Below are 56809 nucleotides of genomic sequence, written 5' to 3'. Positions count from 1 at the left end.
AGCAGCCTGACCCTGGTGGGCGCCGAAAAGGCCGGGAACGCTGATGGTTCCATCCCCGCCTACGACGGTGGCCTGACCACGCCGCCGGCCAGTTTCAAATCCGGTGACAGCATGCGCCCGGATCCGTATGCCAGCGAAAAACCGTTGCTGGTCATCGACGGCAAAAACGTCGATCAGTACAAGGGCATGCTCAGTGCTACCACGGTGGAACTGGCTAAGCGTTTCCCGACTTACCGTGTCGATGTATACCCGACCCACCGCACCGTTTCGCTGCCAAAAGCCATCCTCGATAACGGCGTGAAGAATGCCAGCGGCGCCAAGTCCCTCGAAGGCGGTCTGGCCATCGATAACGTGCTGCCGGGGGTGCCGTTCCCGATCCCGCAATCGGGCAGCGAAGCGATGTGGAACTTCCTGCTGCGCTATCAAGGCGTGAGCATCAACTCCAAGTACGACTCCTGGAACGTTGACTCCGCCGGCGTGCCAAGCCTGGCCACCACCGGGCAGGCGTTCATCTCCTACCCGATCTACGAAAACCTGGCGCAGCCGATCAGCAGCGCCGACGTGTACTACCAGATGAAGCTGTCGTACACCGGCCCTGCACGACGGGCCGGTGAAGCGGTGATGCTCAAGGACGCCGCCAACCCGCTGCAGCAACCGCGCCGCGCCTGGCAGTACCTGCCGGGTCAGCGTCGGGTCAAACTGGCACCGAACCTGGCCTACGACACGCCTAACCCAGGCACCGCCGGCGCGGGCACCTACGACGATGTTTTCGTGTTCAACGGCGCGCTGGACCGTTACGACTGGAAGCTGGTGGGCAAGCAGGAAATGATTGTGCCCTACAACACCTACAAGCTGACCTACGCCCAGGATCCGAAGTCGCTGACCACCGCCAATCACCTGGCACCGGACTTCGTGCGCTGGGAAAAACATCGCGTCTGGGTGGTGGAGGGCAACCTCAAGGCCGGCTCCCGCCACATTTATCAGAAGCGCCGCTTCTACCTTGATGAAGACAGCTGGACCGCTCTGGCCTCGGATCAATACGACGCTCGTGGTCAGTTGTACCGTGGCTCCTTCGCCTTCCTCAGCCAGAGCTACGACAAGCAAGTCCCGGATTCCACGCCCTTCATGATTTACGACCTGGTCGGCGGCTCCTACAACATCAACGGCGTGGTCGGGCCTTATGGCGGCATCAAGTACATCGATCCGCTTTCCAAGGCCCAATGGTCGTCGGAATCCCTGGCCGGCAGCGGCATTCGCTAAGCCAACCGCAAAAAAGCGCTCGCACGATCCACTGTAGGAGCGTGCTCGCTCGCGAAGGACCTGAGGGCGACATGGGTTTCCAGAAAACCCGCGTCATCGTTGACGTCCATCGCGAGCAGGCTCGCTCCTACAACGGCGTTACCTGTCCGGCCCACGGCTCACGAGGCGGTGGAGCCGGGTGGGCGCCAGGTTTTCCGAAGAGGATGCGGTATGTGTTCGTATAAGAATTATTTGCAGGTGGCGTTTGGCGTTGTGCTCGGCCTGTTGCAGGGCGTCACCCTCGCGGCTGATTACGTCGATGTGCTGGACCTGCCCGCCAGAGTCAGTGCCTTGGCCATCAACAGTCCGTTGTCCGGCATGGCTCGCGCCGGTGAGCGCGTGATCGCCGTCGGTCAGCGTGGCCATATTCTGTTTTCCGATGATGCCGGCAAGCACTGGCAGCAGGCAGCGGTGCCGGTCAGTGCCGATCTCACGGCGGTGAATTTTCCGACCACCACCCAAGGTTGGGCGGTGGGCAACGACGGTGTGGTGCTGCACAGCAGCGACGCCGGCGCAACCTGGCAAAAGCAGCTCGACGGCCGCCAGATCGGCGCCTTGCTGGTCAAGCATTACACGGCGTTGGCCAGTGCCGAACCGGGCAATGAACAATGGCCGTTGCTGGTTGCCGAAGGCCAGCGGTTGATCGAGCAGGGCGCAGACAAACCGCTGCTCGACGCTTGGTTTGCCAACGATAAAGTCGGCTATGTGGTCGGCGTGTTCAACCTGATCCTGCGCACCGAGGACGGTGGCCAGAGCTGGACGCCATTTCAGGATCGCACAGACAACCCGCAAGGTTTCCACCTCAACGCCATCGCTTCCACCGGCGACGCGTTGTACATCGCCGGCGAACAAGGCCTGTTGCTCAAATGGGATGACAACTCCCAGCGCTTCAGCGCCGTGCCGACGCCGTATCAAGGCAGCTTTTTCGGCGTGCTCGGCAAGCCTGGCGAAGCGCTCGTCTATGGCCTGCGCGGCAACGTCCTGCGCAGCACCGATGGCGGCCAAAACTGGACGGCACTCGACACCGGCCTGCACGTCAGCATCACCGCTGGCCTGATCGATGCCCGTGGCGATTACCGCCTGTTCACCCTGGGTGGGCAGATGCTGGTCAGCCAGGGCACGGGCGCGCAATTGCACCTGCTGCGCCAACCGGTGCCGACCCCGGTCGCCGGTGTTACCCAGTCCGCCGCTGGTGCGTTGGTGGTCGCGGGCAGCCGTGGCGCCCAGACGCTAGCCCTCGAACCCTAAGAGCGAGAACCCAGACATGGGCAATATCAAACAAGACGCCATGCCGGTAATCCGCGACCTGCGGGATTTCGACCAGCACTCCGGCAACCTCCTCGAACGGTGGGTGTTCAACTATCGGCCGCTGTTCATGCTGCTGATGGCGCTGGCCACTGTGGTGCTGGGCTTCATGGCCGTGACACGCCTGGAGCTGCGCCCAAGCTTCGAAAAAATGATTCCGCAGAGCCAGCCGTACATCCAGAATTTCCTGGAAAACCGCCAGTCGCTGCGTGGCTTGGGCAACTCGGTGCGCGTGGTGGTCGAGAACACCCAGGGCGATATTTTCGACCCCGCTTACCTCGACGTACTCAAGCAGGTCAACGATCAGCTGTTCCTCACCGAAGGCGTCGACCGAGCGTGGATGAAATCCCTGTGGAGCCCGGCGGTGCGCTGGACCGAAGTCACCGAGGATGGTTTCCAGGGTGGCCCGGTGATGCCCGATACCTATTCCGGCCAGCCTGAACAAATCGAACAACTGCGCCAGAACATCTCCCGCGCCGGTCTGGTCGGCAGCCTGGTGGCCAGCGACTTCAAGTCGAGCATGCTGATCGTGCCGCTGCTGGACAAAGCCGCCGCCGGTGGTCAGCCCATCAACTATCACGCGTTCTCGCAGATGCTCGAAGAGCAGTTGCGCGACAAGATCGAATTCGCCGGCGACAGCGCGGCGCGCAAATCCGGGGAAGAGGGCAAGGGCCAATACAAGGTTCGGGTAATCGGCTTCGCCAAACTGATGGGCGACCTGATCGATGGCCTGATTCAGGTGATGATGTTTTTCGGCCTGGCGGTCATCACTTCGCTGGCGATCATCTATGCCTACACCCGTTGCGTGCGCAGCACGTTGCTGGTGGTCGGCTGCTCGCTGATTGCGGTGGTCTGGCAACTGGGTATCGTCGCCTGGCTCGGTTATGCCATCGACCCGTACTCGGTGCTGGTGCCGTTTTTGATCTTCGCTATTGGTGTGTCCCACGCCGCACAGAAGATGAACGGCATCATGCAGGACATCGCCCGTGGCACTCACAAACTGATCGCCGCGCGCTATACCTTCCGCCGCTTGTTCATTGCCGGCGTCACCGCGTTGCTGGCCGACGCCGTGGGTTTCGCGGTGCTGATGCTGATCGACATTCCGGTGATCCAGGACCTGGCGATCACCGCCAGCATCGGCGTCGCCGTGCTGATCTTCACCTCGCTGTTGCTGATGCCGGTGGCGCTGTCCTATGTCGGTGTTGGTGCCAAGGCTGCCGAGCGCGCGTTGAAAATCGACACTCGAGCCGAACACCACAAGGGCTTCGGCAAACTCTGGGACCTGCTCGACCGCTTCACCACCGCCAAGTGGGCGACCGGCGCAGTATTGGTCGCCATGTTGATGGGCATCGGCGGCTTCATGGTCAGCCTCAACCTGAAGATCGGCGATCTCGAAAGCGGTGCGCCGGAGCTGCGTGCCGACTCGCGCTACAACCGCGACAACGCCTACATCACCCAGCATTACGCGCTGTCCAGCGATCTGTTCGCGGTGATGATCAAGACCGTGCCGGAAGGCTGTCTGAACTACAAGACGCTGGTCCTTGCCGATCGTTTGGCCTGGGAGCTGCAACAGTATCCAGGCGTACAGGCGACGACCTCGCTGGTCAACGCCGTGCGGCAGATCACTGCCGGCACCTATGAAGGCAACCCCAAGCTCAACAGCATCCAGCGCAACCAGGACGTGCTCAACTACGCCGCGCAGCAGGCCTCGGTCAACTCGCCTGAGCTGTTCAACAACAACTGCTCGCTGATGCCGGTGATCACGTTCCTCAAGGATCACAAGGCTGAAACGCTGGACGCGGTGGTGGCGATTGCCGACAAGTTCGCCAAAGAAAACAGCACCGAAGATCGTCAGTTCCTGTTGGCGGCCGGCAGCGCTGGCATCGAAGCGGCGACCAACATCGTTGTGCGCGAAGCCAATCGCACCATGTTGCTTTACGTCTACGCGGCGGTGACGCTGTTTTGCCTGATCACCTTCCGCAGCTGGCGCGCCACGCTGGTGGCGCTGTTGCCGCTGGTACTGACCTCGATCCTTTGCGAAGCGCTGATGGTCGCCATGGGGATCGGCGTAAAGGTTGCGACCTTACCGGTGATCGCCCTTGGCGTGGGCATCGGTGTTGACTACGCCTTGTACCTGCTCAGCGTGCAATTGCACTTCCAGCGCCAGGGCTTGCCGCTGTCCCAGGCCTACCGCAATGCGGTGTCCTTCACCGGCCGGGTGGTCGGGCTGGTGGGCATCACCCTGGCGGCTGGCGTGGTGTGTTGGGTCTGGTCGCCGATCAAGTTCCAGGCCGACATGGGCATCCTGCTGACCTTCATGTTCCTGTGGAACATGCTGGGTGCACTGGTGCTGATTCCTGCCCTGTCTTATTTCCTGTTGCGCGAACGGGCGCTGGCGCCCGGTCCTGTTGCGCAAGCCGACAACACCGAAATCTCTCAACGTCCGGGCGTGCCTCATGCCCTGACCACTTCCGAGTAAGCCAACGATGTCTGATTACAAAGCTCCTTTGCGTGACATGCACTTCGTACTCAACGAGGTTTTCCAGGTGTCCCGGTTGTGGGCCAAATTGCCTGGCCTGGCCGAGGTGATCGATGAAGAAACGGCCGCCGCGATCCTCGAAGAAGCCGGCAAGATCAGCGCCGAAGTGATTGCACCGCTGAACCGCAGCAGCGATGAACAAGGCTGCACCTGGAGCAATGGCGCGGTGACGGCACCGGATGGTTTTGCCGCCGCCTACAAGGCTTTTGCCGAAGGTGGCTGGGTGGGCGTAGGTGGCGATCCGCGGTTCGGTGGCATGGGCATGCCCAAGGCCATTTCGGCTCAGGTCGAAGAGATGGTCAATTCGGCCAGCCTGTCCTTCGGCCTGTACCCGATGTTGACGGCCGGCGCGTGCCTGTCGATCAATGCTCACGCCAGCGAAGCACTGAAAGCCACCTACTTGCCGAACCTGTACGACGGCACCTGGACCGGCTCGATGTGCCTGACCGAAGCGCATGCCGGCACAGACCTGGGCCTGATTCGCACCCGTGCCGAACCTCAGGCCGACGGCAGTTTCAAGATCAGCGGCAGCAAGATATTCATCACCGGCGGTGAGCACGACCTGACCGAAAACATCATCCACCTGGTACTGGCGCGCTTGCCGGATGCACCGGCGGGACCGAAAGGCATTTCGCTGTTCCTGGTGCCCAAGGTGCTGGTCAATGCTGATGGCTCGCTGGGTGAGCGCAACTCGCTGTCCTGCGGTTCCATCGAGCACAAGATGGGCATCAAGGCCTCCGCCACGTGCGTGATGAACTTTGACGGCGCCACCGGCTGGATCGTCGACGCGCCGAACAAAGGGTTGGCGGCGATGTTCACCATGATGAATTACGAACGTCTGGGCGTGGGTATTCAGGGCCTGGCGCAAGGCGAACGCTCTTACCAGAACGCCGTCGAATACGCCCGTGACCGTCTGCAAAGCCGTTCGCCGAGGGGCGCGCAGAACAAGGACAAAGCCGCCGATCCGATCATCGTTCACCCGGATGTACGCCGGATGTTGTTGACCATGAAGGCCTTGAACGAAGGCGGGCGGGCGTTTTCCAGCTACGTGGCCCTGCAGCTGGATACCGCCAAGTACAGCGAAGACGAGTCAATCAGCAGTCGCGCCCAGGAACTGGTGTCGCTTCTGACCCCTGTGGCCAAGGCGTTCCTCACCGACATGGGGCTGGAAACCACCGTGCATGGCCAACAGATCTTCGGCGGCCATGGCTACATCCGCGAATGGGGCCAGGAGCAATTGGTTCGCGATGTGCGCATCACCCAGATCTACGAAGGCACCAACGGTATCCAGTCACTGGACCTGGCCGGGCGCAAAATCGTCGGCAGCGGCGGGGCGCTCTACCGGCTGTTCGCTTCGGAAATCCGCAACTTTACCGCCAATTCCTGCGCTGACCTCGGCGAGTTCACCAGACCGTTGAACGCCGCCGTCGACACCCTCGACGAACTGACCGCATGGTTGCTGGACCGAGCCCAGAGCAACCCGAATGAAATCGGCGCGGCTTCGGTCGAGTACCTGCACGTGTTCGGCTACACCGCGTACGCCTACATGTGGGCGCGAATGGCCAAAGCGGCCATGAGCACGCATTCCAAGGACGCGTTCTATGTCAGCAAACTGGTCACTGCACGCTTCTACTTCGCCCGTCTGCTGCCACGTATCCACTCGTTGAGCGCGTCGGCCAAGGCTGGCAGCGAATGCCTCTATAAATTGGATGCAGAGCAGTTCTGAGCCCACGTAAAAAAGGACCGGGAACCACAACCATGATGGCGACAAAAATAATTCCGCCCGCCGACGGCGCCTACGCCTATCCCTTGCTGATCAAGCAATTGTTGTTGTCCGGCGTGCGCTACGAGCCGGGCCGGGAAATCGTGTATGCCGACAAGCTGCGCTACAGCTACCAGACGCTCAACCAGCGGATACGCAAGCTGGCCAACGCCTTGACCGCTGCCGGCGTCAAGGCCGGGGACACGGTGGCCCTGCTTGACTGGGATAGCCATCGCTACCTGGAATGTTTCTTTGCCGTGCCGATGATCGGCGCGGTGCTGCACACCGTGAACATTCGTCTTTCGCCGGATCAGGTGCTCTTCACCATGAACCATGCCGAGGACGACCTGGTGCTCGTGCATGACGATTTCCTGCCTCTGGTTGAACAGATTCAGGGGCAGCTCAACACCGTCAAAGGTTACTTGCAGCTTACGGACGACACAGCCACTCCCACGTCGCTGCCGGTGCTGGGGGAATATGAAAACCTGTTGGCCGGGGCCGCAGACCAGTACGACTTTGCCGATTTCGATGAAAACTCGGTGGCGACCCTTTTCTACACCACGGGCACTACTGGCGACCCTAAAGGCGTGTATTTCACCCACCGCCAATTGGTCTTGCACACCTTGAATGCCGTGGGCACTTTGGGCGTCTACCAGGGGTTGCCGCTGCTGCGCTCCGATGATGTCTACATGCCGATCACACCGATGTTCCATGTGCACGCCTGGGGTGTGCCCTATGTCGCCACCCTGATGGGCATCAAGCAGGTGTACCCCGGCCGCTATGAGCCCAACAGTCTGGTCAGGCTGTATCGAGAGGAGAAGGTCACGTTCTCCCACTGTGTGCCGACCATTTTGCAAATGATCCTGAACTGCGAGGAAGCGCAGCGGACTCGTTTTGATGGCTGGAAAATGCTCCTGGGCGGCAGTGCGCTGACCTTGGGCATCGCCAGTGAAGCGAGTGCCAAAGGTATTCAGGTACACAGCGGTTACGGCATGTCGGAAACCTGCCCGCTGCTGTGCCTGACTTATCTGCGTGACGAAGACCTCGCACAATCCACGCAGGCCCAACTGGTTACCCGCATCAAGACTGGCACAACTGTGCCGATGGTCGACCTGAAAATCATCGATGCCAATGGCAATGAAGTTGCCCATGACGGAGAGTCCCTGGGCGAGATCGTGGTGCGCGCGCCTTGGCTGACCCAAGGCTATTTGAAGGAGCCCGAAAAGGGGGCAGAACTTTGGCACAACGGCTGGCTGCACACCGGCGACATGGCCTCCATTGACCCTTTGGGAGGGGTGGAAATCAAAGATCGAATCAAGGATGTCATCAAGACGGGCGGGGAGTGGATCAGCTCCCTGGAACTGGAAAGCCTGATCAGCGAACACCCGGCCGTCATGTCGGTCGCAGTCGTGGGCATTGCGGACGAGCAATGGGGCGAACGGCCGATGGCGCTGGTGGTATGCGAGCCTGGGCAATACCTCGACCGCAAGATGCTGGAGGTGCACCTGCAAGGGTTTGTCGAGCGTGGCCGTATCAATAAATGGGCGATCCCCAAGCGGTTCAGGTTCGTCGCCGAGATCCCTAAAACCAGCGTCGGGAAGATTAACAAGAAGCTCATCCGGGAAAGCGAATCGAGCTGAAAGGCGCGGCGGATGCCACGTCAACCCTGACCACTGATCGCGAGGTCCGCTGTTTCATATCCGTCAAAGGGGATCATGCATCCAGATGCTTGATCCCTTTTTTCGTTTCAGGTCTGTGTAAGCGTCGCGGCGATGTCGTTGAGTCTGTCGCAATAGCTCAAGGCAAATAGCCCGCAGCCTGGACGAGGTGATTGTCCTGCCCGGCAACGATGAGGTGCATTGGCACATGGGGTTGCTCATCAACAACGGAAGTGACCTCAAACCCACCCACTACCAGCGGCTGTCGCTCACACATTTCGGTCGACTCTCCCGCCAGTTTTTTCGCCATTTTCGCGTGGTTCGCTGCGATTTCGTTGAGAGTTGACACGTTACATCTCCGGGTAAAAGACCCAGCGCATGGCTGGCGTCCAAAATATTGATTTGATGGTTGTCGCGTCAGAATTACGTCGTTTCCGGGCGATTACGACCGGCGATTGCAATCCCTGCGCCAGAGGCTGTGGCAATTCTTTGTCGCGTCTACATTAGCGACGAATGGTGACATTTGGATGTGCTTGAATCGGGCGTAAACTGGCAGTGCTACTTCATCAGGAGGAGCCGGAGATGATTGCCGACCGAATGACCGCACAGACGTCCGCGGACAAAGCTGTCTGGGATCAATATTTTTGCGCTGCGCTGATTGCGGAAAGCAATCTGACGGCGCCGGTTGTAGGAGGGGCCACTCATGAGGACAGGCAGAATCTGTTGATTGAAAGAGCCAAGGCGCTCGCCGACAAAATGATGGATACGCGCCAGTGAACGGAAACACGTGCCTGTTCAATACCTCGGCCCAACCTTTTCAGGTTGGGCTTTTTCATGCGTGTCTCAACCCGACGTAAACCCAGTCCCGAACACGCCCGCGATCCGTAGGAGCCAGGCTTGCTGGCGAAGGCACCCGTGAAATCGCCATCGCCAGCAAGCCGGCTCCTACAGGTTTGGCGTGAACCCCAGTCCCGAATTCCCCCGCGATTTTGTAGGAGCCAGGCTTGCCGGCGAAGGCGCCCGCCAGATCGCCATCGCCAGCAAGCTGGCTCCTACAGGTTTGGCGTGCCCCCCAATCCCGAATCCTCCCGCGATTTTGTAGGAGCCGGCTTGCCGGCGATGGCGTCCGTGAGATCGCCATCGCCAGCAAGCCGGCTCCTACAGGTTTGGCGTGCCCCCCCAATCCCGAATCCTCCCTCGATCCGTAGGAGCCGGCTTGCTGGCGATAGCGCCCGCCAGACCGCCATCGCCGGCAAGCCTGGCTCCTACAGGTTTGGTGTGAACCCCCAATCCCGAACACACCCCCGATCCGTAGGAGCCCGGCTTGCCGGCGATGGCGTCCGTGAGATCGCCATCGCCAGCAAGCCGGGCTCCTACAGATTTGGCGTGCGCTGCAAATGCGGGCAAGGTCTTATATTTCTAAAAGATATAAATAGATAATTATATATTCCTTTTAATGTCGTTTCGGGAAGTGCACTTTGGGCGCCTGCACATCCGTTCGGATGCGTTCGATATCACACAGGAAGCCGCATCATGACCATCAAAGCGATCAACGTTCGCAACCAGTTCAAGGGTGTCATCAAGGAAATCGTCGAAGGCGAAGTGGTCTCGGAAATCGATGTGCAAACCGCATCCGGGATCGTCACCTCGGTGATTACCACCCGCTCAGTGCGCGACCTCGAATTGAGGGTGGGCAGCGAAGTCATCGCCTTTGTCAAATCCACCGAGGTCTCGATTGCCAAGCTCTGAATCGACGTTCAAGAAAACGACAGGCCCTGGCTCGCGCGGATCAGGTCATAGGCCTTGCGCGCGATCAGGTTGGCGGTGTTAGGCCGGATCCACAGGTAGTAAGTGACGTCCGGCAGTCGCGGCAATCCATCATTTTCACCCAGCACACGCATGTCCGGGCCGAGCATTTCCATGCTTCGGGGGGTGACCCCCAGCCCCGCGCGCGTCGCCGCTTTAATGCCGATCAGGTTCGACGCCAGGTACGCCTGACGCCAGGGAATGTTCGCGCGTTCCAGCGCTTCCAACGCATAGCGCCGATAGATGCTTGGCTCATCCACGAGAATCAGCGGCAAGGGTTCGCCGGGGTTGTGCAGGTATTGCGCCGAGCAGATCCACCACACCGGCGAAGTACGCAAGGCAAAGCCTTCGAGGTTCGGGTCTTCGCGAGTGGAAATCACCATGTCGACCTTGCCCCGGTGCAGGTCTTCCATCAGGAACGGGCTGCGACCGACGTCGATCTCCAAACGCAAGCGCGGGGCTGAGCGAGCGATGTGGCTGAGGATCGGCGGCAGGATCGTGTCGGCGATGTCATGGGGCGAGCCGATGCGCAACACGCCGCTCAAGCTGCTTTCACGCAGGGAACTCAAGGCCTCGTCATTAAGCGAGAGCATCTGCCTTGCGTGGCGCAGCAACTGCAGCCCGGCTTCCGTCAGTTGTTTTTGCCGCCCGCGTTTCTCGAACAGATTCACCCCGACCTGTTGTTCCAGGCGTTGCATGTGTTGGGTGACCGACGATTGCGTGCGGTCCAGTTGCGCGCCGGCCTCGGCAAAACTGTGGTGATCCACCACCGCGATGAAAGTGCGCAGCAATTCGAGATCAAGCGTGGGCAGGGTCGACATGGGCGTTTCCAGGGCTGTTTTTACATCACGAGTTTAAACATAAACATAAAGAACGTTTATGTGTTTTTGCTGAGTTATTTAGAGATATAGGGTTAATGCTAAGTAAATGCTGGGGTTGTAGCCATTTCGGTATTCAGGCTTAAACGCCAAGTTATAACGATATTAGATATTTGAATTTCCGTTACGCCAACGCTGTACCTAGGATCCCCCACATCAGGTCGGGGGACGCCGATCATCCATGAGGGGGAAAACCATGTTGTTCGAGCGCACACCTGTAAAACGAATATTGCCTGTGATGTTGGGCGCCCTGGTCTCACTGGCTGCCAGCACGGCTGCCCAGGCTGACGCGACGCTGGACAAGATCGAGCAGCGTCATGCGCTGGCGGTCGGCGTGCTGTTGTCGGGCGGCCCGTTTGGCGGGATTGATCCGGCCACCCAGAAGCCACGCGGCTTGAACGTCGAACTCGCTCAGGAACTGGGTCGCCAGTTGGGCGCTGAAGTGGAGCTGGTGCCCGTCTTGCCGGCCAACCGCGTGCAATTTTTGCAGCAGGGCAAAGTCGATTTGCTGATCGCCAACATGGAATGGACGGCGGAGCGCGGTGAGATTCTCGGTTTTGTGCCGACGCCGTTTTACCGGGTCGGGGGCACCGCTGCGGTGCTCAAGGACAGCAAGATCAGCCGTTGGGAAGACCTCAAGGGCCAGCCGGTCTGCACCTCGCAAGGCAGCAGCTACGTCAAGCCGCTCACCGAGTTGGGCGTCGAGATCAAAGCCTTCAAGAGCTCGTCGGAATCCTTGCTGGCGTTGCGCGGCAATAACTGCGTCGCCGCAGTGCACGACGCCACGCTGGTCAATCCGTTGATCGCCGACAGTGCCGAATGGAAAGACTACCGGGCGATCACCCCGGAACTGAACCCGGCGCCTTCGGTGATCTGGACCCGTCGTGGCGAAAGCGACACCCAGGCCAGGCTCGACCCGATCGTCAAGGAACTGCACCGCAGCGGCTGGCTGATCGAGGCGCAGACCCGCAACCGCATCACGCCCGCGTCACCGGCGCTGGTCGAGTTGCAAAAGAAGTTTCAGGCCAACGGCGCCTGATTCACCTCATCGTCTTCACTACGCCGGCGCATTGCGCGACGGCTGTTCAAGGTAGTCGCGCATGAATCGCTATTTTTCCGTAAAAAACCTGTCCTCGCTGTGCCTGGCCGGCGCTGTCGTGTTGGGCGCGAGCCTGGCTCAAGCCGATGCCACGCTGGACAAGATCGAGCAGCGCCACGCCATCAGTGTCGGGGTGATTCTCAGCGGGCCGCCGTTCGGCACCATCGACCCGAAGACGGGCGAGCACCTGGGCTACAACGTCGAACTGGCCAAAGGCGTTGCCAAGGCCTTGGGCGTCGAAGCCAACACCGTCTCGGTCCTGGCGCCGAATCGCGTGCAGTTTTTGCAGCAGGGCAAGGTCGACATCCTGATCGCCAACATGCAGTTCACCGACGAGCGCGCCGAGATCCTCGATTACGTGCCCACGCCTTATGAAGAGGTGGGCGGCGCGGCGTTGATTCGCAAAGGCTCGGGCATTACCCAATGGGCCGACCTCAAGGGCAAGCCGGTGTGCGTGTCCCAGGGCAGCAACTTCATCAAGCCGTTGCAGGAAACCTACGGCGCCGAGATCAAAGCGTTCCGCAGCCAGTCCGAGTCGTTGTTGTCGCTACGCGGCAATGGCTGCGTGGCGGCGGTGCATGTCAGCCCGACCATGCATGCGTTGTTGAGCGATGCCGAGTGGGCCGGTTATGAAATCCCGCTGCCGGGTGATTTGATCCCCTCCAACTCGGTGATCTGGTTGCGCAAAGGCGAGCACGATACCCAGGCGAAACTCGATGCGATCGTGCGCGACTGGCACCGCAGTGGCTGGCTGATCGAACTGGGCGAACGCACCGGCATGGCGCCGTCTCAGGCCCTGCGTGACTTGCACGAAAAATATCGCAACGCCGCGCCGCTGGCGGTGCTTCCGTGAGTCTGTTCGCAGACTTGCAGCAACTGCTCGGCGCCAGCCATGTGCAGAGCAGCGAAGAGGCCGCGCCGTACCTGACCGATAAACAGGGCCGTTACGTCGGCCAGGTCATTGCCGCCGTGCACCCGGCCAATACCGAAGAGGTCGCGGCAGTGGTCCGCGCCTGCGTGGCCACCGATACACCCGTGGTGGTGCAGGGCGGCAACACTGGCCTGATGGGCGGCGCCACCCCGGACGCCAGCGGCCATGCGGTGTTGCTGTTGCTGGATCGCCTGAACCGGGTGCGCGCCGTAGACACCGACAACGACACGCTGACCGTCGAAGCCGGCTGCATTCTGCAAAACGTGCAGGACGTCGCCCGTGAGGCCGGTCGCTTGTTTCCTCTGAGTCTGGGCGCCGAAGGCAGTTGCACGATTGGCGGCAACCTCGGCACCAACGCCGGCGGCACCGCCGTGTTGCGCTACGGCAATACCCGCGAGCTGACGCTGGGGCTGGAAGTGGTGACCGCCGAGGGGGAAATCTGGAATGGCCTGCGTGGTCTGCGCAAGGACAACACCGGTTATGACCTGCGCGACCTGTACATCGGCAGCGAAGGCACCCTCGGCATTATCACCGCCGCCACGCTGAAACTGTTCCCGCTGCCCAAGGCGCAAGCCACAGCGTTGCTGGCCTTCGACTCGCTGGCGCAGGCGGTGCAATTCCTGTCCCATGCCCGCGCCGGGTTTGGCGCCAGCCTCACGGCTTTCGAACTGCTCAGTGCCGATTGCCTGGCGCTGCTGCGCGAGCAATTTCCCGAGGGACCACAACCTTTTCTCGGTGTCAGCCAACCCTGGTTCGCGTTGCTGGAACTCTCGGATAACCACAGCGAAGCTCACGCCCGCGACGCCTTTGAAGTGGTGCTCGGCGATGCGTTCGAAAAGGATTTGCTGGCCAATGCGCTGATCGCCGAAAGCCTCGCACAAAGTGAAGCGCTGTGGCTGTTGCGCGAAAACATGAGCGAGGCGCAGAAACGTGCCGGCCGCAACATGAAGCACGACATCTCGGTGCCGATTTCCCAGGTCGTGGCGTTCGTCAGCCACACCGATGCGCTGTTGCAGGCGCACTTTCCCGGTGTCCGGCATTTCACCTTCGGCCATCTGGGCGACGGCAACCTGCATTACAACGTCGCTCATCCGCTGGATTCGACGGTGGATGCGCACATGGCGAACTACGCGGCGCTCAGCCTGCTGGTTCACGACAGCGCCCATGCCCACGGCGGCTCGATCAGCGCCGAACACGGCATCGGCCAACGCAAGCTGGGCCTGCTGGATCGCTACAAAAGCCCGGTGGAGCTGGATCTGATGCGGCGCATCAAGCAAGCGCTGGACCCGAAAAGCCTGCTCAATCCGGGCAAGGTCGTGGAGGTTGCCCAGCCATGACGCTAAAACTTTCCAGGCGTGTGCAGCGTGTGTCCTTGTCGGCCAACGCCGCCGCCAAATCCCGCGCTACCGAATTGCGCGAAGCCGGTCGCGACATTCTCGACCTGACCACCGGCGAGCCGGATTTCGATACCCCCGAACACATCAAGCAGGCGGCGTATGCCGCCATCGCCGCCGGTGCCACCAAGTACACGCCGACGCCGGGCGTGAAGGCTTTGCGACTTGCCGTGCAACGCAAGCTCCAGCGCGAAAACGCACTGGAGTATTCGCTGCCCTCCATCGTGATTGCCAACGGTGCCAAGCAAATCATCTTTAACGCCTTTGCCGCGACCCTCGACGAAGGCGATGAAGTGCTGGTGCCCACGCCGTACTGGCCGTCGTTTCCGGACAGCGTGCGTTTCAACGGTGGCGAGCCGGTATTTATCGAATGCGGTCTGGAGCAGGGCTGCAAGCTGACAGCCGCGCAACTGGAGCAACACATCGGCGAGCGCACGCGCTGGTTGATCCTCAACGGCCCCGGCAATCCCAGCGGCGCGGTTTACAGCGTGGCCGAGTTGCAGGCGCTCGCCGAGGTGCTGCGCCGTCATCCGCAGGTGTTGATCCTGCTGGATGAACTCTATGAGCACATTCGTTTCGACGGTCAGCCGCCGCAGAGCCTGCTCAATGTCGCGCCGGATCTGCAAGCGCGCTGCCTGTTGGTCGGCGGTGTGTCCAAGACCTACGCAATGACGGGGTGGCGCATCGGTTTCGGTGCCGGGCCACAACTGTTGACCAGCGCAATGGCGGTCGTGCAGTCGCAATCGACTTCCGGGGCTTCCTCGGTGGGGCAAGCGGCCGCATTGGTGGCCTTTGACGGAGGACTGGATTTCCTGCCCGAGCACGTTGCGGCTTATCAACTGAGAAGGGATGTGTTAGTGAGCACGTTGCGCGACGTAGACGGTCTCGAAGTGCTTGAGCCTCAGGGCGGTTTCTTTGTGTTCGTACGCTGCGCCGGGTTACTGGGGCGTTATCGCCCTGACGGCGTCCGTTTGAACAGCGACGCCGACGTCGTCGCGTATTTGCTGGAGCAGGGTGTGGCTGGGGTGGCAGGCAGTGCTTATGGTTTGTCGCCGTGGTTTCGCCTGTCCATCGCCACCGCGACCGACAGCGTGGCTGAAGCCGGACGCCGGATTGCCCGGGCCTGCGCGCAACTGCGGGGTACGGCATGAGTCACTGGCTGGAGCTTTTCGTCCACTGGAGCGCCGGGTTCGGCCTGAACTACAGCTTTCTGCTGGACGCCTACCAACGCGGCACCCTGGTGCAGGGCGCGCTGACCACGGTGCTGTTGTGCCTGTTCACCATCGTCGGCAGTTTGCTCGCCGGCGTGGGATTGGCGGCGATGCTGACGTCGGGCAAGCCGTGGCTGGCGAAACCGGCGCGGGTGTTCGTCGAAGTCACCCGCAACACGCCGACGCTGGTGCAACTGTATTGCGCCTTCCTGGTGCTGAACATGTTGCTGACCCAGGCCGTTGGCGCGGCGAACCCGCTGACGCCGTTCGCCTGGGTGGTGATCGTGATCTCGCTGCACAAGGGCGCATTCCATGCCGAAGCCTTGCGAGCCGGCATCGAGGCGGTGCCGGGCGTGACGCTGGAAGCGGCCAGTTCCCTGGCGTTCAACGCTCGGCAGTTGTTGTGGAACGTGCAACTGCCGCTGGCCTTGCGCTTCGCCTTGCCATCGCTGATCAACAACCTGATCGACCTGGTGAAAATGACCGCCGTCGCCTCGGCGATTGCCGTGGGCGATATCACCTACGCGTCGATCATGATCTGGACCCAGAGCGATAACGTGCTGGAACTGATGATCCTGATTCTGAGCTTTTTCGGTCTGCTGAGTTTTATCGTCAATTGTGTGGGGCGCTACCTTGAAGCGCGCCTGAGGATGCCCGGCTATGGCCATTGAATCGTCCGTCACCGCGCCGGTGACCTGGCCACGGCGGCACGTCGGCAAATTGTTGCTGCTGATCTGCGTTGTGCTCGGGTTGCTGTGGTTGGCCCCGCAAAGCCCGGTGCTGAAGGCGCTGCTGCAATGGTCGCCAGCCCTGGCCGTGGGCTTCGGGCAAAACATTCTGATCAGTCTGGTCGCCATCGCGCTGGGGTCGGTGCTGGGGTTGCTGGTGGGTGCACTGGCGTTGTCGCCGCTGCGTCTGCTGCGTTTCCCGGCACGGATCTGGGTGCAGATTTTCCGCAACGCGCCGTGGCTGGTGCTGATCTATTTCACCACCTATGTGTTCCCGTTCGAAATCAAGATCGGCAGCGCCTACGTCTCGTTCCCCGACTGGGTCAAGGTCACGATTGGCCTGGCCTTGCCGGCAAGTGCCAACGTCGCGGAAATCTTCCGTGGCGCCATCGCTTCGATCCCGAGCACGCAGTGGGAAGCGGCCCGTTCGCTGGCGTTCACGCGTGGGCAGATTTTCCGCTCGATCATCCTGCCGCAGTGCTTCAAACGCATGTTGCCGCCGTGGATGAACCTGTATGCGGTGATCACCATGGGCACGGCGCTGGCCTCGCTGGTGGGTGTGCATGACGTGATCGACACCGCGCAGATCGCCAGCAACACCGTGAACATGACCGGCTTCACCGTGGTGATTTACCTGAGCCTGCTGGTGCTGTTCTTCGCTTATTGCTACCCGATTTCCCGTCTCACCCAACGCCTGGAGCGACGTTATGCCTTCTACTGAAACCGTCGCCGAGCCTCTGGTCAGCCTGCGCGATCTGCACCTGTCGTTCGCCAATAATCCGGTGCTCAAAGGCATCGACCTCGACGTTCATCGTGGGCAGGCGGTGTCGATCATCGGCCCGTCCGGTTCAGGTAAATCGACCATCCTGCGCTGCATCACCGGGTTGTTGCAGCCCCAGCGCGGCAGCATCCGCGTCGGCACCACCGAGGTGCACACGCTGGCACAGGAAGCCCAGCGCATCGAGTTGCGCAAGCGCGTGGGGTTTGTCTTTCAGCAGTACAACCTGTTCCCGCATTTGTCGGTGCTGGAAAACCTGGTGATTGCGCCGCGCAAGGTGTTGGGGCGCAGCCGTGCCGAGGCCGAAAAAGAAGCGCGTGCCTTGCTGGCGAAAGTGCGCATGGAGCACAAGGCCGATGCCTATCCGGGGCAACTGTCCGGCGGCCAGCAGCAGCGGGTAGCGATTGCCCGGGCGCTGGCGATGCGCCCGGAATTGATCCTGTTCGATGAAGTGACCTCGGCCCTTGACCCGGAAACCGTCGGCGAAGTGCTGACGGTGATTCGCGAGCTGACCGAAGAGGGCATGACCTGCGTGCTGGTCACCCACGAGATGCGCTTCGCCGAAGAGATCAGCGACATCGTCTACTTCACCGAAAACGGCGTGATCGTCGAGCACGGCAGCGCCGCACAGATTTTCCAGCACCCGAGCAGCGAGCGCACCCCGGAATTCCTGCGCCATGCCTTGGGTGATCCGGGACGCCGTCCCGCCGTTGCCAACGATCCGTATCTGCTGACCAACCTGGGTCGCTACAGCCTGTCCGTCTAATACTGAGGAGCCTGTCCATGAGTACCGAAAACCGTGCCGCCGTCATCGAGGATTTCCTGAAGAAAATCCGCGTCATCAACCAACGTGGCGTCGACCGCGCCGCGCTGGTGGAGATCGTCTCCCTGCTCGAAGCTCTGGCCGAGCGCCGCGATCTGTTCAATTTCGACGCGTTTCCCGCGCCAGTGCCGGGGCAGGGCAGCACCGCGTTTCGCTATCGTCTGAATGACGACGGCGACACGCCGACGCTGTACCTGAACTCGTTGTTGCCGGGCAAAAGCACGCTCCCGCACAACCATGAAACCTGGGCGATCATCAGCGCCGTCGAAGGCCAGGAGATCAACTACGTCTATGGTCGTGATGACGAGGGCCGCGAGCCGGGTTTCACCACCTTGCATCTGCAAAAGGAAGTGATCGTGCAACCCGGCACGTCGATTTCGTTTCTCGGTGAGGACCTGCACGGCATTCGCGTTGAAGGCGAGAGTGCGACCTTGCATTTCCATCTCTACGGCTTGCCGCTGGAATCCCTCAACGGCCGTTATGGCGTCGAAGCGGACGGGCGCATTCTCAATTACAACGCGTCGCAAATGGCGCCGTCGATCAAGGCCTACGCATGATCGATTTGTACTACTGGCCGACCGGCAACGGTTTGAAGATCGGCATCCTGCTTGAAGAACTCGGGCTTGAGTACCGGGTGGTGCCGATCAACATCCGCGAGGGCGAGCAGAAACAGGCGGCTTTCCAGCGGATCAGCGCCAATGGACGGATCCCGGCGATTGTCGACCATGCACCCGAGGGTTTGAGCGAACTGCTGAACCTGTTCGAATCCGGCGCCATTCTCAATTACCTGGCCGACAAGGCCGGGCGTTTTCTGCCCGCTGCCGGCAGCGTCGAGCGGCAGAAAGTCCAGGAGTGGCTGTTCTGGCAGGTGGGGCATATCACGCCGTACCTGAGTCAGTTGCAGGTGTTCAAGGAGAAGGCGCCGCAGCCGATTCCGTTCGCCCTCGACCTGCTCAATGCCGAAGCGACGCGGCTGTATCGGGTGCTGGATACGCGTCTGGCTGACGTGCCGTATGTGGCGGGCGAGTACTCCATTGCCGACATGGCGATTTTCCCGTGGATCCAGCCGCAACGTCAGGGCCAGGACCTGGCGGACTACCCGCACATTCACGCCTGGCGCGAACGCCTCAAGGCACGGCCGGCGATTCAACGTGCGTATGCGAAGGGCCGCGACGTGGCGGCCAATGAGCGCTCTCTGGCGCTTCAATAATTTCTTTTTCAAGCGGGACTTCCATGAGCCAGACCGTAACCCCAGGGCAATTGCAACAGTGGCTGTTCGACGGGCAGGAAATCGCCCTGTTTGATGTGCGCGAACACGGCCAGTATGGCGAGGCCCATCTGTTTTTCGGGGTCAATCTGCCCTACAGCCGACTGGAACTGGAGGCTCGGCGGCTGGCGCCGAACCTTCAGGTGCGGCTGGTGATCTATGACCAGAGTGGCGGCGATGTCGCCACGCGTTCTGCCCAGCGTCTTCAGGCGTTGGGGTATGAGCGCGTGCACGTTCTCGAGGGTGGCGCCGATGGCTGGCAGGCTGCCGGTTATCAGCTGTTTGCCGGCGTGCATGTGCCGTCCAAGGCGTTCGGCGAATTGGTGGAAGAGGCCAGCCACACGCCGCATGTCACCGCGCAGCAGTTGGCCGAATGGCAAGGCCGTGGCGAGCCGCTGGTGGTGCTGGACGGCCGGCCGTTCGATGAATACCGCAAGATGACCATTCCCGGTTCCGTGTGCTGCCCGAACGGTGAGCTGGGCTATCGCATCCACGATCTGGTGCCGGATGACATCACGCCAATCGTGGTCAATTGCGCCGGCCGGACCCGCAGCATTATCGGCGCGCAAACGCTGATCAACCTGGGCTTGAAGAATCCGGTCTACGCGTTGGAGAACGGTACTCAGGGCTGGTACCTCGAAGATTTTCAGCTGGAACACGGCAGCAGCCGTCGTTATGCCGATGCGGTATCCATTGCGCCATTGGCGGCGCAACGCCTGGCCGCCGCCCGACTGGCGGAACGGGCCGGGGTGAAAACGGTTACGGCAGCACAGGTCGAGCAGTGGGCCGAAGAGGTTGGGCGCAGTCTGTTTCTGTGCGACGTGCGCACTGCCGAGGAGTTTGCCGCTGGCAGTCTGACCGGTGCACAACACACGCCGGGCGGGCAGTTGATTCAATCCACCGATCTGTACGTCGGTGTGCGTCAGGCGCGGTTGGTGCTGATTGACAGTGATGGCGTGCGCGCGCCGATTGTCGCGAGCTGGCTGCGCCAGTTGGGGCATGAGGCGTATGTGCTTGAGGGGGGCGTGAGCAGCGATCTGGCATTGCCCGAGGCGGAAGTTGCCGCCCATGAGGCGTTGCCATTGATCTCGGTGCAGGCACTGTCCGACGCGTTGAAGGACGACGCCGTCGCGCTGATCGATTTGCGCCCGAGCATGACCTTTCGCAAGGGCTACATCGCTGGCTCTCGCTGGTCGATCCGCTCACTGTTGGCGGCACACGTAGCGGGCGAGCAGCGTCCTCTGGTGCTGCTGGCCGATGATCCGCGGCTGGCGGCGTTCGCTGCGCAGGAATTGCCCGAAGCCCAGCGCGTGCAACTGCGACTGCTGGACGGCGGACTCGCTGCCTGGCGTGCCGCCGGTTTCACCGTGCAGGAAAGCCCGGACACACCGGCCAATGAACAATGCATCGATTTCCTGTTCTTCACCCATGATCGGCACTCCGGCAACAAAGATGCGGCGCGGCAGTATCTGGCCTGGGAAATCGGCTTGCTGGCGCAAATGAGTGACGATGAGGTCGCCAGTCTCAAACCGCTGCAACCTCAAGCTACCGAGGATTTGCGGGTGCGCACACGCCTGGTCCATTCGGCACGCACGGAGCAGGGCAGTGGCGGTCGTTCGGTCAACGTGCCGGTCACACGTCTGAGCACGGTACTGTTCGACAACCTCGCGCAAATGCGTGACGCCCGTGCCCGCCGTGACACCGAGCGGGTGTTGAGTTACGGCGCGCGCGGCAATCCAACCGCGTTCGCCCTCGAAGATCTGGTCACCGAACTGGAAGGCGGTTATCGTACGCGACTGTTCGGCACCGGGCTGGCGGCGGTCGCGCAGACGTTTCTGGCCTACCTGCGCCCCGGCGATCATGTGCTGATCACCGATGCGGTGTACGCACCGGTGCGGCGTCTGGCCCGGGAATTTCTTGAACCGTTCGGCATCCAGGTAAGCTACTTCGTCCCCGACGGCAGCGACTTGCAGGCGCAACTGCAAGCCAACACCCAAATGGTCTACACCGAAGTCCCGGGCTCCTTGCTGTACGAACTCTGCGACTTGCCGGCCATCGCCGCCCTGTGCAAACCGCGAGGCATTCTGCTGGCCGTCGACAACACCTGGGGCTCGGGTTACCTGTACCGACCGCTGACCCTCGGCGCAGACATCTCGATCATGGCGCTGACCAAATACCTGTGCGGCCACAGCGATGTGGTCATGGGCAGCGTCTGCGTCCGCGAAGATGCCTGGCAACCGCTGGCATCCATGAGCGACACCTTTGGCGTCACCGTCAGCCCGGATGACGCTTATCTGGTATTGCGCGGCGCACGAACCCTGGCACCGAGACTGGAGGTGCATGAGCGCCAGGCGCTGGAAATCGCCCATTGGCTGCAAGCGCAACCGCAGGTGAAACGGGTCTTCCATCCAGCCTTGCCCGACCACCCTGGCCACACCTTGTGGCAACGGGACTTCAAGGGCAGCAACGGCTTGTTGTCCTTTGAACTGAACGAGGCGGACGCCGCTTATGTCGAGCGCTTCATCGATGCGTTGCAGTTGTTCGGATTGGGCGCGTCTTGGGGCGGTTTCGAAAGTCTGATCACCGTGGCCGACACCCAGGATCGCCAGAGTGCGGCGGACCGTTCATTGAATCCGGTGCTGCGCTTGCACATCGGGCTGGAGGATGTCGAGGCGTTGATTGAGGATCTGCAACGTGGTTTCGCTGCGATATCATGAAGACTCAGCGCACGGCTGAGTCTTCAGCACAGCGCCGGATCATCGGCCACCGGAAAGAACCGAATCATGCAAGACCGTACCTATCAACTGCTGGAAGTCGCCAACGGCAAACCGATCAAGCTCTGGACCGAAGGCGTTCCGGTAGAAAACGAAGCCAGGCAGCAATTGATCAACACCGCGAAGATGCCGTTCATCTTCAAGCACTTGGCGGTGATGCCCGACGTGCACCTGGGCAAGGGCTCGACCATCGGCAGTGTGATTCCTACCGTGGGCGCGATCATCCCCGCCGCCGTCGGGGTGGATATTGGCTGCGGCATGATCGCCGCGTGCACGTCGCTGACCGCCGCTGATTTGCCGGACAACCTACATGGCTTGCGTTGCGCGATAGAGAAAGCGGTGCCCCATGGGCGCACCGTTGGTCGTGGGGTGCGGGACAAAGGTGCCTGGGACAGCGTTCCGAAACAGGCCGATCATGCCTGGTCTGCCTTGAACCCACGGTTCAAGGCGATTACCGACAAGTACCCGAAACTCGCCAGCACCAACAATCGAGGGCACTTGGGCACGTTGGGCAGCGGCAACCACTTCATTGAGGTGTGCCTGGATGAGGCCAATCGGGTCTGGTTCATGCTGCACAGCGGCTCACGCGGGGTTGGCAACGCCATTGGCTGCTTGTTCATTCAACTGGCCCAGGCCGACATGCGCCAGCACATCGCCAATTTGCCGGACCGTGACCTGGCTTACTTCGAAGAAGGCAGCCGGCATTTTGATGATTACGTTGAAGCCGTCGGTTGGGCCCAGGATTTCGCCAGGCAGAACCGTGCGTTGATGATGCAATCGGTGATTCAGGCGGCACGGAAAGTGATCGGCAAGCCGTTCGACGTCGCCCTGGAGGCGGTGAACTGCCACCACAACTACGTGCAGAAAGAGCGGCATTTTGGTCAGGAAATCCTGGTCACCCGCAAAGGCGCGGTGTCGGCGCAGAAGGGGGAGCTGGGGATCATTCCGGGATCGATGGGCGCGAAAAGCTTCATCGTTCGCGGGCTCGGCAACGAGCAATCGTTCTGCTCCTGTAGCCACGGTGCTGGCCGCACCATGAGCCGTACCAAAGCGAAAAGCCTGTTCACCGTCGAAGATCAGATCCGCGCCACCGCCCACGTCGAGTGCCGCAAGGATGCGGCGGTGATCGATGAAATACCGATGGCCTACAAAGACATCGACCGCGTGATGCACGCCCAACGCGAACTGGTGGAAGTGCTGCATACCTTGCGTCAGGTGGTGTGCGTGAAGGGTTAAGCGCAATGCAAAGATCGCCGCCTCGTTTCACTCGACAGCTCCTACTGGGGATACGCATTCCAATGTAGGAGCTGTCGAGTGAAACGAGGCGGCGATGTTTTGATCTACCGATACTTGATCACGATCCCTTTGAGTTTGCGCCCCTCAATGGTTCTTACATCGCGAGCCCATAGCGGCCCGTTGACATAAGCGCCCATCGGTTGGATATGGTCGTAGACCACCACCACGGCATCGCCACCGAGCTTGGCTGACTCGTCCCGAAGTTTTCCTTCTACCTGGGTGATCGGGGGGGCGGGATCAACGCTGGCATCGATCAGCACTTCACCCAATCGAATGTGCGGGCGAAGGGGTTCGGTACGCAACACCACGACTTCACTGGCCAGCGTCGGCGCGGGATGCTCGACACCCACATAAGCAGTGGTCTGGGCATCGACCGTGGCGCAACCACTCAACGCCAGCAGGGTTCCGGCGAGCGCTGTCGCCAGCAGCGATATTTTCAAACGGGTGGACCAGGGCGCGTCGTGGGCGGGCATGGTGGGTTTCCTCCGAAGGTTCTGCTGCGAGGCGGGGTGGCCTGTTGACGGTAGCAGACGGTCCGGGAGTGTCCAGAACGCCCAGCCTTTTCAGGTTGGGCGTTTGCTTGCCGGTAAAGTCACTGATCCTTTTCGCAATTGACCATCCACGACACACCAAACCGGTCGACCAGCATCCCGAAACGCGCGGCCCAGAAGGTCGCTTCCAGTGGCATTTGCACGTTGCCGTCTTCCGCCAATGCGTTGAAGACCCGTTCCGCCTCGGCAATGCTGTCGACGTTCAGCGAGACCGAACAACCGGCCATGTCATCCGTGGGGCGATCAGGTGTGGTGTCCGACCCCATGATCGCCTGATCGCCCACCGACAGGCGGGTATGAATGATCAGGTTGTGCAGGTCCGCCGCAAAGTGCTCGCGCGCCGGGCTTTCACCGAAGGTCATCATGACGTCGAGCTGGCCTTGAAGGGCCTGGGCATAGAAAGTGAACGCGGCTTTGCAGTCGCCGTTGAAGATGAGGTAGGGATTGATTTTCATTGTTTGCTCCCGTTGCCAACAGACGGAGGTGGGTTTTCCTGTAGGAGCGAGCCTGCTCGCGATGGTTTCCAGAACGCCGCGTTTATCCAGACTGCACGCTCCTACAACGGCATTAGCAAAGCCTTAGAGGTGGTGATTGGCAAAAATCGTTTAGATGTTTTTTCTATTGAAACGGTGCGGGTTATCGCTCAATCCACGACCACCGGGACATCGTCTTCGCCCAGGCAGACCGTCAACTGTTGACCGGCCTTGTTGAAGGCGCAGTTCGGTAACGATTGTTGCTTGAAAATGGCCATGGGCACGCCGACAAACAAGATGAGCAGCATGGTCGCCAAGGCCATTCGCCCTGACATTGCCGAGCGTGACGGCGATGTTTTTGAGGCGCGGCTTTTGATCCTCGAGCGGGCATACAGGCCGCTGCACAGCAGCACTGCGCCGATCAGCATGGCCACGCCGATCTCCTGTCGGCTGGTACTCAAAATCATTTGGTCGGCGTTTGCCGGATAGTTGAGTTGCCACCAGGTGCCAATGCCCACGGGCAAAAGTCCGGCGCTGATCCAGCCGTAGATTGATCCGGGCAAACGACACACCACGGCAAGCAACAGGCCGACGCTGGCAGCGCCCCAGCCCATCAGATAAAGCTGGGTTGCCATGCCTCCCCCCATAAAAGTGCCGCCGACATCGATGGGCGTTATCAGCAACCAGTCAAAGGCGGCGATGTGCAGCGTCAGTACGAAGACGGCGATACAGCTCAGGGGGTAGTAGAGCCATGACCAGAGGGAGCGGGGGCGGGATAACACACGAAGTCCTTTTTGTGTTTGAGGGCGCGCCATTATGCGGCGTGGGTTTACGCTTTGCATCGGTGGCTCGCTCGATCCACTGAAACCAGTCCGGTTTCTCAGGCCGCTGCGCGTGGCACCGAGGGCCGCAGCAAACGCTCAATGGCCCCAGCCACGAGGTTTTCCAACAGTTCATTACGCTCAGGCTCATCCAGCAGATGATGCGCCAGCCAGCAGGGCGCGCTGTTCAGCAGATTGGCGATGGCATGTCCGGCGGCCTGTTGCGCCTGTTCACTGAGGCGGGGTTTGGTCCCGAGCATCAGCAGCAATGTGCGTTCGTACTGTTCGCGCAACTGCCGAACGCGCGCCTGCTGTTCGTCATTCAGGCAGCCGCTGTCGCGTTCCACCAGACGAAAATGCCAGGGCATTTCCTGATGCAGATTCAAATGCGCGCGGATCAGGCTGTTGAGCCTGTCGCGCTTGGCCGGAGACTTTTGCTCGATGCGCCCCAGGGTTGCCAACAGCTCTTCGTAGAACTCCTCGATCAGGTCGAGCAGCAAGTGCTGTTTGCTGGGGTAATGGTGATACAACGAACCCGGGGAAAGCCCCAGACACGTCGCGAGCTCACGCATGCCGACCTGACCGAAACCTTTGCTGGCAAACAGCTCCAGCACCTTGTCGCGGTACTCGGCGAAACGTGAGCAACGCTCAGGCATAGGCATGGAAGCCACGCCCCGTCTTGCGTCCCAGATAACCGGCGGCAACCATTTCCTTGAGCAGTGGCGCCGGGCGGTATTTGCTGTCGTTGAAACCGTCGTAGAAGGCTTCAAGAATCGCCAGCACGGTGTCCAGGCCGATCAGGTCGGCCAGTGCCAGCGGGCCGATGGGCTGGTTGCAACCCAGGCGCATCCCGGCGTCGATGTCTTCGGCGCTGGCCAGGCCTTCCTGAAACACCAGGATCGCTTCGTTGATCATCGGCACCAGAATCCGGTTGACCACAAAGCCCGGACGGTTGCCGGCGGTGATCGCGGTTTTGCCCAGGGTGGTTGCCATGTCCAGCGCCAGGGCGTGGGTTGCATCGCTGGTTTGCAGGCCGCGAATCACTTCGATCAGGCCCATCACCGGCACCGGATTGAAGAAGTGCAGACCGATGAAGCGCTCAGGCTGGCTGACGCTGGCGGCAAGTTGGGTAATCGACAGCGACGACGTATTGGAGGCGATCACACACTCGGCGCTGACCTGTGCGGCGATTTGTTGCAGCACGCGCAGTTTCAGGTCGAGGTTTTCGGTGGCGGCTTCGATCACCAGTTGCACGTTGTGCAAGCTGCTGTAGTCGGTGCTGGTGCGGATCTTGTCGAGGGCGGCGAGCTTTTGAGCTTCTGTCAGCGTGTCCTTGGCAACTTGCCGGTCGAGGTTTTTGCCGACGGTCGCAACAGCCTTTTGCAGGGCGCTCTCGGAGATATCGATCAAGGTCACGTTGAACCCTGCCTGGGCGCAGACTTGTGCAATGCCGTTGCCCATGGTGCCTGCGCCGATCACGCCAATGTTTTGCAGATTCATGTACACGTCCTTCCGGTCAAACCCTGCGATACCTTGGCCGCCACAGCGGCCGAAGGCGTACTATTGGCCGCGAGTCTAGAACCGGCGGGGCGGTTGTCCTATGCCGGAACTGTTCAACGGTGCTGGTGTTTTTTGCCATTCGGGTGATGGGGAGCGAAGCGTTCAGATGCGGGAAAAGGATTCGGTGGCCGCCTACTTCGTGCAGGCGATGATCCATGGGCTGGGGGACAATCCGCAGCGGCGGCGGGCTGCTCTGGAACAGGCAGGTATCGATCCGGCGTTGATCGAACAGCCCGTGTCTCGGGTGCCGGCCAGTGAGTTTGCTGCACTCTGGTTGATCCAGATCCGCGAGCTCGATGACGAGTTCTTCCGGCTCGACTCCCACGGCATGCCGCCGGGCAGCTTCGCCCTGATTTGCCGGGCCCTGATTCAGGAACCCGACCTGCACAAAGCCATGCGCCAGTGCCTGAACAACTTTGCCCTGTTCCTTCGCGATTTTCGCGGCACGCTGACGGTGCGCGGCAAACGTGCGGTCATCAGCCTGGATACCTGCGCGAAAAACGATGATGTTGCGCGTTTTGGCGAAGAAACTTTTCTGGTGCTGATGATCAGCCTGATGTGCTGGCTGGGTGGTCGGCGCATCCCCATCGACCGCGCGGACTTCCGCCATAAGCGCGTGTCCCTCAGCGATGACCGTTTGCTCTGGGGGCCGAACCTGACCTTCGGCGCCGAGCGCACCGAAATCGAATTCGCCAGCCACTACCTGCGCTTGCCTGTGGTCCAGGACCTGGCTTCGCTGAAAGTGTTTCTGCGCACCGCGCCGCAATGGCTGGTGATTCGCTTCCGCAACCAGCATGGGCTCGCGTCGCAAGTCCACCAGCGCTTGCGCAACAGTCACTACAGCCAATGGCCGACCTTGCAGGCCTTTGCTTTGGAACAACATCTGAGCCCCAGCACCTTTCGCCGCAAGCTGGAGCGGGAAGGGTGTTCGTATCAGGAAATCAAGGACGAGGTGCGGCGCGGGGTTGCGTTTGAGCAATTGCGGCAGAGCAAGGCCAGCATCGGTGACATTGCCGAACAGTTGGGGTTTCAGGAGCCGAGTGCATTTCACCGGGCGTTCAAGAAGTGGACGGGGGAGAGTCCGGGGCGTTATCGAGCGCGGTTTTTGGAGCACGTAACGTCGGATCTGGATTGAGTTTTTGTCCAGTTTTTCCTTGTTGAATGTAGGAGGGTTTTTCGCTTGTAGTCCCGCCTGTAGTCCCGAAATCTCTTGTGACTACCGCACTTCAGCAGTGGATGACACAGGCTGTAGAGGTGCTGTATCTATTTGCTCCGGGTCGAATTTTTCAATGGATTGGAAATGGCATGGATAGCTTGGTCAAGGAAGTCATTCCGCTACTGCAGTATTTGCTCCCGGGGTTTTTAGCAACCTGGATCTTTTACTCGCTCACGGCGTTCAAGCGACCCGATACCTTTGGGCAGATAGTCCAGGCGTTGATTTTCACGTTTGTGATTCAGTCGCTGGTAGTCGGTTTGGAGGGGGTGTTGCTATTGACGGGAGAGCGGTTTTTCTCAGTCGGCGTGTGGGACAAGAAATCGGAGGCTTTATGGTCAGCAGTTATTGCGGTGGTGATGGGGGTTCTTTCGTGCCACATCGCGAACAGCGACAAGCTTCATGCGTTACTCAGGAAGCTGAAAGTCACCACCAAAAATTCGTTCCCCAGCGAGTGGTACAGTGCTTTTTTATCGAGACAGGGATTCGTAATACTGCATTTGATCGGAGGGAAGCGTCTGTTTGGTTGGCCAAGCGAATGGCCATCGGAGCCTGCAAACGGACAGTTTGTTCTCGAGTTTCCTCGCTGGATTGATAACCACGACAATCCGTTGCCTGTCAGGGCCAAGGTTATTGTTATTGATGCTTCAAAAGTACAGTGGGTCGAGTTCGCAAAAACAATAGGGTGATCAAATGACGTGCAAGATGCCGACCGTAATGCCGCCTGAACTGAGGCGGTTAATGGAAGAATGGGAAAATGGTGGTCCTCCTCCCCCCGGGCTGGTGATTCCAATCGGGCCTCCACCTTCAAGAAGAGAAGTCGAGAGACCGCGCAAGCGCAACCGATAAACATGCCAGCGGCCCTTTCCCGCGTCACCTCATTGCTCGATCAGGCCAGACGCGCCTTGCTCCTTGTCTGGGCTACTTCTCGCGGGTTGTTTCTGGGCCTGGTGCTGGCGACCCTGATCGCAGGCGTACTCCCGGCATTGGCTGCCTGGCTTGGCCAACGCATCGTCGACGCGGTGGTTTTCGCCATGCAACTGCACGCGCAGCAGGGCAGTGCGCCGTTGTGGCCGGTGGTGCGTTACGTGCTGTTTGAAGCCGGTGTGCTCGCATTGCTGTCCGGGACCCAACGGGCGCTGTCGGTTCAACAATCGCTGTTGCGAGTGCAGTTGGGGCAGAAGGTCAACACGATGATTCTGGAGAAAGCCCAGACGTTGTCGCTGGTGCAGTTCGAGAATTCCGAGTTCTACGACAAGCTGGTGCGGGTCCGGCGCGAGGCGTCGACCCGGCCGTTGGCGCTGGTGATGAAGTCGCTGGGGCTGATCCAGAACCTGATCGTGCTGATCAGTTTTGGCGTGTTGCTGGTGCATTTTTCGCCGTGGGCGCTGGTGTTGTTGGTGGTGGGTGCGTTGCCGGTATTTTTTGCCGAAGCACATTTTTCCGGGGACGCCTTCAGGCTGTTTACCCGTCGTGCGCCGGAGAGTCGGCAACAGAACTATATCGAGACGCTGCTCTCCCACGAGGGCTACATCAAAGAGGTCAAGCTGTTCGGCTTCGCGCCACTGCTGTTGAAGCGTTATCGCGATACGTTCGCGCGTCTTTACGCTGAAGACCGTCGGCTGACCCTGCGCCGCGATGGCTGGGGTTTTGTTCTGGGATTACTGGGTACGGGGGCGTTTTATCTGGCCTACGCGTGGGTGGTGGTCGACACCGTCCACGGCAGCATCACCCTTGGCCAGATGACCATGTACCTGGTGCTGTTCAAGCAGGGGCAGACGGCAGTGAGCAGCAGCTTGAGCGCCATCAGTGGTCTTTACGAAGACGGACTGTATCTGTCCAGCCTCTATGAATACCTGGCTGAGCCCGTGGTGGCCGACTCCGGCAGCCTGACCGTAGGCGCGCTGCCCGGCGATGGTCTGCGTTTCGAAAACGTCGGGTTCAGCTATCCGGGCGCGAGCCGCGCGGCGCTGGAGGGCATCGATCTGCACCTCGTGCCGGGGCACAGCGTGGCGCTGGTGGGGGAGAACGGTTCGGGCAAGACCACGCTGATCAAGCTGCTGACCCGCCTGTACCGTCCTGATCAGGGGCGCATCCTACTGGACGGCAGTGACTTGCAGGCTTGGGACGAAGATGCGCTGCGCCGGCGTATAGGCGTGATTTTTCAGGACTATATTCGCTACCAGTTCTCCGTGGGCGAGAACATCGGTGTCGGCGACACCCTGGCGTTCAGCGATGAGCAGCGTTGGCAAGCCGCTGCCGCCGAGGGCATGGCCGCGCCTTTCATTGAGCGTCTGGATCGCGGCTATGCGACGCAATTGGGCCGCTGGTTCGCCGGCGGCCAGGAACTGTCCGGCGGGCAATGGCAGAAGATTGCCTTGTCCCGTGCCTACATGCGCCGTGACGCCGATATCCTGATTCTGGATGAGCCGACCTCAGCCCTCGATCCGGCGGCGGAAGCGGCGGTGTTCGAGCATTTCAGCGAGCACACCGAAGGCCGCATGACGCTGTTGATTTCCCATCGTTTTTCCAGCGTGCGTAATGCCGACCACATCATCGTGCTGGATCAGGGTGCAATCCTTGAGCGCGGCGATCACGCCAGTCTGGTGGCCGCCGGAGGGCGTTACGCGCAATTGTTCAACTTGCAGGCGCGAGGTTATCGCTAAACGTCAGGAGTCCTGAGAACCGCGAGCCAGTGCCGGCCCGGCCATCTGCGGCGGTTTTGCTTTCATCAGGCCCTCAAGTGCCTGGCGATACTGGGTGCCGCCCAGGCTCATGCTGTTGTTGTGCGTGCCGCCCGGCACCAACAACAGGCGCTTGGGTTCGCTGGCGGCGTTGAACAACTGCTGGCTGAAGCGCGAAGGCATGAATGTATCGGCCAAGCCATGCACGACCAGCAGCGGCATGTCGATGTCGACGATCTTGTCGATGGAATCGAATTTCTGCGACAGCAGCCAGCGCACCGGCAGCCATTTCACCGGCAGGTTACTTTCAGCCACTTGGGCCACGGCATCGCCCAGTGACGTGAACGTGGACTCGATCACCAGACCGCGCACCGGGACGGCGACATGGTTCTTTTTCGCCTGTGCGGCCAGGTCTGACGCGAGGTCGATGGCTACCGCACCGCCGAGGGAATGGCCGTAGATCAGGCGCTTGCTGGCGTCCGGTTGCATCGTTGTGAAGCGTTCCCAGGCGGCTCGCGCGTCTTCATACACACTGGCTTCCGACGGCAGATCGCCTTTGCTCTGACCAAACCCGCGGTAGTCGATCGCCAGGACGGAATAGCCCATGGCGCGCAATTGTTCGATGCGAAACGCCTGGCCGGTGAGGTTCCAGCGCACACCGTGCAAATAGAGGATCGAAGGCGCATCACGACGAGCCGCCGGCCACCACCAGGCATGCAGGTTTTGCCCATCCTTGAAACTGGCGGGCTGGATGTCGAATTCTTGAACGTCCTTCGGCAAACCGCGATACCAGCCCGCCGTTCCCGGCTCGATACGGAACAGCAGCTCGCGCTCGGTGTGCTCAAGCACGCCGCAACTCACCGGCAGGCCGACAATCAGCGCGGCCATGCACAGCAAGGGCAGCCAGCGTCGGCGCAGACGTGTGAGCGGGGAGGAGGGCATCGGATGGTCCGTCGGTAAAAAACTGAAGTCCGGTTTTTAACAGAAGCGTGTCGGCGGAGGGAACATTTTCGACAGCCGTTCACCAACCCTCCTTGTAGGAGCAAGCTTGCTCGCGATGACGGTGGCACATTAAGCAATGCTGTCGACTGACACACCGCTATCGCGAGCAAGCTTGCTCCTACAGAGGGGGCGCCACAATTGCAGATCAATCCACCCGCAACACAATCTTGCCAATGTGCTCGCCACCTTCCATCCGCGCATGCGCCTGTGCCGCCTCGGCCAACGGATAAACCTTGTCGATCATCGGCAGGCAACGCCCGGCAGCGAGCACCGGCCACACGTATTCACGCAACTGCTCGGCAATCGAGGCCTTTTCTTCCACGGTGCGTGGGCGCAGCAACGAGCCCGTCACGATGGCGCGTTTGCTCATGATCGCCAACAGGTCGACGTCCTTGGCGTGGGCGCCGCCGAGAAAGCCCAGCATCACCAGTCGACCTTCCATGCCCAGCGCCGCGATGTTCGAATTCAGGTACGAGCCGCCCATGATATCGAGGATGACATTGACGCCTTTGCCAGCGGTTTTTTCCTGGATGACCTGGGCGAAATCCTGATCGCGATAGTTGATCGCTTCGGCGCCCAACGTACGGATCGCCGCGCACTTTTCCTCACTGCCCGCCGTGGCGAAGGCCTTGACGCCGAATTCGCGACACAGCATCAAGGCGGTCGTGCCGATGCCGCTGGTGCCGCCATGGATCAATGCGCGCTGACCTTTGGCAGCGCCGCCCATGTCAAACAGGTTGGCCCACACGGTGAAGAAGGTTTCCGGGACCGCCGCCGCGTGCACCCAGTCCATGCCTTGAGGAATCGGCAGCGTCTGGCCGGCCGGCGCGACGCAGTATTGTGCGTAACCGCCGCCGTTGGTCAGTGCGCAGACGTTGTCGCCGACGATAAATTCGCTGACACCTTTACCGACCGCCACCACTTCACCGGCCACTTCCAGGCCCGGAATCGGGCTCATGCCGGGTTTCATCGGGTACTTGCCGGCACGTTGAATCACGTCGGGGCGATTGACCCCGGCAGCGTGTACGCGAATCAGCACTTCGCCCGGCCCCGGGGTTGGTACTGACGCCTGGCGTGGCTTTAATACCTGCGGGCCGCCGGGTTCGGTGATTTCGATCAGGGTCATGGTGTGGGGCAGATTCATGTGAGTGTCCTGTCTGGAAATGTTCAGTAAGTGGGACCACATCAAGCCGTCGGTGACTCAGCTCAATACAGGTTGCCGCCGGTCGCGACGATTCAGCAAGCGCATGCCTTGCTCCAGCAGCAGGGCTATGACAATGGCGCCCGCTGCAAGGATGAACAACAGCGCATGATGCCCGCCGCTGGCGTTGAACAACGCCGAATACGCAAACCCGGCAATCGCCTGGAACGTGGCGAACGACACGGTGGCGCGACTCCAGGCAATCTGCTGTTGATGATGGTTCGGGATCAGTTCGTGAACCCGGGCCAATGCCAGTGGCACGATGCCTGGTGGGAACGAGCCGAGGATCACCGCGAGCAAGGCCAGCGCGGTGAAAGCACTTGAAATCGACAGTAAACCGACCGCAACTGCCTGCACCACCAGCACCAGGCGAATGCTCAGCCGTGCGCCCAGTTTGTCAGCCAGAAAACCGTAACTCACCGGCCCGATAATCGCGCCGAGGCCGTACATCACCCAGATAAGAGCGCCAATGTGCGCGCCAGCCCCGAGCCCGCGGGCAACGTAATCCACCAGAAACACCATGGCGGGCACGAGCCCGGCAGCCATGAACGCGTATTGGGCGAACAGCAGGTAAACGTTCGGGTCAGTCGGCATCGTCGAGGGTTCAGCGGACGGTGCCGCGGTGGCCGCGTGCGTGGCTGACGGCCAACCGAACCAACTGGCGACGGTCAGCACCAATGCCAGCGCGCCGAGACCGAACCAGGTGTTCTGCAAACCCAGGCTTAACAGCGGCGGCACAATCGTCCCGGAGCCGGCGATACCCAAACCGATGCCCAGGAAAATCGCACCACTGGCCAGCCCTCGGCGGGACGCCGGCACATGCGGCAGCACGGTCGCGGCCACCAACACCATGATCGCGCCGCCAGCGACGCCCGACAGCAAGCGCCAGCCGAAGAACCAGCTCACCGACAACGGAAAGCCACACGCGAAAAACGACAGCGTCACCGCCAGCATCATCAGGCGCAGGGCGCTTTTGTTGGAGGTCCGACGGGCCAGCGGATGGCCGATCAGCGCGCCAATCAGGTAACCCACCAGATTGGCGGCGCCGAGGTACACCACGTCGCTGGCGGAAAACCAGTGCGCCTGGATCAATGAGGGAATCAACGGCGTGTAGGCGAACCGCGCCAGGCCGATGCTGACAAGGCTGGCGCAGAGGCCGGCGAAAATCGGCAGCCAGATCGCGCTGCGCGGGGTGGTTGATGTGCTGGGCATGGGAGCCGTCCTCCAGGTTTATCTATGGTGCCCAGCTTATCCAGATTCATTGATGCAATAACGCAGCAATTTTGCGTTATGGTGATGCGTATATGCAGCAGTGGAGAAACCTATGAATTGGGATGACGCCAGGGTGTTTTTGGCCGTATGCCGGGAATCGACGTTACGTGGCGCGGCGCGGGTGCTGGGGGTCGATCAGGCCACCGTCGGGAGGCGGATCACAGCACTGGAGAAGTCCTTGAGTGCGACGCTGTTTCTGCGCACTTCGGAGGGATACGCGCTGACAGCCGTCGGTGAAGCGGCGTTGAAAGCCGTGGAGAAAATGGAGCACTCCGCACTGGAGATGCAGCGCCAGATTCAAGGGCTCGACGACCGGCTGACCGGTATCGTTCGGGTCAGCACCACGGACTCCATGGCCATCGACTTCCTGATCCCGGCGATTGCCCGCTTGCATGCACAGCACCCCGACGTGCGCGTGCAACTGGACGCTTCGACGCAGATTCTGAGCCTGTCGAAACGCGAAGCCGACATCGCCGTGCGCAACACCCGGCCAGACAACCCGGACCTGATCGCCCGGCGCATCGCGCGTTGGCCGGTGGGCCTGTTTGCCTCCCGGGAGTATGTGGACACCCACGGTGTGCCGGCACCGGGTTCGGCGTTCGAGGGGCATGATCTGGTGGTGTATCAGCCGTATTTGCAGAACAACAAAGACATCACGCTGGTCTCGGAACCGTTGGGGCGCGGGCGCATCGTTTCGAGCCTGAGCTCCAGTCTGCTGGTGCGCCGGGCGATTGCCGCGGGCATCGGGCTGGGGGAAATTCCGGTGTACATGGGGGAGCGCGACGGGCTGGTCAGGCTATGGCCGGAACGCACACGACCGGTGCCGTATGACATATGGCTGGTGACGCACGAGGACTTGCGGCATACCGCGAGGGTGCGGGTGGTGATCGATGAGATTGTGGCGGGGTTTGCGGGGACAGGGGAGTGACGGCTGAAAGATCGCCACCTCGCTGCGCTCGATAGCTCCTACAGGGATTTGCGTGTACCTGTAGGAGCTGTCGAGCGCAGCGAGGTGGCGATTACTTCACACCGGATTACGGCATTTCAGGCAATTCCTGAGGACGCAGGTCAAACACCAGCACTTCGGCATCCACGCCGTTGCTCAGGGTCAGCAACTGTTCATCGCGAACCCGCACGCCATCGCCTTCCTGCAATTGCAGGCCGTTGAGTTCGACGCTGCCGCGCGCCACATGCACGTAGGCATAACGATTGGCGGCCAGTTCCAGCGTGGCACTTTCCTTGCCATCGATCAGGCCGGCATACACCCGCGCATCCTGGCGCACCTTCAGCGAACCGTTTTTCCCCTCGGGGGAGATGATCAGTTGCAGACGCCCGCGTTTCTTCTGTGTATTGAAATGCTCTTGCTGATAGCGCGGTTTGGCGCCGCTGACGTCCGGCACGATCCAGATTTGCAGGAAGTGCACGCCACGGGTCGCCGAGTGGTTGTACTCGCTGTGTGCCACGCCGCTGCCGGCACTCATCAGTTGCACGTCACCGGGGCGGATCACCGAACCGGTGCCCAGGGTGTCCTTGTGTTCCAGGGCACCTTCAAGCACGTAGGAGAAAATCTCCATGTCACGGTGCGGGTGCTGGCCAAAGCCTTTGCCGGCCGCGACGCGGTCATCGTTGATCACCAGCAGGTCGGAAAAACCCTGCTCTTTCGGGTTGCGGTAGTTGGCGAAGGAAAAGGTATGGAACGACTTCAACCAACCATGATTGGCCAAGCCGCGATCGGAAGCTTTGCGAAGGGTCAGCATGATGAAATCTCCTGTGGGGACGTTGATTCGTCCGAGTGAGGAGAAGGTTAATGTTTATCCTGTGGTGCAATAAGTAGATGGAAATTGAAATACTGTCTCATGTAGGTTGACAATAATAAGCAGACTGATCCCCCCGCACTTGGCCATAATGCACAGCACAGTCTTCATGCCGTACACGTAACCCTGTAGGAGCCGGCTTGCTGGCGATAGCGTCCGTTCAGACAATAATCATGTCGACTGACCCACCGCTATCGCCAGCAAGCCGGCTCCTACAGGGGGTACATGTTTGGCCAGTATTCTTTTTTGATTTCAGTGATTTTGAACCCATGAAAACCGTGGCAATGGTGCTGTTCCCTGATTTTCTCCTGCTCGACATGGCCGGGCCCATGGAGGTGTTTTCCATCGCCAATCGTTATCTGGAACCGGCCGAGCGTTACGTGTTGTCGACCATCGGCACCGAGCACGGCGCGTTGCGTGCCTCCAATGGTGTCAGCGTGCAGGCCGATGTGCATATCGATCAGGCGGATCAGGCGTATGACCTGTTGCTGGTGCCGGGCGGCCCCGGGGCCTACAACGAAAAACACCCGCCGTTGCTCGGCTGGCTCAAAGGTGCGGTTAAGCGGGCCGGACGTTATGGCTCGATCTGCACAGGCGCATTCGTGCTTGGGCATGCCGGTCTGATTGACGGCTACCGTGTCACCACCCACTGGCATTACACCGAACGGCTGATCAAGGGGTTCCCGAAGGCGACGGTGGAGACCGATCAGATCTTTGTTCAGGACCGCAACCTGATCACCTCCGGTGGCGTCACCGCCGGCATTGACCTGGCGCTCGCGGTGGTTGCCGAAGACCATGGCAAGAAAGTCGCCCAGGACGTGGCCAAGGTGTTGCTGGTGGTGATGAAACGTCAGGGCGGCCAGGCGCAATTCAGTCCGTTGATGGCGACGGTGGCCCCTCACGAAACGCCGGTGACGCGCGTGCAGAACTATGTGCTCGACCACCTCGACGAAGCCTTCAGCATCGAGCGCATGGCCGGCCTGGCCACCATGAGTCCACGTCATTTCGCCAGGGTGTTCGCCCGGGAAGTGAACATGACGCCGATGGAATTTCTCCAGAGCGCACGTATCGACTGTGCGAGAAATCTGTTGGAAACCAGTGACTTGCCGCTCAAGACCGTGGCTTTCAAAAGTGGTTTCGGCAGTGTGCGGCACATGCGGTTTCTGTTCAGTGAAAAACTCGGGTTGACCCCGTCCCAGTACCGCGAACAGTTCAGCTAGTGCCTTTTTGTCCGTTTTGCGCACCGTGATGACCGTGACGCTCCCATCGTGGTCGTTGTTCCGTCACCGAGGCCTGCGAAGATACCCGTGAACTCTTTGTAATGGAGGCGCGAGCCTGGCGCGCAATGGAAATGACAATCCGTTGAGCCGCTTAGGGTTTGCGCACGTGGACCTGCATGAACAGCGTCAGTGATTTGAACAACGAAGCGGTGCTGCGATTCGGCCCTTATGCGTTTCACCTGCGGCAACGGCTGATCCTCGATGGGGACCGGTCGCTGCGCATGGGCGGGCGGGCCCTGGATATCTTGCAGGTGCTGGTCCAGCGTGCGGGCAACGTGGTCAGCAAGGACGAGCTCATCGCACTCGTCTGGCCGACTTCGGTGGTCGAGGAGATCAACCTGCGCGTGCACATCGCCGCGCTGCGTCGCGCATTGGGCGACGGGCAGGACGGGCAGCGCTACATCGTCAACATTCCCCAGCGCGGTTATAGCTTTATCGCGCCCGTGCAGCGGGTGCCGGCGAGTACGCTGGCCTCGATCGAAACCGTTCAGAAACCTCAACACAACCTGCCCGCGCGCCTGTCGCCGGTGATCGGGCGCGATTCGCTGGTCGGCAGTCTGGTCCGCCAGTTACCGGTTCGGCGCCTCATGACCCTGACCGGTCCCGGCGGCATCGGCAAGACCACCGTGGCGTTGCGGGTGGCCGAACTGCTCTTGCAGCATTACCAGGATGGGGTCTGGCTGGTGGATCTGGCGGTGATCGATGACCCTGCGCAGGTGGTCGATCATCTGACCCGGGCGCTTGAGCTGGGCGTCGGAACCACCCTGGAGACATGGGCGCAACGTCATGCGTTATTGGTGCTCGACAACTGCGAGCACCTGCTCGAACGCTGCCGGACACTGGTCGAGGACCTGCTGATGGCGGCGCCACGCCTGTCGATCCTGGTGACCAGTCGCGAGCCGCTCCAGGCGCAGGGGGAAACGGTCCAGCGTTTGCCGCCACTGGCGGTGCCTCCGGCTTCGGCGTTGCACAGTGTGGCTGAAGCGATGGGCTATTCGGCGGTGCAACTGTTCGTCAGCCGTGCCCGTGCTCGTCAGCAAGGCTTTGTGCTGCGCGAACAAGACCTCAAGGTCGTGCGCGAAATCTGTCGCCGGCTCGATGGTCTGCCCCTGGCCATCGAACTGGCGGCGGCGCAGATTGATGCGTTGGCGCTGGTGGGCCTGCAAGCTCAACTGGACAACTGTTTTCAGCTGCTGACCCAGGGCCGGCGCACCGCCGTGCCCCGGCATCAAACCTTGAAAGCGGCGCTGGACTGGAGCTATGAGCAACTGAGCCCGCTGGAGCAAACCGTGTTGCAGCGTCTGTCGGTGTTCAAGATGGCCTTTACGCTGGATACCGCCATTGGCGTGATCAGTTGCGCGGCATTGCTGCCTGCCCGCTTGATTGAAGGGGTGGAAAGTCTGGCGCTCAAATCGTTGCTATCGCTGGAGCAGGGCGGCGGACTGGCCCGCTACCGTTTCCTCAACACCACCCGCACCTACGCCCTGGAGAAACTCGAGGGCAGCGGTGAATTGCGCACCGTTGAAATGCGTTACGCCCGCTACATCAGCCGGGCGCGGTGGGTATCAAGCGGGCACGTGGCGCTGCAACTCGTCGAGTAAACGGCGGACTTTCGTCAGGTCCGGCGTGGCAAAACCTTCGGTGAACCGGTTGTAGATCGGTGCCAGCAGCGTATGGGCTTGCCGGTGCCGGCCCTGACGCTGCCAAAGCTGTGCCAGTGAGGTAGCGCTGCGCAGTTCCCAGGCCAGGGCGCCCTGATGGTTGGCGACGTTCAAGGCCCTGATCAGCAAGGCCTCGGCCGCGTCGGTGTTCAACGGGCACTCTTGCGCCAGAAGCGCCTCAGCCCTGGCTCGCAGGATCTCCGCCGTGTTCCAGCCCGCCATGCCGGTATCTGCCCGTTGTGACAAGTCGTCATCGACGAAACCGGTGTCCAGCGTCACCATGATGTCCTTGATCAACCCCTCGCCCGGCAGAAGGGAGGAGCGCAGCTCGGTGTGGTCGATCACCTGTGCGTAGTGCATGGCCCAGGTGTAGAACAGCAGCACCGAGTGCTTTTGCGCTTGTTCCAGCAGCAGTCGCAAGAGTTCGCGCGCGGTGCGGGTGTCGCCGTTGTAGTGGGCGATCAGGCAACCGGCCAGCGCCAGGGTGTAGCAGATGGACGTGCCATGGTTGATCTGCATCGCGATGTCCAGCGCTTGCCGGGCGGTGCGCCACGCCTGTTCCGGCCGGCCTTGCAGCCAGAGGATACGCGCCAGAATGGTCAGGGCGGCGACGCTCTGGTCGTACTGCACGCCAAAACCGTGGGTGAAGCGGTTGAGGTGGCCGCTCTGGGCCATGCGCTGCAGCACCTCTTCGGCATTCACCCGCGCCTGTTCCTGATTCCCGGCAAAGTGCAGCGCCAGCACCCGCAAACGGTGGGTGCTGAGGGACAACACTTCATCGCCGTGCAGCCCCAACCGGTCGAACTGCTGGCTCTGCTCCAGGGCCATTTGATAGTTGGCACAGCAGAGGTTGACCGCCATGTGCCCGGACACCGCACGTAACTGACCGGCCACGTCGTTGCAGTGCCTGGCCAGCGTTCTGGCGCTGACGAAGGCCTCGACGGTTTCCGCCGTGCCGCCCTGGGTGTGGTAGCAGGCGCTGCCGAGGGCCAGTTTGAGGGCCATTTTCAGCCGGGGGCAGGGCTCGGGTGCGGCATCCAGCAGGGCCAGCGCCTTGCGCACATACACGCCGTGCTCCTTGAGCAGCGACATTTCCTGCCAGAGCGGCGTCGATGTCGCGGTCAGGCGGATCGCCAACGTCTGCGGCCCTTGTGCGTCCAAGCCCCAATCGAGGGCTGCGCGAATATCTTCCAGACTGCGTGCATAACGCTCGATCCACGTCGCCGTCGCGATCAGCTCCCAGTCCTGCTGAGCCTGATGCATCAAGGCCAGGCAACGCTCGGCGTGGCGTTCGCGGGTGCCCGGCAGGTCGGCGGCCTGGTCGAGTTTTTCCAGGGCGTAGCTGCGCGTAGTGTCGAGCAGGCGGTAGAACACTTCTTCGTCGCCGACCTCGACGTTCAGCAGCGACTTGGCCACCAGTTGTGTGATCGAGCCAAACACCTCACAGGGTTCGATATGTTCGCCGACGATCACTGCCGCTGCCGATTCCAGGGTGAAGCCGCCTCTGAACACGCTCAGTCGGCGCAGGCAGGTTTGCTCACAGGCACTCAGCAGTTCGAAACTCCAGTCCAGCGTGGCGCGCAAGGTTTGATGGCGACCCAAGGTGGTCTGGCAGCCTTGGGTGAGCAGGCGAAAACTGCCTTGCAGTTGCGTGAGCAAGCCGCCCACGCCGAGGCCGCCGACTTGCGCCGCCGCCAGTTCAATCGCCAGGGGAATACCGTCCAGGCGCCGGCAGATTTCAATCGCCAGCGGCAGCTCGTCATCGCTCAGTTCAAAACTGTCGTGGCTGGCCATCGCCCGTTCGACAAACAACTGCAAGGCCGAAAAGCTCAGGGCCTGCGCGCGGTCGAGCACGGCAATGGGCGGCGGGCAGTCCAGTGACTCAAGACGCTGAACGAACTCGCCTTCGGCCCGCAGGCTCTCGCGGCTGGTGGTCAGGATGTGCACGTCGGGCGCGGCGCGCAAGATGCTTTCGCTCAACACGGCGATGGCGTCGAGCAGGTGTTCGCAGTTGTCGATCACCAGCAGCATCTGCCGGTCGCGCAAAAATGCGGGGAGGCCGCTCATCGGGTCGGTGTCATGCAACGACAGTTCAAGCAGCGTCGCCAGATGCGCGCTGATCATCGATGGATCGTTGATCGGTGCCAGGTCCAGCAGACGAATGCCATCGCGGTAGCGCCCGATCAATTGTTCGGCAACGCGCAGGGCCACGGTGGTTTTGCCGATGCCGCCGGGACCTATCAGCGTAATGAAGCGCTGGCGTGACAACTGGACCACCAGGCTGTCGACGAGGGACTGGCGACCGATCATGCGCGTGCGCCGCACGGGCAGGTTGTGGCCGTTCGGTGCGGGGGCTTCATTCGCCGGATGTTGCTCGATGTGCTCCAAAGAGAACGGCGCGACAAAGCTGTAGCCGCGCTGGGCCACGGTGATGATGTAGCGCTGGCCGTTCTGGCCGTCGCCGAGGGCTTTGCGCAACGCCGCCATGTGCACCCGCAGGTTGATGTCTTCGACAACGCTTTTGGGCCAGACCCCGGCGATCAGTTCCTGTTTGCTGACCACATTTCCGGCGTGTTCCAGAAGGATCAACAGAATATCCATGGCACGCCGACCCAGGCGCAGGGGCTGGTCGGCCTCCATCACCAGGCGTTGTCCGGGATAGATCCGGTAAGGGCCGAAATGGATGGCCTGTTCGGGGGAAAGGGTCAACGGGTCACTCCTGCTTGCAGCCGTCTGGTACGCGGTTACCGAGCATATTCGTCAGGTTTGTTCATTCGCGCAATGCGCTGGCCAACTGACTGCCGGGTGTTCACTTGGACTGCCGGTTTGCGATCCTCCCTGTTTTTTGCGTTTTTGCTGGGCGTGGCGCTCGTGTAGAAGGCGCCGGGGCTTTTGGCGCACCAGGGAAAATTAACAACGTTTAACTCGTCCTGCGTCCGGTCTACGCCCAAAACTCCAGCACCGCAACTGCTCAAACTGTAGGAGCCGGCTTGCTGGCGATTGCGGTATTTCAGCCGAAGTTGTCGGCGATGGGTACATCGCAATCGCCAGCAAGCCGGCTCCTACAGGGGGGCCGTGTTGTGAAAAGGGATTTATTTGTCATGAGGACGCCGGAATGAGCAACGTGGTGGTGGTCTATCACAGTGGCTACGGGCACACACGGGTCATGGCCGAAGCCGTGGCCCAAGGTGTGGAGCGGCACCTGGGCAGTACCTGCCAGCTGATTTCGGTCGAGGACGTGGACCAGCACTGGGACCGTTTGCACAACGCCGACGCGATCATCTTCGGTGCGCCGACCTACATGGGCAGCGCCTCGGCACGCTTCAAGGGGTTCATGGAAGCCACGGCGGCGTTCTACCTGACCCAACCCTGGCGCGACAAACTCGCGGCGGGCTTCACCAATTCCGGCTGCCTGTGTGGCGACAAACTCAACACCTTGCTGCAGATGGCGGTGTTCGCCGCGCAGCATTCGATGATCTGGGTCGGCCTCGACCTGCTGCCGGCACGCTCCGGCACCGGCGTGTTCGACGGGCAGCTCAATCGCCTCGGCAGTTCGCTGGGCGCCATGGCGCAGTCGAATGTCGAACAGTCCCCCGAATTCGCACCGCCCCCGGAAGATCGCTGCACCGCCGCGCACCTGGGCGAACGCGTGGCGCGGCTGGCTGAACGCCTGAGCCACTCACCGGTTTGAATCACCCCAACCCTCCTGAGGAAACATCGCATGAGCACGTTCACCACCCGAGACGGCACCGAGATTTATTACAAGGATTGGGGCACCGGCCAGCCCATCGTCTTCAGCCACGGTTGGCCGCTGAACGCCGACAGCTGGGAATCGCAGATGATCTTCCTCGCCTCCAAAGGCTACCGGGTGATCGCCCACGACCGTCGTGGCCACGGCCGCTCCAGTCAGCCGTGGACCGGCAACGACATGGACACCTACGCCGATGACCTGGCGCAGTTGATCGAACGGCTCGACCTGAAAGACGCCGTGCTGTTCGGTTTCTCCACCGGCGGTGGTGAAGTGGCGCGCTACATCGGTCGCCACGGCACCGGGCGCGTGGCCAAGGCCGGGCTGATTTCAGCGGTGCCGCCCCTGATGCTCAAGGCCGAAGCCAACCCCGGTGGCCTGCCGATCGAGGTGTTTGACGGTATTCGTCAGGCGTCCCTGGTCGACCGTTCGCAGCTGTACATCGACCTCGCCAGCGGTCCGTTCTTCGGCTTCAACAAACCGGACGCCAAACCGTCGCAAGGCATGATCGACTGGTTCTGGATGCAGGGCATGACCTCCGGCCACAAGAACGCTTATGACTGCATCAAGGCGTTCTCCGAAACCGACTTTACCGAAGACCTGAAGAAATTCGACATCCCCACGCTGGTGGTGCACGGCGACGCGGACCAGGTGGTGCCGATCGAGGCCGCCGGCATTGCTTCGGCAAAACTGGTCAAGGGGTCTACGCTGAAGGTCTACCCCGGCGCGCCCCATGGCCTGACTGATACCCACAAGGATCAGCTCAACGCTGATCTGCTGGCGTTCCTCAAGGGTTGATGTGCCCACGGCGCGGGCGTAGATCCGCGCCGTTCTCGCTCCTGATGAGCCGAATCCTTCGAGAACCTGACCATGAAAAAGCTGACCAACGCCACCGGGGCACCGGTGGCCGACAACTTCAATATCCAGACCGCCGGCCCCCGTGGACCGGCGCTCTTGCAAGACATCTGGTTGCTGGAAAAACTCGCCCACTTCGACCGCGAACTGATCCCGGAACGGCGCATGCACGCCAAGGGTGCGGGCGCCTACGGCACCTTCACCGTCACCCATGACATCACCCGTTATACAAAAGCCAGCATCTTCAGCTCGGTGGGCAAGGAAACGCCGCTGTTCGTGCGTTTTTCCTCGGTGGCCGGCGAACGCGGCGCGGCGGATGCCGAGCGTGATATCCGTGGCTTCGCGGTGAAGTTCTACACCGACGAAGGCAACTGGGACATTGTCGGCAACAACACGCCGGTGTTTTTCTTCCGCGACCCGCTGCGTTTCTCCGACCTCAACCACGTGGTCAAGCGCGACCCGCGCACCGGTCTGCGCAACGCCACCAGCAACTGGGACTTCTGGACCCTGCTGCCCGAGGCGCTGCACCAGGTGACCATCGTGATGAGCGATCGCGGGATTCCCACCAGCTTCCGTCACATGCACGGCTTCGGCAGTCACACCTTCAGCCTGATCGACCGCGACAACAAACGGGTGTGGGTGAAGTTTCATTTTGTCTGCCAGCAAGGCATCGAAAACCTCTCGGACGCCGAGGCCGAAGCGGTGGTCGGCAAGGACCGCGAAAGCAATCTGCGCGACCTTTACGAAGTCATCGAGCAGGGCAACTTCCCGCGCTGGAAATTGTGCATTCAGGTGATGGAGGAAGAACAGGCGCTCAACTATCGGCATAACCCGTTCGACTTGACCAAGGTCTGGCCACACGCTGAATTCCCGCTGATTGAAGTGGGCGTCATGGAGCTCAATCGCAACGCCGAAAACCACTTTGCCGAAATCGAACAGGCAGCGTTTTCGCCGGCCAACGTGGTGCCGGGCGTGAGTTTTTCACCGGACCGCATGCTCCAGGCGCGGCTGTTTTCCTATGGTGATGCTCAGCGTTATCGCCTCGGCGTGAACTTCAACCACATCCCGGTCAACGCGCCACGCTGCCCGGCACACAGCTACCACCGCGACGGCGCCATGCGCACCGACGGCAACCTCGGCGGTACCGCCAGTTACTTCCCGAACAGTGTCGGTGAATGGCAGGACTCACCGGAACTGGCCGAGCCGCCGCTGCCGCTGGAAGGCTTTGCGCAGCATTATGATCATCGGTTGGAAGAGGATCATTACGAACAGCCGGGTAACCTGTTTCGACTGCTCGATCCGGCGCGCAAGCAGTTGCTGTTCGACAACACCGCACGCGCCATGAACGGCGTGCCGCAGGCAATCCGCCAGCGTCATATCGACAACTGCACCAAGGCCGATCCGGCGTACGGATTTGGCGTGGCCGAGGCGTTGGAGCGGTTGGTGCCGTTAGGGTAAAAGGCAGCAGGCTTGCGGGCGATGGCGCCCATGAAATCGCCATCGCCGGCAAGCCGGGCTCCTACAGGTTTTGTGTCGACCCTCAATCCCCGAACACCCCATAATCCTTGTAGGAGCCGGCTTGCCGGCGATGGCGCCCGCAAAATCGCCATCGCCAGCAAGCCAGGCTCCTACAGATTTTGCGTCGATCCTCAATCCCCGAACACCTCCACAGTCCCTGTAGGAGCCGGCTTGCTGGCGATGGCGCCCATGAAATCGCCATCGCCAGCAAGCCAGGCTCCTACAGGTTTTGTGTCGACCCTCAATCCCCGAACACCCCCACAATCCTTGTAGGAGCCGGCTTGCCGGCGATGGCGCCCGCAAAATCGCCATCGCCGGCAAGCCGGGCTCCTACAAGGATGTGCGTGGAAGCGCGCGCATGGCTCGGCAGCGCCAGGCGAAAGGGTTGATGCCTTCGCTGCGGGTGAAGATGTGGCAGAAGTGCGCCTGATCGCAGAAGCCGCATTCGAGGCTGATTTGCGTGAGGCTCAGGTCGGTGTTCTGGATCAGTTGCTTGGCCCGGGCGATGCGTTGGTGGCGAATCCAGTCTTGCGGCGAGAGGCCGGTGCTGCACTTGAATGCACGGGAGAAATGACTGCGCGAGAGGGCGCAGGCGCGTGCCAGTTCGGTCACTTCGACGGTTTCACCGAGGCGTTCGAGGATCAGTTGCTTGACCAGGCTTTCGCGCCACGGGGTCAGGCCGCCGGTGGTTTTCTTTCGCGTTTCAGTGGCAGTCGCGCGAGCGACGTTTTGCTGAGAATGAGCCATGACAAATGTCCGTTTCGGTGAGCTTCATTCTTGGTCGCGGGGCTCTGGCAGGCGAGTTAAACGTTGTTAATTTCGCCGATGCGCAGTGGTGGCCAACAGCGCTGACTCAGCACATGGCTGCAATTTTTGCGGTGCCGGGCGAGGCATGATCGACGTCTTGTGGCGGGCCTGTGCATGGCCGCTCTTCTGACTTGATCAAGGGTGACGGCATGAAACATTCTCTGGTTGGCGCGTTGGGCCTCGCGGTGGCGTTGGCGTCCGGAATCTCCTCGGCTCAGGCACCGGCACAGGTCGGCACCCAGGTGCCGGGCTACTTCCGCCTGGCGGTGGGCGACTTTGAGGTGACGGCGCTGTTCGACGGCTACAACGACCTGTCGCCCAAACTGCTCCAGGGCCTGACCCAAAGCCAGATCCGCGCACTGCTGGCCCGTCGCTCGATTGAAACGCCGGGGGTGCAGACTGCGTTCAACGCCTTCCTGATCAACACCGGCAAGCAATTGATCCTGGTGGATACCGGCGCCGGTCAATGCATCGGTGCGACGGCGGGCATGCTCTCGGACAACATGAAAGCCGCCGGTTACGAGCCTTCGCAGGTCGACACGATTCTGTTGACCCACCTGCACCTGGACCATGTGTGCGGATTGGTCGATGGCCAGCAGAAACCGGTTTTTGCCAACGCCACGGTCTACGCCGCGAAGGCCGAAGCCGATTACTGGCTTGATCCTCAGGCGCTGGCCAAAGCTCCCGAGGGCGCCAAGCCGTATTTCAAAATCGCCCAGGACTCCACCGCGCCGTACGTCACGGCGGGACGTTTCAAGACGTTCGACGCCGGTCAGTCGCCTGTGCCGGGGGTCGAGGCCACGCTGGAAGCCGGGCACACGCCGGGCAGCACGACGTACCGCTTCACCTCTCAAGGGCAGAGCATTTTGTTCATGGGCGATCTGGTGCATAACCTCGCGGTGCAGTTCTTGCACCCGGAAGTCTCGATCGGCTTTGACGTCAACAGTCAGCAAGCGATCAAAAGCCGCGCCAAGGTGTTCAGCGATGCAGCCGCCGGTAAAACCTGGGTGACGGCAGCGCATTTGCCGTTTCCGGGCATTGGCCATATCGGCGCAGAGGGTAAGCATTTTCAATGGGTGCCGGTCGAATACGGTCCTTATAAACGTGCGGCGAAAGTGCCGCTGATCGAGTAAAGTCCGACGCATTCACAAGGGAGCCGTGCCAATGAACCGTAACGATCTGCGCCGCGTCGACATGAACCTGTTGGTGATTTTCGAGGCCTTGATGTTCGAGAGGAACCTGACCCGGGTGGCTGAAAAATTGTTCATGGGCCAACCGGCGGTGAGTGCGGCGCTGGGGCGGTTACGGGATCTGTTTGACGATCCGTTGCTGTTGCGTAATGGCCGCGGCATGGAGCCGACAACGCGGGCGCTGGCGATTCTCAAGGAATTGCAGCCGGCGATGGATGTGATTTCCGGGGCGGTCAGCCGGGCGAAAGAATTTGATCCAGCGAGCAGCTGCGATGTGTTCCGCATTGGTTTGTCGGACGACGCCGAATTCGGTTTGTTTCCGCCGTTGTTGCGGCAATTGCAGGAAGAGGCGCCGGGGATTGTTGTGGTGGTGCGGCGTGCGAACTATTTGCTGATGCCGGCATTGCTGGCTTCGGGAGAGATCTCTGTGGGGGTGAGTTACACCACGGATTTGCCCGCGAATGCGAAGTGCAAGAAATTGCGCGACATCCCCTGCAAGGTGCTGCGTGGGGACAAGCGACCGGGGCTGCTGACGCTGGATGAATACTGCGAGCGACCGCATGCGATGGTGTCTTTTTCCGGTGATCTGAGCGGCAATATCGATATGGATCTGGCCAAGGTTGGCCGCAGTCGTCGGGTGGTGTTGGGTGTTCCGCAGTTCAGTGGGTTGCGTGCGTTGCTGGCCGGCACGGAGATGATTGCGACGGTGCCGGATTATGCGGCGTGTGCGCTGGTTGAGGGGTGTGCGTTGCGGGCTGAGGATCCACCGTTTCCCATTGATGCTGCGCAGCTTTCGATGGCTTGGAGTGGGGTGCATGACAATGATCCGGCGGAGCGGTGGTTGCGGTCGCGGATCAGTGAGTTTATGTCCAGGCCTTTGCCTGTATCGGGTTGAACGTGGCGGCCTTTGGGCCGACCATTTTCTTTTGGGTGTACATATCCATTGCTGCGGTAACGGCCGCCTATGGTTTCGCCCTTACGGCGACTCACTTTTGCAGACGCCCAAAAGTAAGCAAAACGCTTCGCCCCAGCGTCCGGCCCCTCGCTAAGGCTCGGTGTTCCCTCGCTCCGGTCCTGCTCCGTGGGCCCGCCGCCATCGGCCATCCCTGGCCGGGGGCGGCTAGCCCGGCATCCATGCCGGGCTGCCCACTGCGCAGAACCTCCACTCGGCCTCCCGAAGGGGCGGGCAGATCAAAATCAAAAGCTGAAGGCGAGCTAACGCTCGGCCTGATGAGTGGTGAAAAGCGAAATCAAACGCGATTCCCTGTAGGAGCCGGCTTGCCGGCGAAAAGCGTTTGGACAACGCGTTCATTCAGACGGCCCGCGTTATCGTTGACGTCCATCGCCAGCAAGCTGGCTCCTACAGGGGAAATGCAGATGCGTTTGGATAAATACGATCAACTGTAGGAGCCGGCTTGCTGCGGGCGGCGTTCCGACGATGGCGGCCTCAAGAACACAGCACTATCCGAAATTTTTCGCCAGCAAGCCGGCTCCTACAGTTGATCGGTGTACAACGGGGACCTTGTAGGAGTGAGCCTGCTCGCGATGGCGGCCTGAAGCACACTGCACTTTCCAAAATCTTTCGCCAGCAAGCCGGCTCCAGCTGGGGTTGTGTGATGCTGTGAAAAAGAGCACGTACATTCAATTTTCCCCGCCCCCACACCGGCACTATCGAATGAGGTCCCGGCGCTTTGACGCCGATGGTTTTTCATTTGTGCAGGTAGTCCATGAACGCTTCGCAATGGGATGAACGGGCCCAGGATATCGGGCTGTTTTTTTTGCGGGTCAGCGGTGGTTTGTTTCTGCTGTGGGTGCACGGTTTGCCCAAGCTGCTTAACTACAACGCTCAACTGCAAGTCATCGAAGACCCTTTCCACCTGGGCGCGAATGTCACGCTGATGCTGGCGATTTTCGCCGAGGTGCTGTGCCCGCTGCTGATCATTGCCGGGGTGTTGGTGCGCCTGGCGTGCCTGCCGGTTTTGTCTGTGTTGTGGATCGCGCTGCTGGTTGTGCACCCGCAATGGAGCCTCGAGGAAGGGCAGTTCGGTTGGCTGCTGTTGATTCTGTTCACCAGCCTTTTTATCGCCGGGCCGGGACGGCTGGCGCTCAATGTCCGATTCGCCGGAGCTTTGCGTTATGCCTGAATCCAATCGTTTCGAGGAAGTCGTGACCCTGGTCATCAAGCACCGGGTCAAAGCCGGTTTTGAAGTGCCCTACGAAGCCTGGTTGCGCAACATCGTCAGCATCGCCGGGCAGCAGGAAGGGCACTTGGGGGTGGATGTGATGCGCGGCAAGAGCGCCGGCCTCGACATGTACACCTGCGTGCTGCGCTTTTGCTCCACCGACGCGATGCAGCACTGGCTCGATTCGCCACAACGGCTGGAACTGGTCAACGAAGCCACGCCGATGCTCGCCGATGGCGACCAGACCGAGGTCAACCCGGTCAAGGAATTCTGGTTCGCGCCGCAGGCTGAAACCGGTTCGCCGCCGCCGCGCTGGAAGCAGGCCGTGGTGACGTTGCTGGTGATTCTGCCGCACACCTTGCTGGTGCCGCTGATCTGGGGCCCGCTGTTGCGGCTTAACGCGTTCCTGTCCAATTACGTGGTCGCCACGTTCCTGATCACGCTGACCATCGTCGTTTCGGTGGTGTACCTGTTCATGCCGATGGCGACGCGTTTGTTCGCGCCTTGGCTGTCCCCCTCCACTCAGCCCAAGGAAACGCGATGAACGCCGACCTGATTTTGTTCAATGGCCAATTTCATACCGTTGACCGTGAAAACCCACGCGCCAGTGCCGTCGCCATCAGCGATGGCCGCTTCGTCGCGGTCGGCACTGACGCCGAAGCCATGGCCCTGCGCGGCTCCGGCACCCAGGTCATCGACCTCAAGGGCCGCTGCGTCATCCCCGGCCTTAACGACTCGCACTTGCACCTGATCCGTGGCGGTTTGAACTACAACCTCGAACTGCGCTGGGAAGGTGTGCCGTCGCTGGCCGACGCCCTGCGCATGCTCAAGGATCAGGCCGACCGCACGCCAACGCCGCAATGGGTGCGCGTGGTCGGTGGCTGGAACGAATTCCAGTTTGCTGAAAAGCGCATGCCGACCCTCGAGGAACTCAACCAGGCGGCGCCGGATACGCCGGTATTTGTCCTGCATCTATATGACCGCGCTCTGCTCAACCGCGCCGCGTTGCGCGTGGCCGGTTACACCCGCAACACGCCGAATCCGCCGGGTGGCGAGATTGTGCGCGATGCCAACGGTGAGCCGACCGGCATGCTGGTCGCGCGCCCGAACGCGATGATTTTGTACTCGACACTGGCCAAGGGGCCGAAGTTGCCGCTGGAGTATCAGGTCAACTCGACCCGCCAGTTCATGCGCGAACTCAACCGTCTCGGCCTGACCAGCGCCATCGATGCCGGCGGTGGTTTCCAGAATTATCCGGATGATTACCAGGTGATCGAGCAGTTGGCCAAGGACCAGCAACTGACCGTCCGCATCGCCTACAACCTGTTCACCCAGAAGCCGAAAGAAGAGCTGGCCGATTTCAAGAACTGGACCAGCAGCGTGACCCTGCATCAGGGCGATGATTTCCTGCGACACAACGGCGCCGGGGAAATGCTGGTGTTCTCGGCGGCGGATTTCGAGGACTTCCTCGAACCGCGTCCCGACCTGCCGCAAACCATGGAAGACGAGCTGGAACCGGTGGTCCGCCACCTCGTCGAGCAGCGCTGGCCGTTCCGTTTGCACGCCACCTACAACGAATCCATCAGCCGCATGCTCGACGTGTTCGAGAAGGTTAACCGCGACATCCCGTTCAATGGTTTGCCGTGGTTTTTCGATCACGCCGAAACCATCACGCCGCAGAACATCGAGCGGGTGAGGGCGCTGGGCGGTGGTATCGCGATTCAGGATCGCATGGCGTTTCAGGGCGAGTATTTCGTCGAGCGTTACGGCGCCAAGGCTGCCGAAGCGACGCCGCCGATCAAGCGCATGCTGGCCGAAGGTGTACCGGTTGGCGCGGGTACCGATGCGACGCGGGTGTCCAGCTACAACCCATGGACTTCGCTGTACTGGATGGTCAGCGGCCGCACCGTCGGTGGCCTGGAGCTGCACGCCGAGGGGCTGTCCCGGCAGACTGCGCTGGAGCTGTTCACCCACGGCAGCGCCTGGTTCTCTTCCGAGCAGGGCAAGAAAGGCATGATCAAAGTCGGCCAACTGGCTGACGTCGCAGCCCTGAGCGCGGACTTTTTCAGCGTCGACGAAGAAGCGATCAAGTGGATCGAGTCGGTGTTGACCGTGGTCGGCGGCAAGGTGGTGTACGCCGCCGGTGATTTCGAAAAACTCGGCCCGGCCAGTGTGCCGGTGCTGCCGGACTGGTCGCCGGTGGTCAAGGTGCCGGGTCACTGGCGCCCGACGTCGCCGATGCAGGCGCAGGTTCACCATTGCAGCGGGCCGTGCGGCGTGCATTCCCACAGTCATGAAAAGGCGCGGTTGTCGAACGCGCCGGTCAGCGATTTCGCCGGTTTCTGGGGCGCCTTCGGCTGCTCGTGCTTCGCGTTCTGACGATCAAAAAAAAGCGCCGACCCGCGTGTCGGCGCCTGACGTAATACCCATCCATCGAGGAGTTTCACATGAGCAACGTTCCGTACAAACGCCTGAACAAAGACGATGCCGTTGTCCTGTTGGTCGATCACCAGACCGGTCTGATTTCGCTGGTTCAGGATTTCTCGCCGAACGAATTCAAGAACAACGTGCTGGCCCTGGGCGACGTGGCCAAGTTCTTCAAACTGCCGACCATCCTCACCACCAGCTTCGAAAACGGCCCGAACGGCCCGATGGTGCCGGAATTGAAAGAGCAGTTCCCGGACGCGCCGTACATCCCGCGTCCAGGCCAGATCAACGCCTGGGACAACGAAGATTTCGTCAAGGCCGTCAAAGCCACCGGCCGCAAGCAACTGATCATCGCCGGTGTGGTGACTGACGTTTGCGTGACCTTCCCGACGCTGTCGGCGCTGGCCGAAGGGTTTGAAGTGTTTGTGGTGACCGATGCTTCGGGTACGTTCAACGAAACCGTGCAACAAGCTGCGTGGGCGCGTATGGCCGCCGCCGGTGCACAACTGGTGAACTGGTTCTCCGTCGCGTGCGAGCTGCAGGGCGACTGGCGCAACGACATGGAAGGCCTGGCGAATCTGCTGTCGCCGCGTATTCCCAACTACCGCAACCTGATGAACAGCTACTCGGTGTTGACTTCGAAATAACCTCCTTCAAGCAACATGCATAACCTGTGGGAGCGAGCCTGCTCGCGATGGCGGTGTTTCAGCCGACATCTATGTTGGATGTGCTGCCGCTATCGCGAGCAGGCTCGCTCCCACAGGGTTACCGTTTTTGCAGCCAACTCAAAAAACCACTTTTCTTGATCGGCACCGGTTTGGCCAGCAGCGCCAACCGACTGTTCTGCTGCCGTACCGCCTGCAACTTGTTCAACGCCCGACCCACCTCAACCCGCTGTTCCATGCAGCTGCGGGTCAGGGATTTGTCGATCCGGTAGATGATGCACGAGGTCAACGCGGTGAACGTGGCCTGCGATGGCGTATCGGTGAGGATGCTCTGTTCACCCATCACCTCGCTCGGCCCCATGCGCCCGGCTTCGGTTTGCCCGGCGCCGTCCGGTACTGTTGCGCTGACCACGCCTGTGGCGATGACCATCAGGCTGTCCGGCACTTCACCCAGTTCCAGCACCACCTGGCCTGCCGCGTACTGCTGCGCGACCATCGAATGGGCCATCCGGTCGCGTTCGTCTTCGCTCAGGGAACGGAAGACTTTCACCTCGTCCAGCAAGGACCGCGCGCGGGATGTCGGTTCGATCACGCCGTCGAGCTGTCGGGAAATACCCGCCGCTTCGAGGTGCCGATGGGCGAGGTCGAACAGTTGATTGCGCACTTCGCTTTTCTTGCCGAGTTCGGCGATAAACCCGCTGGCCACGTATTCGGACATGGTTTCGCCGGCCTCTTTCAGCACGGCTTTCGGCGCCGGGTTGAGCAGAAGACTGCTGCTGCCTTGCAGCGTGCGGTCCAGTGCCTCCAGCACCCGACGCGGACGGATGTGGTTGGGCACCTGGATGCTGATCGACACACCATGCATGTTGCCGGGGCGGCTCAGGTTGACGATCTTCGCTTTGGCCGCCACCGAGTTCGGCACCACCGCCGTACTGCCGGCGCTGGTCAGCAGGTGAGTGGCGCGCCAATCGATGTCGAGCACTTTGCCCTCGACGCCGTCGATCACGATCCAGTCATCCACCTGATACGGCTTGGTGGTGTTGAGCACGATCCCGGAAAACACATCGCTCAGGGTGCTTTGCAACGCCAGGCCGACGACGATTGCCACCACCCCGGACGTCGCCAGCAGACCTTTCACCGGCAACTCCAGCACGTAACCGGCTGCGGCGACGATGGCGATCAGAAACACCAGCGCGCCGATGACGTCCTGCAATAACCGCCCGCTGTGTCCGATGCGCCGCATCAGCAGCAGGCCGATGACTTCGGTGAGCACACGTGCGGCGTACAGCCACCAGAGAATCCCCAGAGCCGTCGCGCCCAGTTGCGCCACGCGGTCGTCTGCCAACAGCGGCGCCTGCAACGGGCTGACGCCGGCGTTGATGATGAGCGCGCTGAACATCACAAACAACGCGAGGCGCACACCGACCCGCGTGACGCGATGCTTGAACGGCGCTACGTGCCAGAGCACGGCGTCGATTACCAGCAACAGCGCACTCCAGGACAGCAGATGACCGTAGATGAGGGACATGGAAGAACTCCGGAAGACTGATTTTTTTGTAGGAGCCGGCTTGCCGGCGATGGCGATCTCAAACCCTGCATCGCTCTCACGGACGCCATCGCCGGCAAGCCGGCTCCTACAGAAAAGCCCCTCGCACGATGACCGTGGGAGGGGCGAGGGGACTCAGTTCAGATGAGTCTTGAGTTCCAGCGCGGCCTGACGCACCGCCGCTTTCACTTCCGGAATCTGGCTCAGCGGATTGAGCAAGCCGAAGTCGTGAATCATCCCGTTGTAACGCACCGCCGTGACCGGCACACCGGCCGCATCGAGGTGGCGGGCATAGGCTTCGCCTTCGTCACGCAACACGTCGAACTCGGCGGTCTGCACCAGCGCTGCCGGCAAGCCTTTGAGCTGTTCGGCGCTGGCCTGTAACGGCGAGGCATGGATCTGCGCACGCTCGGCCTGGTCGGTGGTGTAGTTGTCCCAGAACCAATTCATCATGCCTTTGGTGAGGAAGTGGCCTTCGGCAAATTGCTGGTACGAGCCGGTGTCGAACTGTGCGTTGGTCACTGGCCACATCAACAGCTGGAAGCGCAGTGCCGGGGCTTTCTGTTCCTTGGCCATCAATGCCACGACCGCCGCCATGTTGCCGCCGACGCTGTTGCCGGCCACCGCGAGACGCTTGCCGTCGACGCCGATGTCCTTGCCATGCTCGGCCACCCAGCGGGTCGCGGCGTAGGCCTGGTTGATCGCGGTCGGGTAGTGCGCTTCCGGCGACGGCGTGTAATCGACATACACCGCGACGGCGCCGGAGCCGACCACCAGGTCATGAATCAAGCGTTGGTGAGTCGGGTAATCGCCCAGCACCCAGCCGCCACCGTGGAAGAACATGAACACCGGCAACTCACCTTTGACCTTGGCCGGGCGCACGATTTTCAGGTTGATGGTTTGACCATCGACCTTGATTGCACGATCGCTGACGTCCACACCCGACAGATCAACCTTGACCGAGTTTTGCGCACCGGTCAGCACCGCACGGGCGTCTTTCGGGCTCAACTGCTCAAGCGGTTTACCGCCACCGGCGGCGAGGGCTTCGAGGAAGGCTTGAGTGTTGTGTTCAACGCCTGGGCTGCCAGCGGCAAAGGCGTTGCCGACGGAGAGGGCGAGCAGGGATGCGGTCAGGGTTTTTTTGACGAGGTTCATGAGCAAATCCTTTTTAATTAATTAGAGATTGGTTACCTAAGGGGCAGGTTGCTGCTGCGCTGGGACTCAGGCCTCAGCAACACCGTGGACGCAGATTAATAGGGTGCTCGAAAGGGAAAAAGCGGCTATAAAGCGTTTAACTGTCAACCGGAAAGTGACAATGAACCCGTTCGAAGATATGCGTATTTTTTGCCAGGTCATGGACTCCGGCAGCTTCACCTCGGCCGCCGATCAATTGGGCCTGTCCAAGCAGTTCGTCAGCCGTCGCTTGATGCAGCTTGAAGAACGCCTGGGCGTACGCTTGCTCAACCGCTCCACGCGGCGCCTGGACGTCACGCCGCTGGGCCAGAGTTATTACGAGTCGGCGTTGCGCTTGCTCAGCGAAGTCGAGCAGGTGGAACAGGGCATCGCCGGCCAGACCACTGAACCGCGCGGCACCATTCGCGTGAGCGCGCCGTTGTCGTTTGCGGTGGCACATTTGGGGTGTTTGCTGCCGGTGTTCTTGCAGCGTTATCGCGATGTCACGGTGGAAGTGGATTTGAGCGACCGCCCGGTGGATCTGCTCAGCGAGGGTTACGACCTGGCGTTGCGCATCGGCATCCTTGAAGACTCGACGCTGATTGCCCGCCGCATCGCTACGATCCAGCGGGTGTATTGCGCCAGCCCGGCTTACCTGGCGGAGCGCGGAACGCCGGGTAAACCCGAGGACCTGCACACGCACGACTGCCTGCCGTATGGCCACGGCCGCCAGGTGCAATGGCGTTTTGAAGGGCAGGGCAAGCCGCTGGCGGTCAACGTGACCGGGCGGATGCGGGTCAACAACGGTGAGTTGCTCAGGGATGCGGCCATTGCCGGGATGGGGATCACGTACCTGCCGACCTTCATTGTCGGGGCGGCGTTGAAGGATGGGCGGCTGGTGCCGGTGCTGGATGAGTTTCGCCCGCAGCCGCTGACATTGTCGGCGGTGTACCCGCAGCATCGCCAGAGTTCGCGACCGGTGCAGGCGTTGATCGAGTTTTTGCGTGAGCGGCTGGATCAGACTGAGGGTGGACTCTAGGTCCACGCGACCCCTGTAGGAGTGAGCCTGCTCGCGAAAGCGGTGTGTCAGACATATTAATGTTGAATGACAGATTGCTATCGCGAGCAGGCTCACTCCCACACTGGATTTAGGGTGTTCTTGATATCAGTAGTGATCAGGACCTTTTGTCATCACCCGGCTCGCCACCGACGTGCACGCCGTGGTCGTCACCCGGTTCACCGCCGACATGAACGCCGTGGTCGTCACCGATTTCACCGGCGCGATGAACGCCGCGGTTGTGGCCGACTTCACCGGCATGATGAACGCCGTGGTCGTCACCGATTTCACCGGCATGATGAACGCCACGGTTGTGGCCGACTTCACCGGCGTGATGAACGCCGTGATCGTCTCCCGGTTCGGCATGGGTGCCGCTGCGACCGGATGAGGCGGTGTTACCGGAATGTCCCGAGCCATGGTCGTTGCCACTGTGACCGCTGCCGCTATTGCCGCCGCTGCCGTTTCCACCGTGACCGCTGCCGCTTCCGCCGTGGCCGCCGCCATTGCCGCCGCCACCGTTTCCGCCACCACCACCGCCGCCAGAGCCACCGCCGCCACCA

51 protein-coding genes (1 of these 51 cut by a window edge) are annotated in these 56809 nt (G+C 61.1%); 35 read left to right on the top strand and 16 right to left on the bottom strand.

Annotated elements, in window-relative coordinates:
- From KGB24_RS03335 to KGB24_RS03315, 5 genes are all read left to right on the top strand, one after another.
- Positions 1-1260, top strand: partial view of a DUF1329 domain-containing protein gene (locus KGB24_RS03335; RefSeq protein ID WP_008032811.1) — the 3' portion only. Its footprint begins 99 nt before the window's first position; the window shows 1260 of its 1359 coding nt (coding positions 100-1359); its start codon lies beyond the left edge, outside the window; the stop codon is at positions 1258-1260.
- A gap of 210 nt (positions 1261-1470) precedes the next feature.
- A complete protein-coding gene (locus KGB24_RS03330; protein ID WP_223413845.1) occupies positions 1471-2547 on the top strand; it encodes a WD40/YVTN/BNR-like repeat-containing protein in 1077 nt (358 codons plus the stop codon).
- 16 nt (positions 2548-2563) lie between these two features.
- On the top strand, positions 2564-5083 hold the full coding sequence (locus KGB24_RS03325) for an efflux RND transporter permease subunit (protein WP_223413846.1): 2520 nt from the start codon (positions 2564-2566) through the stop codon (positions 5081-5083).
- A 7-nt stretch (positions 5084-5090) separates the two neighbouring features.
- Positions 5091-6869 carry an acyl-CoA dehydrogenase C-terminal domain-containing protein gene (locus KGB24_RS03320; protein WP_008032816.1) on the top strand — a complete coding sequence of 593 codons (1779 nt, stop codon included), beginning with the start codon at positions 5091-5093 and terminating at the stop codon, positions 6867-6869.
- 32 nt (positions 6870-6901) lie between these two features.
- Positions 6902-8545, top strand: coding sequence for a fatty acid--CoA ligase (locus tag KGB24_RS03315; RefSeq protein ID WP_223413847.1), 1644 nt, complete (start codon positions 6902-6904; stop codon positions 8543-8545).
- A 157-nt stretch (positions 8546-8702) separates the two neighbouring features.
- Here KGB24_RS03315 and KGB24_RS03310 read toward each other — a convergent pair whose 3' ends face one another.
- Entirely contained in the window at positions 8703-8912 is a 210-nt protein-coding gene (locus KGB24_RS03310; protein ID WP_008032820.1) for a hypothetical protein, read from the bottom strand.
- Positions 8913-9145: 233 nt separating this feature from the next.
- On the opposite strand from KGB24_RS03310, the gene KGB24_RS03305 reads away from it, so the two are divergent.
- Positions 9146-9340, top strand: coding sequence for a hypothetical protein (locus tag KGB24_RS03305; RefSeq protein WP_008032821.1), 195 nt, complete (start codon positions 9146-9148; stop codon positions 9338-9340).
- A gap of 756 nt (positions 9341-10096) precedes the next feature.
- The gene (locus tag KGB24_RS03300) at positions 10097-10312 is read left to right on the top strand and encodes a molybdopterin-binding protein (protein WP_008032823.1); all 216 of its coding nucleotides are present in this window, start codon (positions 10097-10099) and stop codon (positions 10310-10312) included.
- Positions 10313-10320: 8 nt separating this feature from the next.
- Here KGB24_RS03300 and KGB24_RS03295 read toward each other — a convergent pair whose 3' ends face one another.
- Positions 10321-11190, bottom strand: a complete 870-nt coding sequence (locus KGB24_RS03295; protein ID WP_008032824.1) for a LysR substrate-binding domain-containing protein — start codon at positions 11188-11190, stop codon at positions 10321-10323.
- A gap of 253 nt (positions 11191-11443) precedes the next feature.
- On the opposite strand from KGB24_RS03295, the gene KGB24_RS03290 reads away from it, so the two are divergent.
- The 11 genes from KGB24_RS03290 to KGB24_RS03240 all read left to right on the top strand — a co-directional run bounded on the left by KGB24_RS03290 (position 11444) and on the right by KGB24_RS03240 (position 23488).
- Positions 11444-12286: a transporter substrate-binding domain-containing protein gene (locus KGB24_RS03290; protein WP_008032825.1), complete on the top strand. Its 843-nt coding sequence runs from the start codon at positions 11444-11446 to the stop codon at positions 12284-12286.
- Between the two features lie 61 nt (positions 12287-12347).
- Positions 12348-13199: a transporter substrate-binding domain-containing protein gene (locus tag KGB24_RS03285; protein WP_008041180.1), complete on the top strand. Its 852-nt coding sequence runs from the start codon at positions 12348-12350 to the stop codon at positions 13197-13199.
- On the top strand, positions 13196-14614 hold the full coding sequence (locus tag KGB24_RS03280; RefSeq protein ID WP_223413849.1) for an FAD-binding oxidoreductase: 1419 nt from the start codon (positions 13196-13198) through the stop codon (positions 14612-14614). The genes KGB24_RS03285 and KGB24_RS03280 overlap by 4 nt, the downstream gene beginning before the upstream one ends.
- Positions 14611-15822 (top strand): aminotransferase class I/II-fold pyridoxal phosphate-dependent enzyme, encoded by a 1212-nt coding sequence (locus KGB24_RS03275; protein WP_223413850.1) that lies wholly within the window; start codon positions 14611-14613, stop codon positions 15820-15822. Before KGB24_RS03280 ends, KGB24_RS03275 begins: the two co-directional genes overlap by 4 nt.
- Positions 15819-16553 carry an amino acid ABC transporter permease gene (locus KGB24_RS03270; protein ID WP_008032829.1) on the top strand — a complete coding sequence of 245 codons (735 nt, stop codon included), beginning with the start codon at positions 15819-15821 and terminating at the stop codon, positions 16551-16553. The genes KGB24_RS03275 and KGB24_RS03270 overlap by 4 nt, the downstream gene beginning before the upstream one ends.
- Entirely contained in the window at positions 16543-17331 is a 789-nt protein-coding gene (locus KGB24_RS03265) for an amino acid ABC transporter permease (RefSeq protein ID WP_223413851.1), read from the top strand. The genes KGB24_RS03270 and KGB24_RS03265 overlap by 11 nt, the downstream gene beginning before the upstream one ends.
- The gene (locus KGB24_RS03260; protein WP_223413852.1) at positions 17318-18154 is read left to right on the top strand and encodes an amino acid ABC transporter ATP-binding protein; all 837 of its coding nucleotides are present in this window, start codon (positions 17318-17320) and stop codon (positions 18152-18154) included. The genes KGB24_RS03265 and KGB24_RS03260 overlap by 14 nt, the downstream gene beginning before the upstream one ends.
- Positions 18155-18171: 17 nt before the next feature.
- A complete protein-coding gene (locus KGB24_RS03255; protein WP_008032837.1) occupies positions 18172-18768 on the top strand; it encodes a hypothetical protein in 597 nt (198 codons plus the stop codon).
- Positions 18765-19421: a glutathione S-transferase N-terminal domain-containing protein gene (locus KGB24_RS03250; protein ID WP_223413853.1), complete on the top strand. Its 657-nt coding sequence runs from the start codon at positions 18765-18767 to the stop codon at positions 19419-19421. Before KGB24_RS03255 ends, KGB24_RS03250 begins: the two co-directional genes overlap by 4 nt.
- 23 nt (positions 19422-19444) lie before the next feature.
- Positions 19445-22195: a cystathionine beta-lyase gene (metC, locus tag KGB24_RS03245; RefSeq protein WP_223413854.1), complete on the top strand. Its 2751-nt coding sequence runs from the start codon at positions 19445-19447 to the stop codon at positions 22193-22195.
- A gap of 66 nt (positions 22196-22261) precedes the next feature.
- Complete coding sequence (locus KGB24_RS03240) at positions 22262-23488, top strand: RtcB family protein (RefSeq protein WP_207286374.1); 1227 nt, start codon at positions 22262-22264, stop codon at positions 23486-23488.
- Between the two features lie 104 nt (positions 23489-23592).
- On the opposite strand, the gene KGB24_RS03235 is transcribed toward KGB24_RS03240, so the two are convergent.
- From KGB24_RS03235 to KGB24_RS03215, 5 genes are all read right to left on the bottom strand, one after another.
- Positions 23593-24021, bottom strand: coding sequence for a hypothetical protein (locus KGB24_RS03235; protein WP_207286373.1), 429 nt, complete (start codon positions 24019-24021; stop codon positions 23593-23595).
- A 119-nt stretch (positions 24022-24140) separates the two neighbouring features.
- Complete coding sequence (locus KGB24_RS03230; protein ID WP_192226533.1) at positions 24141-24554, bottom strand: VOC family protein; 414 nt, start codon at positions 24552-24554, stop codon at positions 24141-24143.
- 188 nt (positions 24555-24742) lie between these two features.
- Positions 24743-25414, bottom strand: a complete 672-nt coding sequence (locus tag KGB24_RS03225; protein WP_223413855.1) for a hypothetical protein — start codon at positions 25412-25414, stop codon at positions 24743-24745.
- Positions 25415-25452: 38 nt separating this feature from the next.
- Entirely contained in the window at positions 25453-26055 is a 603-nt protein-coding gene (locus KGB24_RS03220; RefSeq protein WP_008032848.1) for a TetR/AcrR family transcriptional regulator, read from the bottom strand.
- Positions 26042-26893 carry a 3-hydroxybutyryl-CoA dehydrogenase gene (locus KGB24_RS03215; RefSeq protein WP_008032849.1) on the bottom strand — a complete coding sequence of 284 codons (852 nt, stop codon included), beginning with the start codon at positions 26891-26893 and terminating at the stop codon, positions 26042-26044. Before KGB24_RS03215 ends, KGB24_RS03220 begins: the two co-directional genes overlap by 14 nt.
- Positions 26894-27059: 166 nt before the next feature.
- On the opposite strand from KGB24_RS03215, the gene KGB24_RS03210 reads away from it, so the two are divergent.
- From KGB24_RS03210 to KGB24_RS03200, 3 genes are all read left to right on the top strand, one after another.
- Positions 27060-28088, top strand: coding sequence for an AraC family transcriptional regulator (locus KGB24_RS03210; protein ID WP_008032853.1), 1029 nt, complete (start codon positions 27060-27062; stop codon positions 28086-28088).
- Positions 28089-28258: 170 nt separating this feature from the next.
- A complete protein-coding gene (locus KGB24_RS03205) occupies positions 28259-28855 on the top strand; it encodes a DUF6338 family protein (protein ID WP_008032855.1) in 597 nt (198 codons plus the stop codon).
- A 162-nt stretch (positions 28856-29017) separates the two neighbouring features.
- Positions 29018-30832, top strand: a complete 1815-nt coding sequence (locus KGB24_RS03200) for an ABC transporter ATP-binding protein (protein ID WP_223413856.1) — start codon at positions 29018-29020, stop codon at positions 30830-30832.
- A 3-nt stretch (positions 30833-30835) separates the two neighbouring features.
- Here KGB24_RS03200 and KGB24_RS03195 read toward each other — a convergent pair whose 3' ends face one another.
- From KGB24_RS03195 to KGB24_RS03185, 3 genes are all read right to left on the bottom strand, one after another.
- On the bottom strand, positions 30836-31792 hold the full coding sequence (locus KGB24_RS03195) for an alpha/beta hydrolase (RefSeq protein WP_223413857.1): 957 nt from the start codon (positions 31790-31792) through the stop codon (positions 30836-30838).
- 205 nt (positions 31793-31997) lie between these two features.
- On the bottom strand, positions 31998-32996 hold the full coding sequence (locus tag KGB24_RS03190) for an NAD(P)H-quinone oxidoreductase (protein ID WP_223413859.1): 999 nt from the start codon (positions 32994-32996) through the stop codon (positions 31998-32000).
- Between the two features lie 57 nt (positions 32997-33053).
- A complete protein-coding gene (locus KGB24_RS03185) occupies positions 33054-34265 on the bottom strand; it encodes a YbfB/YjiJ family MFS transporter (RefSeq protein ID WP_223413861.1) in 1212 nt (403 codons plus the stop codon).
- Between the two features lie 112 nt (positions 34266-34377).
- On the opposite strand from KGB24_RS03185, the gene KGB24_RS03180 reads away from it, so the two are divergent.
- On the top strand, positions 34378-35253 hold the full coding sequence (locus KGB24_RS03180; RefSeq protein ID WP_223413862.1) for a LysR family transcriptional regulator: 876 nt from the start codon (positions 34378-34380) through the stop codon (positions 35251-35253).
- 106 nt (positions 35254-35359) lie between these two features.
- Here KGB24_RS03180 and KGB24_RS03175 read toward each other — a convergent pair whose 3' ends face one another.
- Entirely contained in the window at positions 35360-36082 is a 723-nt protein-coding gene (locus tag KGB24_RS03175) for a pirin family protein (RefSeq protein ID WP_008032862.1), read from the bottom strand.
- Between the two features lie 326 nt (positions 36083-36408).
- Here KGB24_RS03175 and KGB24_RS03170 point away from each other — a divergent pair, with 326 nt between their 5' ends.
- Together KGB24_RS03170 and KGB24_RS03165 are read left to right on the top strand one after the other, a co-directional pair.
- On the top strand, positions 36409-37359 hold the full coding sequence (locus KGB24_RS03170) for a GlxA family transcriptional regulator (protein ID WP_008032863.1): 951 nt from the start codon (positions 36409-36411) through the stop codon (positions 37357-37359).
- Between the two features lie 176 nt (positions 37360-37535).
- Positions 37536-39020 (top strand): ATP-binding protein, encoded by a 1485-nt coding sequence (locus KGB24_RS03165; protein ID WP_223413891.1) that lies wholly within the window; start codon positions 37536-37538, stop codon positions 39018-39020.
- Here KGB24_RS03165 and KGB24_RS03160 read toward each other — a convergent pair.
- Entirely contained in the window at positions 38985-41789 is a 2805-nt protein-coding gene (locus tag KGB24_RS03160; RefSeq protein ID WP_223413890.1) for an ATP-binding protein, read from the bottom strand. The two genes, KGB24_RS03165 and KGB24_RS03160, sit on opposite strands and share 36 nt — an antisense overlap.
- 406 nt (positions 41790-42195) lie before the next feature.
- Between KGB24_RS03160 and KGB24_RS03155 the strand changes: the two genes are divergently transcribed.
- The 3 genes from KGB24_RS03155 to KGB24_RS03145 all read left to right on the top strand — a co-directional run bounded on the left by KGB24_RS03155 (position 42196) and on the right by KGB24_RS03145 (position 45141).
- Complete coding sequence (locus tag KGB24_RS03155; RefSeq protein ID WP_008032866.1) at positions 42196-42771, top strand: flavodoxin family protein; 576 nt, start codon at positions 42196-42198, stop codon at positions 42769-42771.
- Between the two features lie 30 nt (positions 42772-42801).
- Positions 42802-43626: an alpha/beta fold hydrolase gene (locus tag KGB24_RS03150; RefSeq protein WP_223414007.1), complete on the top strand. Its 825-nt coding sequence runs from the start codon at positions 42802-42804 to the stop codon at positions 43624-43626.
- 72 nt (positions 43627-43698) lie between these two features.
- Complete coding sequence (locus KGB24_RS03145; protein WP_008041156.1) at positions 43699-45141, top strand: catalase; 1443 nt, start codon at positions 43699-43701, stop codon at positions 45139-45141.
- Between the two features lie 390 nt (positions 45142-45531).
- On the opposite strand, the gene KGB24_RS03140 is transcribed toward KGB24_RS03145, so the two are convergent.
- Positions 45532-45948: a helix-turn-helix domain-containing protein gene (locus KGB24_RS03140; RefSeq protein ID WP_223413803.1), complete on the bottom strand. Its 417-nt coding sequence runs from the start codon at positions 45946-45948 to the stop codon at positions 45532-45534.
- 5 nt (positions 45949-45953) lie between these two features.
- On the opposite strand from KGB24_RS03140, the gene KGB24_RS03135 reads away from it, so the two are divergent.
- The 7 genes from KGB24_RS03135 (at position 45954) to ycaC (ending at position 52455) form a co-directional block, all read left to right on the top strand.
- The gene (locus tag KGB24_RS03135) at positions 45954-46097 is read left to right on the top strand and encodes a hypothetical protein (RefSeq protein WP_223413804.1); all 144 of its coding nucleotides are present in this window, start codon (positions 45954-45956) and stop codon (positions 46095-46097) included.
- A gap of 60 nt (positions 46098-46157) precedes the next feature.
- The gene (locus KGB24_RS03130) at positions 46158-47141 is read left to right on the top strand and encodes an MBL fold metallo-hydrolase (protein WP_223413805.1); all 984 of its coding nucleotides are present in this window, start codon (positions 46158-46160) and stop codon (positions 47139-47141) included.
- Positions 47142-47172: 31 nt separating this feature from the next.
- Entirely contained in the window at positions 47173-48093 is a 921-nt protein-coding gene (locus KGB24_RS03125; protein ID WP_223413806.1) for a LysR family transcriptional regulator, read from the top strand.
- Positions 48094-48925: 832 nt separating this feature from the next.
- Complete coding sequence (locus KGB24_RS03120; RefSeq protein WP_008043253.1) at positions 48926-49342, top strand: DoxX family protein; 417 nt, start codon at positions 48926-48928, stop codon at positions 49340-49342.
- Complete coding sequence (locus KGB24_RS03115; protein ID WP_008032692.1) at positions 49335-49925, top strand: antibiotic biosynthesis monooxygenase; 591 nt, start codon at positions 49335-49337, stop codon at positions 49923-49925. The genes KGB24_RS03120 and KGB24_RS03115 overlap by 8 nt, the downstream gene beginning before the upstream one ends.
- A complete protein-coding gene (locus KGB24_RS03110; RefSeq protein WP_223413807.1) occupies positions 49922-51760 on the top strand; it encodes an amidohydrolase in 1839 nt (612 codons plus the stop codon). Before KGB24_RS03115 ends, KGB24_RS03110 begins: the two co-directional genes overlap by 4 nt.
- 68 nt (positions 51761-51828) lie before the next feature.
- Positions 51829-52455, top strand: coding sequence for an isochorismate family cysteine hydrolase YcaC (gene ycaC / locus KGB24_RS03105; protein WP_008032694.1), 627 nt, complete (start codon positions 51829-51831; stop codon positions 52453-52455).
- 118 nt (positions 52456-52573) lie between these two features.
- On the opposite strand, the gene KGB24_RS03100 is transcribed toward ycaC, so the two are convergent.
- Together KGB24_RS03100 and KGB24_RS03095 are read right to left on the bottom strand one after the other, a co-directional pair.
- A complete protein-coding gene (locus tag KGB24_RS03100; RefSeq protein WP_223413808.1) occupies positions 52574-54001 on the bottom strand; it encodes a mechanosensitive ion channel family protein in 1428 nt (475 codons plus the stop codon).
- Between the two features lie 153 nt (positions 54002-54154).
- A complete protein-coding gene (locus KGB24_RS03095) occupies positions 54155-55174 on the bottom strand; it encodes an alpha/beta hydrolase (RefSeq protein WP_008032696.1) in 1020 nt (339 codons plus the stop codon).
- Between the two features lie 160 nt (positions 55175-55334).
- Here KGB24_RS03095 and KGB24_RS03090 point away from each other — a divergent pair, with 160 nt between their 5' ends.
- On the top strand, positions 55335-56231 hold the full coding sequence (locus tag KGB24_RS03090) for a LysR family transcriptional regulator (RefSeq protein WP_223414053.1): 897 nt from the start codon (positions 55335-55337) through the stop codon (positions 56229-56231).
- Between the two features lie 136 nt (positions 56232-56367).
- Here KGB24_RS03090 and KGB24_RS03085 read toward each other — a convergent pair.
- The coding region (locus tag KGB24_RS03085) for a hypothetical protein (RefSeq protein ID WP_223474731.1) at positions 56368-56809 on the bottom strand (442 nt) is incomplete at its 5' end.

It is taken from the genome of Pseudomonas sp. BF-RE-25 (genome assembly GCF_019956105.1).
Taxonomy (GTDB): domain Bacteria; phylum Pseudomonadota; class Gammaproteobacteria; order Pseudomonadales; family Pseudomonadaceae; genus Aquipseudomonas; species Aquipseudomonas migulae.
The sequence above is the reverse complement of the archived record's forward strand: the minus strand, read 5'-3'. Positions and strand labels throughout refer to the sequence as shown.

Excerpts from the sequence above, each read along its gene's own strand:
- KGB24_RS03330 (WP_223413845.1), top strand. The coding sequence starts at position 1,471 with ATGTGTTCGTATAAGAATTATTTGCAGGTGGCGTTTGGCGTTGTGCTC.
- KGB24_RS03325 (WP_223413846.1), top strand. The coding sequence starts at position 2,564 with ATGGGCAATATCAAACAAGACGCCATGCCGGTAATCCGCGACCTGCGG.
- KGB24_RS03320 (WP_008032816.1), top strand. The coding sequence starts at position 5,091 with ATGTCTGATTACAAAGCTCCTTTGCGTGACATGCACTTCGTACTCAAC.
- KGB24_RS03315 (WP_223413847.1), top strand. The coding sequence starts at position 6,902 with ATGATGGCGACAAAAATAATTCCGCCCGCCGACGGCGCCTACGCCTAT.
- KGB24_RS03305 (WP_008032821.1), top strand. The coding sequence starts at position 9,146 with ATGATTGCCGACCGAATGACCGCACAGACGTCCGCGGACAAAGCTGTC.
- KGB24_RS03300 (WP_008032823.1), top strand. The coding sequence starts at position 10,097 with ATGACCATCAAAGCGATCAACGTTCGCAACCAGTTCAAGGGTGTCATC.
- KGB24_RS03295 (WP_008032824.1), bottom strand. The coding sequence starts at position 11,190 with ATGTCGACCCTGCCCACGCTTGATCTCGAATTGCTGCGCACTTTCATC.
- KGB24_RS03290 (WP_008032825.1), top strand. The coding sequence starts at position 11,444 with ATGTTGTTCGAGCGCACACCTGTAAAACGAATATTGCCTGTGATGTTG.
- KGB24_RS03285 (WP_008041180.1), top strand. The coding sequence starts at position 12,348 with ATGAATCGCTATTTTTCCGTAAAAAACCTGTCCTCGCTGTGCCTGGCC.
- KGB24_RS03275 (WP_223413850.1), top strand. The coding sequence starts at position 14,611 with ATGACGCTAAAACTTTCCAGGCGTGTGCAGCGTGTGTCCTTGTCGGCC.
- KGB24_RS03270 (WP_008032829.1), top strand. The coding sequence starts at position 15,819 with ATGAGTCACTGGCTGGAGCTTTTCGTCCACTGGAGCGCCGGGTTCGGC.
- KGB24_RS03265 (WP_223413851.1), top strand. The coding sequence starts at position 16,543 with ATGGCCATTGAATCGTCCGTCACCGCGCCGGTGACCTGGCCACGGCGG.
- KGB24_RS03260 (WP_223413852.1), top strand. The coding sequence starts at position 17,318 with ATGCCTTCTACTGAAACCGTCGCCGAGCCTCTGGTCAGCCTGCGCGAT.
- KGB24_RS03255 (WP_008032837.1), top strand. The coding sequence starts at position 18,172 with ATGAGTACCGAAAACCGTGCCGCCGTCATCGAGGATTTCCTGAAGAAA.
- KGB24_RS03250 (WP_223413853.1), top strand. The coding sequence starts at position 18,765 with ATGATCGATTTGTACTACTGGCCGACCGGCAACGGTTTGAAGATCGGC.
- metC (WP_223413854.1), top strand. The coding sequence starts at position 19,445 with ATGAGCCAGACCGTAACCCCAGGGCAATTGCAACAGTGGCTGTTCGAC.
- KGB24_RS03240 (WP_207286374.1), top strand. The coding sequence starts at position 22,262 with ATGCAAGACCGTACCTATCAACTGCTGGAAGTCGCCAACGGCAAACCG.
- KGB24_RS03235 (WP_207286373.1), bottom strand. The coding sequence starts at position 24,021 with ATGCCCGCCCACGACGCGCCCTGGTCCACCCGTTTGAAAATATCGCTG.
- KGB24_RS03230 (WP_192226533.1), bottom strand. The coding sequence starts at position 24,554 with ATGAAAATCAATCCCTACCTCATCTTCAACGGCGACTGCAAAGCCGCG.
- KGB24_RS03225 (WP_223413855.1), bottom strand. The coding sequence starts at position 25,414 with ATGCAAAGCGTAAACCCACGCCGCATAATGGCGCGCCCTCAAACACAA.
- KGB24_RS03220 (WP_008032848.1), bottom strand. The coding sequence starts at position 26,055 with ATGCCTATGCCTGAGCGTTGCTCACGTTTCGCCGAGTACCGCGACAAG.
- KGB24_RS03215 (WP_008032849.1), bottom strand. The coding sequence starts at position 26,893 with ATGAATCTGCAAAACATTGGCGTGATCGGCGCAGGCACCATGGGCAAC.
- KGB24_RS03210 (WP_008032853.1), top strand. The coding sequence starts at position 27,060 with ATGCGGGAAAAGGATTCGGTGGCCGCCTACTTCGTGCAGGCGATGATC.
- KGB24_RS03205 (WP_008032855.1), top strand. The coding sequence starts at position 28,259 with ATGGATAGCTTGGTCAAGGAAGTCATTCCGCTACTGCAGTATTTGCTC.
- KGB24_RS03200 (WP_223413856.1), top strand. The coding sequence starts at position 29,018 with ATGCCAGCGGCCCTTTCCCGCGTCACCTCATTGCTCGATCAGGCCAGA.
- KGB24_RS03195 (WP_223413857.1), bottom strand. The coding sequence starts at position 31,792 with ATGCCCTCCTCCCCGCTCACACGTCTGCGCCGACGCTGGCTGCCCTTG.
- KGB24_RS03190 (WP_223413859.1), bottom strand. The coding sequence starts at position 32,996 with ATGAATCTGCCCCACACCATGACCCTGATCGAAATCACCGAACCCGGC.
- KGB24_RS03185 (WP_223413861.1), bottom strand. The coding sequence starts at position 34,265 with ATGCCCAGCACATCAACCACCCCGCGCAGCGCGATCTGGCTGCCGATT.
- KGB24_RS03180 (WP_223413862.1), top strand. The coding sequence starts at position 34,378 with ATGAATTGGGATGACGCCAGGGTGTTTTTGGCCGTATGCCGGGAATCG.
- KGB24_RS03175 (WP_008032862.1), bottom strand. The coding sequence starts at position 36,082 with ATGCTGACCCTTCGCAAAGCTTCCGATCGCGGCTTGGCCAATCATGGT.
- KGB24_RS03170 (WP_008032863.1), top strand. The coding sequence starts at position 36,409 with ATGAAAACCGTGGCAATGGTGCTGTTCCCTGATTTTCTCCTGCTCGAC.
- KGB24_RS03165 (WP_223413891.1), top strand. The coding sequence starts at position 37,536 with ATGAACAGCGTCAGTGATTTGAACAACGAAGCGGTGCTGCGATTCGGC.
- KGB24_RS03155 (WP_008032866.1), top strand. The coding sequence starts at position 42,196 with ATGAGCAACGTGGTGGTGGTCTATCACAGTGGCTACGGGCACACACGG.
- KGB24_RS03150 (WP_223414007.1), top strand. The coding sequence starts at position 42,802 with ATGAGCACGTTCACCACCCGAGACGGCACCGAGATTTATTACAAGGAT.
- KGB24_RS03145 (WP_008041156.1), top strand. The coding sequence starts at position 43,699 with ATGAAAAAGCTGACCAACGCCACCGGGGCACCGGTGGCCGACAACTTC.
- KGB24_RS03140 (WP_223413803.1), bottom strand. The coding sequence starts at position 45,948 with ATGGCTCATTCTCAGCAAAACGTCGCTCGCGCGACTGCCACTGAAACG.
- KGB24_RS03135 (WP_223413804.1), top strand. The coding sequence starts at position 45,954 with ATGTCCGTTTCGGTGAGCTTCATTCTTGGTCGCGGGGCTCTGGCAGGC.
- KGB24_RS03130 (WP_223413805.1), top strand. The coding sequence starts at position 46,158 with ATGAAACATTCTCTGGTTGGCGCGTTGGGCCTCGCGGTGGCGTTGGCG.
- KGB24_RS03125 (WP_223413806.1), top strand. The coding sequence starts at position 47,173 with ATGAACCGTAACGATCTGCGCCGCGTCGACATGAACCTGTTGGTGATT.
- KGB24_RS03120 (WP_008043253.1), top strand. The coding sequence starts at position 48,926 with ATGAACGCTTCGCAATGGGATGAACGGGCCCAGGATATCGGGCTGTTT.
- KGB24_RS03115 (WP_008032692.1), top strand. The coding sequence starts at position 49,335 with ATGCCTGAATCCAATCGTTTCGAGGAAGTCGTGACCCTGGTCATCAAG.
- KGB24_RS03110 (WP_223413807.1), top strand. The coding sequence starts at position 49,922 with ATGAACGCCGACCTGATTTTGTTCAATGGCCAATTTCATACCGTTGAC.
- ycaC (WP_008032694.1), top strand. The coding sequence starts at position 51,829 with ATGAGCAACGTTCCGTACAAACGCCTGAACAAAGACGATGCCGTTGTC.
- KGB24_RS03100 (WP_223413808.1), bottom strand. The coding sequence starts at position 54,001 with ATGTCCCTCATCTACGGTCATCTGCTGTCCTGGAGTGCGCTGTTGCTG.
- KGB24_RS03095 (WP_008032696.1), bottom strand. The coding sequence starts at position 55,174 with ATGAACCTCGTCAAAAAAACCCTGACCGCATCCCTGCTCGCCCTCTCC.
- KGB24_RS03090 (WP_223414053.1), top strand. The coding sequence starts at position 55,335 with ATGAACCCGTTCGAAGATATGCGTATTTTTTGCCAGGTCATGGACTCC.